The organism is Parabacteroides sp. FAFU027, assembly GCF_022808675.1.
Classification (GTDB): Bacteria; Bacteroidota; Bacteroidia; order Bacteroidales; family UBA7332; genus CAXXIC01.
This window is the reverse complement of record NZ_JAKZKV010000005.1, coordinates 230,686-288,356: the sequence shown is the minus strand read 5'-3', so window position 1 is coordinate 288,356 and position 57,671 is coordinate 230,686. Positions and strand designations below refer to the sequence as shown.

34 protein-coding genes (2 of these 34 only partly in view) are annotated in these 57,671 nt (G+C 42.7%); 15 read left to right on the top strand and 19 right to left on the bottom strand.

The window, feature by feature from the left end; all coding sequences use genetic code 11:
- Positions 1 to 114: the 3' portion of a hypothetical protein gene (locus MLE17_RS09870; RefSeq protein WP_243348627.1), read on the top strand. Its footprint begins 483 nt before the window's first position; only the last 114 of its 597 coding nucleotides appear in the window; the start codon falls outside the window, past its left edge; the stop codon is at positions 112 to 114.
- A gap of 160 nt (positions 115 to 274) precedes the next feature.
- On the opposite strand, the gene MLE17_RS09865 is transcribed toward MLE17_RS09870, so the two are convergent.
- The 4 genes from MLE17_RS09865 to MLE17_RS09850 all read right to left on the bottom strand — a co-directional run bounded on the left by MLE17_RS09865 (position 275) and on the right by MLE17_RS09850 (position 5,168).
- Entirely contained in the window at positions 275 to 490 is a 216-nt protein-coding gene (locus MLE17_RS09865) for a hypothetical protein (protein ID WP_243348626.1), read from the bottom strand.
- Between the two features lie 332 nt (positions 491 to 822).
- Positions 823 to 1,116 carry an MTH1187 family thiamine-binding protein gene (locus MLE17_RS09860; RefSeq protein ID WP_243348625.1) on the bottom strand — a complete coding sequence of 98 codons (294 nt, stop codon included), beginning with the start codon at positions 1,114 to 1,116 and terminating at the stop codon, positions 823 to 825.
- Between the two features lie 226 nt (positions 1,117 to 1,342).
- The gene (locus MLE17_RS09855; protein ID WP_243348624.1) at positions 1,343 to 3,760 is read right to left on the bottom strand and encodes a sodium-translocating pyrophosphatase; all 2,418 of its coding nucleotides are present in this window, start codon (positions 3,758 to 3,760) and stop codon (positions 1,343 to 1,345) included.
- 376 nt (positions 3,761 to 4,136) lie between these two features.
- On the bottom strand, positions 4,137 to 5,168 hold the full coding sequence (locus tag MLE17_RS09850; protein WP_243348623.1) for a rhodanese-related sulfurtransferase: 1,032 nt from the start codon (positions 5,166 to 5,168) through the stop codon (positions 4,137 to 4,139).
- Positions 5,169 to 5,699: 531 nt separating this feature from the next.
- On the opposite strand from MLE17_RS09850, the gene MLE17_RS09845 reads away from it, so the two are divergent.
- On the top strand, positions 5,700 to 7,481 hold the full coding sequence (locus tag MLE17_RS09845) for a biotin/lipoyl-containing protein (RefSeq protein ID WP_243348622.1): 1,782 nt from the start codon (positions 5,700 to 5,702) through the stop codon (positions 7,479 to 7,481).
- Between the two features lie 399 nt (positions 7,482 to 7,880).
- The gene (gene ppdK / locus MLE17_RS09840) at positions 7,881 to 10,604 is read left to right on the top strand and encodes a pyruvate, phosphate dikinase (protein WP_243348621.1); all 2,724 of its coding nucleotides are present in this window, start codon (positions 7,881 to 7,883) and stop codon (positions 10,602 to 10,604) included.
- A gap of 74 nt (positions 10,605 to 10,678) precedes the next feature.
- Here the strand turns inward: ppdK and MLE17_RS09835 are convergent, their stop codons facing one another.
- Positions 10,679 to 11,419, bottom strand: coding sequence for a rhamnogalacturonan acetylesterase (locus tag MLE17_RS09835; protein ID WP_243348620.1), 741 nt, complete (start codon positions 11,417 to 11,419; stop codon positions 10,679 to 10,681).
- A 183-nt stretch (positions 11,420 to 11,602) separates the two neighbouring features.
- On the opposite strand from MLE17_RS09835, the gene MLE17_RS09830 reads away from it, so the two are divergent.
- The 3 genes from MLE17_RS09830 (at position 11,603) to MLE17_RS09820 (ending at position 15,693) form a co-directional block, all read left to right on the top strand.
- Positions 11,603 to 12,073, top strand: a complete 471-nt coding sequence (locus MLE17_RS09830) for a complex I 24 kDa subunit family protein (RefSeq protein WP_243348619.1) — start codon at positions 11,603 to 11,605, stop codon at positions 12,071 to 12,073.
- 3 nt (positions 12,074 to 12,076) lie between these two features.
- Positions 12,077 to 13,816 (top strand): NuoF family protein, encoded by a 1,740-nt coding sequence (locus tag MLE17_RS09825; RefSeq protein ID WP_243348618.1) that lies wholly within the window; start codon positions 12,077 to 12,079, stop codon positions 13,814 to 13,816.
- A 155-nt stretch (positions 13,817 to 13,971) separates the two neighbouring features.
- Complete coding sequence (locus tag MLE17_RS09820) at positions 13,972 to 15,693, top strand: NADH-dependent [FeFe] hydrogenase, group A6 (protein WP_243348617.1); 1,722 nt, start codon at positions 13,972 to 13,974, stop codon at positions 15,691 to 15,693.
- 60 nt (positions 15,694 to 15,753) lie between these two features.
- Here MLE17_RS09820 and MLE17_RS09815 read toward each other — a convergent pair whose 3' ends face one another.
- The 5 genes from MLE17_RS09815 to MLE17_RS09795 all read right to left on the bottom strand — a co-directional run bounded on the left by MLE17_RS09815 (position 15,754) and on the right by MLE17_RS09795 (position 23,114).
- A complete protein-coding gene (locus tag MLE17_RS09815; RefSeq protein WP_243348616.1) occupies positions 15,754 to 16,332 on the bottom strand; it encodes an NAD(P)H-dependent oxidoreductase in 579 nt (192 codons plus the stop codon).
- Between the two features lie 40 nt (positions 16,333 to 16,372).
- Positions 16,373 to 17,260 carry a DUF4249 domain-containing protein gene (locus MLE17_RS09810; RefSeq protein WP_243348615.1) on the bottom strand — a complete coding sequence of 296 codons (888 nt, stop codon included), beginning with the start codon at positions 17,258 to 17,260 and terminating at the stop codon, positions 16,373 to 16,375.
- 43 nt (positions 17,261 to 17,303) lie between these two features.
- Positions 17,304 to 19,646, bottom strand: a complete 2,343-nt coding sequence (locus MLE17_RS09805) for a TonB-dependent receptor (protein WP_243348614.1) — start codon at positions 19,644 to 19,646, stop codon at positions 17,304 to 17,306.
- Between the two features lie 202 nt (positions 19,647 to 19,848).
- Complete coding sequence (locus tag MLE17_RS09800; protein WP_262920312.1) at positions 19,849 to 20,715, bottom strand: DUF4249 domain-containing protein; 867 nt, start codon at positions 20,713 to 20,715, stop codon at positions 19,849 to 19,851.
- Positions 20,716 to 20,771: 56 nt separating this feature from the next.
- Entirely contained in the window at positions 20,772 to 23,114 is a 2,343-nt protein-coding gene (locus MLE17_RS09795; RefSeq protein WP_243348612.1) for a TonB-dependent receptor, read from the bottom strand.
- A gap of 515 nt (positions 23,115 to 23,629) precedes the next feature.
- Here MLE17_RS09795 and MLE17_RS09790 point away from each other — a divergent pair.
- Positions 23,630 to 24,181 (top strand): glutathione peroxidase, encoded by a 552-nt coding sequence (locus tag MLE17_RS09790; RefSeq protein WP_243348611.1) that lies wholly within the window; start codon positions 23,630 to 23,632, stop codon positions 24,179 to 24,181.
- A 73-nt stretch (positions 24,182 to 24,254) separates the two neighbouring features.
- On the opposite strand, the gene MLE17_RS09785 is transcribed toward MLE17_RS09790, so the two are convergent.
- The 4 genes from MLE17_RS09785 to MLE17_RS09770 form a co-directional block, all read right to left on the bottom strand.
- Positions 24,255 to 24,845, bottom strand: a complete 591-nt coding sequence (locus MLE17_RS09785) for a peptidylprolyl isomerase (protein ID WP_243348610.1) — start codon at positions 24,843 to 24,845, stop codon at positions 24,255 to 24,257.
- A 236-nt stretch (positions 24,846 to 25,081) separates the two neighbouring features.
- Complete coding sequence (locus MLE17_RS09780; RefSeq protein ID WP_243348609.1) at positions 25,082 to 25,372, bottom strand: hypothetical protein; 291 nt, start codon at positions 25,370 to 25,372, stop codon at positions 25,082 to 25,084.
- A gap of 89 nt (positions 25,373 to 25,461) precedes the next feature.
- Positions 25,462 to 26,817: a citrate/2-methylcitrate synthase gene (locus MLE17_RS09775; RefSeq protein ID WP_243348608.1), complete on the bottom strand. Its 1,356-nt coding sequence runs from the start codon at positions 26,815 to 26,817 to the stop codon at positions 25,462 to 25,464.
- 33 nt (positions 26,818 to 26,850) lie between these two features.
- Positions 26,851 to 29,109, bottom strand: coding sequence for an aconitate hydratase (locus MLE17_RS09770; RefSeq protein WP_243348607.1), 2,259 nt, complete (start codon positions 29,107 to 29,109; stop codon positions 26,851 to 26,853).
- Positions 29,110 to 29,521: 412 nt separating this feature from the next.
- Here MLE17_RS09770 and MLE17_RS09765 point away from each other — a divergent pair, with 412 nt between their 5' ends.
- Positions 29,522 to 30,697, top strand: coding sequence for a hypothetical protein (locus MLE17_RS09765; RefSeq protein ID WP_243348606.1), 1,176 nt, complete (start codon positions 29,522 to 29,524; stop codon positions 30,695 to 30,697).
- A gap of 308 nt (positions 30,698 to 31,005) precedes the next feature.
- Complete coding sequence (locus tag MLE17_RS09760; protein WP_243348605.1) at positions 31,006 to 35,688, top strand: T9SS type A sorting domain-containing protein; 4,683 nt, start codon at positions 31,006 to 31,008, stop codon at positions 35,686 to 35,688.
- 783 nt (positions 35,689 to 36,471) lie between these two features.
- Here MLE17_RS09760 and MLE17_RS09755 read toward each other — a convergent pair.
- Positions 36,472 to 40,827 carry a two-component regulator propeller domain-containing protein gene (locus MLE17_RS09755; protein WP_243348604.1) on the bottom strand — a complete coding sequence of 1,452 codons (4,356 nt, stop codon included), beginning with the start codon at positions 40,825 to 40,827 and terminating at the stop codon, positions 36,472 to 36,474.
- 756 nt (positions 40,828 to 41,583) lie between these two features.
- Here MLE17_RS09755 and MLE17_RS09750 point away from each other — a divergent pair.
- The 3 genes from MLE17_RS09750 (at position 41,584) to MLE17_RS09740 (ending at position 46,300) form a co-directional block, all read left to right on the top strand.
- On the top strand, positions 41,584 to 44,658 hold the full coding sequence (locus MLE17_RS09750) for a glycoside hydrolase family 2 protein (protein WP_243348603.1): 3,075 nt from the start codon (positions 41,584 to 41,586) through the stop codon (positions 44,656 to 44,658).
- Positions 44,659 to 44,740: 82 nt separating this feature from the next.
- Complete coding sequence (locus tag MLE17_RS09745) at positions 44,741 to 45,541, top strand: sialate O-acetylesterase (RefSeq protein ID WP_243348602.1); 801 nt, start codon at positions 44,741 to 44,743, stop codon at positions 45,539 to 45,541.
- Positions 45,542 to 45,550: 9 nt separating this feature from the next.
- Positions 45,551 to 46,300, top strand: coding sequence for a polysaccharide deacetylase family protein (locus MLE17_RS09740; RefSeq protein ID WP_243348601.1), 750 nt, complete (start codon positions 45,551 to 45,553; stop codon positions 46,298 to 46,300).
- Between the two features lie 171 nt (positions 46,301 to 46,471).
- Here MLE17_RS09740 and MLE17_RS09735 read toward each other — a convergent pair whose 3' ends face one another.
- Genes MLE17_RS09735 through MLE17_RS09720 form a run of 4 tightly spaced genes read right to left on the bottom strand, consistent with a single transcriptional unit; the run spans position 46,472 to position 50,240 of the window.
- A complete protein-coding gene (locus MLE17_RS09735) occupies positions 46,472 to 46,948 on the bottom strand; it encodes an MEKHLA domain-containing protein (protein WP_243348600.1) in 477 nt (158 codons plus the stop codon).
- A 2-nt stretch (positions 46,949 to 46,950) separates the two neighbouring features.
- On the bottom strand, positions 46,951 to 47,802 hold the full coding sequence (locus MLE17_RS09730) for a hypothetical protein (RefSeq protein ID WP_243348599.1): 852 nt from the start codon (positions 47,800 to 47,802) through the stop codon (positions 46,951 to 46,953).
- Between the two features lie 11 nt (positions 47,803 to 47,813).
- The gene (locus MLE17_RS09725; protein WP_243348598.1) at positions 47,814 to 48,431 is read right to left on the bottom strand and encodes an indolepyruvate oxidoreductase subunit beta; all 618 of its coding nucleotides are present in this window, start codon (positions 48,429 to 48,431) and stop codon (positions 47,814 to 47,816) included.
- A 3-nt stretch (positions 48,432 to 48,434) separates the two neighbouring features.
- Positions 48,435 to 50,240, bottom strand: coding sequence for an indolepyruvate ferredoxin oxidoreductase subunit alpha (locus MLE17_RS09720; protein ID WP_243348597.1), 1,806 nt, complete (start codon positions 50,238 to 50,240; stop codon positions 48,435 to 48,437).
- Positions 50,241 to 51,606: 1,366 nt separating this feature from the next.
- Here MLE17_RS09720 and MLE17_RS09715 point away from each other — a divergent pair.
- From MLE17_RS09715 to MLE17_RS09705, 3 genes are all read left to right on the top strand, one after another.
- On the top strand, positions 51,607 to 55,257 hold the full coding sequence (locus MLE17_RS09715) for a two-component regulator propeller domain-containing protein (RefSeq protein ID WP_243348596.1): 3,651 nt from the start codon (positions 51,607 to 51,609) through the stop codon (positions 55,255 to 55,257).
- A gap of 281 nt (positions 55,258 to 55,538) precedes the next feature.
- A complete protein-coding gene (locus MLE17_RS09710) occupies positions 55,539 to 57,260 on the top strand; it encodes a DUF362 domain-containing protein (protein ID WP_243348595.1) in 1,722 nt (573 codons plus the stop codon).
- Positions 57,261 to 57,417: 157 nt separating this feature from the next.
- Positions 57,418 to 57,671: the 5' end (the start) of a hypothetical protein gene (locus MLE17_RS09705; RefSeq protein WP_243348594.1), read on the top strand. Its footprint extends 694 nt past the window's final position; the window shows 254 of its 948 coding nt (coding positions 1–254); its start codon is at positions 57,418 to 57,420; its stop codon lies off the right edge, out of view.

Here is a 57,671-nt window from a genome sequence, read left to right as displayed (position 1 = left end):
AAAAGTGCAGTTCCTGCAATTTCTAAAGTTGAGTCAAAAATTGCTTCTGTTGACTTGACCGCACTGGGATTAAATCCTATGCCGAGCGTGACACTAGTCTTTAATAAAAACTGATTTTCAATACCGCAGGCTGATATCCCCGGTTGTTATTGAACGAAGAAATGCCCCTGTTGCCATTGGTTGACAGGGGCATTTCTTTTATCGGTTTTAAAGCTCAATGGTTCTGGATAGGTTTCAGTTTTTCCATTGATGGTTCTTCTTGCACAACTGGCTTCTACTTCAGAATAGTTATTTTTTCAAAACTCAGATGATGCATTACTTCCCGTAGAATCAACAGGGCAGATACAAATTCGTTATTTGCCGGTAGAATATCCTGACTTGCAGGACGACCTGTAATAATGGCCGATAACCGGTTGAATAAATGTTCGATGTTTTCCCGCAAAATAACAACCTTATCTTCTGTAATATCTGAAACAGTGAGTTTTGCCATATCCCGGATTATTGAATTTCTGGTATATAATTCAGAATGGATGGGTAATCCTTTTCGCATAGGCATAACTTCTTCTTCAACCTCTATGATTGCGTTTTCGGTTTCTGCCGGAGTTGGTGGAAACGATTGGAAGAAGCGTTAAGGTAAGCTTTGTGTTCCAATTTGCGATATAAAAGCTGAATCCGCTTCCGATATTCCGGAGATAATGATGGTTTGCCCCTCCGATATGCAGAGAAGGGATATCGGAGCTTTTGGCATGACCAGTCTTGTTACCGCATTGAATTCCTGCATTATTTCAGTAGATAGTCCGGATTTAGATATTTGCTCCATCTTTATTTCCCCCTTACGGCTTCAATCTTATGCTTCATCTGATTGCTTTTGCCTGGTTTGTTGTCAAACTTAGCCGTACAATAAATGCGTTCGGCGTCCTCTTCCAGAATGGTATTGGCTTTTGAGATAATATGCAGGCATTCATCCATTGTGTCACATTCTACAATGGTTCCCATCGGGGTTAGCTCGCTTTTATAAGGCAGAGCATCAATCATATCGACTACTTTTTTGACATATTGGCTGACATGCGCTCCCTTATCGGTCGGGAAGATCGCAAATTCCATGATTACTGACATTGCTTTTGATTTTTGAGTGAATAATAGGGTAAATATCGGGATAAATGGATAGATCCATTTCAATATACAACAAAAAAGAGGTGTTCATTTCTTTGAAAATGATAGATCGTAGCTTCTTTTAGGGAAATATTACGTTCGTGGCGGGCGTAAAACGTTCTGTCCATGTTATAAAAAAATAAGAGCCTCATACGAAATGAGACTCTTATTCAAAACTTCCAATTTCAATTTATTTCTCAATTCTCATCCGATAGAATGATCTCCATACAAATATCAGGGCTATTAACAGGAATACAATTCCCACATAGGGCGCTATTGGACGGAAGTTTGGAGAAATGGCAATCTCCATCGCCAATAAACCAAACAACGTGGTAAACTTGATAATCGGGTTCATTGCCACCGATGAGGTGTCTTTAAAGGGGTCGCCAACTGTATCACCCACAACGGTAGCGTCGTGTAGAGGAGTTCCTTTCTGCTTGAGATCCACTTCTACCACTTTCTTTGCATTGTCCCAACATCCACCGGCATTTGCCATAAAAATAGCTTGGAAAAGACCAAATACGGCAATAGAAATGAGGTAGCTAATGAAGAAGGATGCAGCCGCAAAAGCCACCTGAGGCTCAGCTCCCTCTACTTCACGACCGGAAATGAAGGCAAATGCCAGTGCAAATGAAAAGACTGCAATAAAGATATTGAACATCCCTTTTTGTGCGTATTGTGTACAGATTTTTACCACCTCTTTTGACTTTTCTGCAGAAGCTTTTTTCTCGGCATTCGGGTCAAGATTGATATTCTGGCGAATATATTCCACAGCACGGTATGCACCGACAGTTACTGCCTGAGTAGATGCACCGGTAAACCAGTAAATAACAGAACCTCCGCAGAGGAAGCCTAAAATAGTCCAGGGGTTCAGAACATTAAGAATAGTTTCGGGGGTTACTCCGAGTACTTTCTGTATAACGAGGATCAGGGAGAAGATCATGGTAGTGGCTCCAACAACAGCCGTTCCGATCAACACCGGTTTAGCTGTTGCTTTAAAGGTATTTCCTGCTCCGTCATTTGCTTCGAGGTAGTGTTTAGCTTTTTCAAAATCAGGTTTGAATCCGAACTCTTTTTCGATTTCAGCAGCAACGTTTGGTACGTCTTCTATCAAAGATAGTTCGTAAACTGATTGAGCGTTGTCGGTTACCGGGCCATAACTGTCCACAGCGATAGTTACCGGTCCCATTCCTAAAAGACCAAATGCCACTAATCCAAATGCAAAGATGGATGAATAAACCATAAATCCGCTCAATCCAACTGTGCTAAACAGGTAGGCGGTCAACATTAATGCAAAGAAGACCAGACCTTGCCAGAAAGCACTAAAGTTACCAGCTACAAATCCTGAAAGGATAGTCAGCGATGCACCACCTTCTCGGCCTGAATTTACCACCTCTTCCACATGACCTGATTTGGTGCTGGTAAAGATCTTTGTGAACTCAGGAATCAATGCTCCACCTAATGTTCCGCAACTGATGATACCAGAAAGTATTATCCAGAGGTTACAGTCTTTTGCTCCAATGGTAGAATCGGGTCCGATAAGCATGTAGCTGGCAGCAAATGTCATGACGATGGATAGGATAGAGGTTACCCAAACCAGATTGGTCAGTGGTTGCTCGAAGTCCAGATCGTCGGTATTACTATATCTGGCTTTGCTGATTCCATTATTGATCCAGAAAGATACAATGGATGTAATGATCATCAGGATACGCATGGCAAAAATCCAGGTTATCATCTCTGCCTGATATTCGGGAAAAACGCCTAAGCAGATAAATGAAATCAGTGCCACACCTGTTACTCCATAAGTCTCGAAACCGTCCGCAGTCGGGCCAACGCTATCTCCTGCATTATCACCGGTGCAATCGGCAATTACACCGGGATTTCTGGGGTCGTCTTCTCCGATTTTGAAGACCACTTTCATAAGGTCGGAACCGATATCTGCAATTTTGGTAAAGATACCTCCCGCAATACGAAGAGCAGAAGCTCCCAGGGATTCCCCAATGGCAAAACCGATAAAACAAGAACCTGCCACTTCGCGTGGGACGAAAAGAAGAATGATTAACATCATAATCAACTCCACGCAAATCAGCGCAACACCGATACTCATACCTGCATTCAATGGAATGTGAAGCAGTTTCAACGGTTTACGTTCGAGTGATGCAAAGGCCATACGACTGTTTGCCAGCGTATTCATCCGGATACCAAACCAGGCCACTCCATATGATCCAAGGATCCCGATAACCGTCCAGCTGAGAATCAATAGCACGTTACCCACGCCAGAGCCTTGCAATCCACCGAAATAGAAGGCGACGCAGGCTGCAATAAAGAGGAAGAGGATAATCAGAAACTTACCCTGTTGCAGCAAGTAAGTCTTACACGTTTCAAAAATAACGTGTGAAACATCCAGCATTGACTGGTGCGCTTTCTGATTTTTTACTTTCAGGAACTGATACAGTCCGAAAATCAGTCCTAAAAAACAAACGACAAATCCAATGGATAGAAGAGAATTCTGCGAAGCTGTAAGTTCGGGTACTTTCAGATCCGCTTCGCTGGCCATCGCTAAAAGCGGTGTAGCAAGCAGTGCAATTGACGACAATACTCTTTTCATGTTTGAAGAATTTATAGATTAGATAAAAAGGTCGAAATATGTTTTTTCGCAATTCTTCTTATTCCGGAGAAAACCGGAATCAGGTTCGATTGAGTGAAAACTCTTACATGCAAAAGTTGTAATAATCTTTTAAATATCCAACTCTTTTCCCGTGATTATTTTGCAAATATTTGAGACATTGAGCCTGATTCAGCGATTTGTTATTTTAATAATCGTGAATATGTTAAGTGTGTATGTTATTCAGCTTGTTTTGGCCATTAGCACAAAAAAAGGTAAATTCCGAAGAACTTACCGTTGATTTTAATGATGTGTTTGTTTGACTCCTTTTATCCGATATTGTCACAGTTTATTGTGTCTGATTCCCTGATAAGTCTGTTCAGGTATAGAGCTTAGGACGAAGCCGGCTTCTGAAGATCTGACTTTCCGCATATTTCTCCCTCAATTTATTGCGATATACGAAGCGTTCGGGTTCAGACAGAGAAAGTACAGACTTGCATTCATCAGAACAGCAACCGGCATGTCGGGTTGCGCACGCTTCACATTGAATAAAAAGCAAGTGACAATCGTCGTTGGCGCAGTTGGTATAGCTATCACAGGGAGTACCACATTGATGGCAATGGCCCAGTATATCTTCGGTGACCGCTTCACCCAGCCGTTCGTCAAAGACGAAATTTTTACCGATAAAGTTCGATTCGATTCCCAAACGACACATCTCGTCAGCATATGCGATGATGCCACCATGCAGTTGATTAACATCTTGAAAGCCTTTGTGACGCATGTATGCACTGGCTTTTTCGCATCGCACGCCACCGGTGCAGTACAGAAGAATCTTATGCTCTTTCTTGTCGCTCAGCTCATTTACAACCAGTTCAATTTCTTCCCTGAAAGTATCCACATCGGGGCACCACGCATTTTTAAAGCGCCCGATTGCACTCTCGTAGTGGTTGCGCATATCTACAACTATTGTATTTTCATCTTTTGACAGGCGGTGAAACTCCATCGGCGATAGGTGGCGACCGACATTTGACGGATCAAAGTCAGCATCATTCAATCCGTCAGCCACGATCTTTTTTCGTACCTTGATAATCATCTTGTGAAAAGAGTGTTTCTTTTCCTCCAGCGCCCATTTGATGGGCATGTCCTGCAGTTCGTTATAACTGTTCAGTAGAGCTTGTAGTTTTGTTTTGTTGTGTTCTGGGACATTCATCTGTGCGTTTATACCTTCACGAGCTACATAAATTCGTCCGTTACACTCCAGTTCTGTCAGTTCCTGATAGAGTTTGTTCCTAAAATCCCAGGGTTTGTCAATAGTGACATAGCGGTAAAATGAAAGTGTTTTACGCTTGAAAGTCTCTGATTCCAGTCTCTTCAGGAGTTCCTCTTTGCTGTATTTGTTATGTAAGATCATTTGCAATGTATTTAGATTGATTCAAGATTGTGTAAATGTACGCATTTCCTGTTTGGGCTAAGAAATATTAGGTGAAAAATGTAATGATTACAATTTAGCTTGTTTGAAATTCTGTTTCAGGTTATCTTTCTACCTCTTTGTTATCTGCTATTTCGGTATTTCCATATTCATATTGTCAATCGCACCTTAGGATGGTTTTATATTCGAATTTTGTCCCCTCTGATTTAGCGTTCATGATAAATGTTGAAAATCAAATTGAGATTTGATAATTATATAAGGTTGTGTGCACTTGAGAAGATTTGGCTAATTGATTACCTGGGATATATTTTTGCTGACGAGTATTGATGGTGCATGAATATCCTCTTGTTTCTTATAATATACAAATAATATCCATAATCATTGCGCACTCAAAAACGATGTGTGCAATAGATGTTTGCTTCGAAAAAATATTGAAAAATAAGCAGTTATATAGGCCTTTATTTGAATGGATTTTTTCTACTTTTGCCTTTGAAATCAACAACACTCTAACTTATGTCTCGCGAAATAAAATTTAGTTTAGTCTATCGCGATATGTGGCAATCATCGGGAAAATATGTTCCCCGTGTAGATCAGCTCACAAAAATCGCACCGGTCATCATTGATATGGGATGTTTTGCCCGCGTTGAAACCAATGGTGGCGCTTTCGAGCAGGTTAACTTGCTCTATGGTGAGAATCCGAACAAAGCTGTTCGTGATTGGACTGCTCCTTTTAATAAGGTAGGTATCCAGACACACATGCTGGAGCGTGGATTGAATGCAATCCGTATGTATCCTGTTCCTGCTGATGTTCGTCAACTTTTCTTCAAAGTTAAACAAGCACAGGGTACTAACATTGCACGTTCTTTCTGTGGGTTGAATGACAGCCGTAACCACGAACTTTCTGTGAAATACGCCAAAGAGGCAGGAATGATTTCTCAGGTTGCGCTTTGTATTACAAACTCTCCGGTTCACACTGTGGAATATTATATGGGAGTGGTAGACAATGCCGTTAAGTTTGGATGTGACGAAATCTGTCTGAAAGACATGGCCGGTATTGGTCGTCCTACTTTCCTCGCTCAATTGACTGCTTCTATCAAAAAGAAATATCCTCACATTGTTGTTCAATATCACGGTCACACTGGCCCGGGTTTCTCGGTAGCTTCAATGCTTGAAGTTGCACGTGCGGGAGCAGACTACCTTGACGTGGCTATGGAGCCGCTGTCATGGGGTATGGTTCACCCTGACGTGATCACTATTCAGGCTATGTTGAAAGCTGACGGCTTCAAAGTGCCTGATATCAACATGGAAGCTTATATGGAAGCTCGTTCTTTGACTCAGTCATTTATGGATGACTTCCTCGGTTACTTCATCGATCCGGGTAACAAACACATGACTTCGCTACTTGTTGGCTGTGGTCTGCCTGGTGGTATGATGGGCTCTATGATGGCTGACCTGAGAGGTATGCACAGTGCAATTAATATGTCTCTTCGTGCTCAAAACAAGAAAGAGGTTACATTGAACGAACTCGTAGTTCTGTTGTTCCAGGAGGTTGAATATATTTGGCCTCGCCTTGGATATCCTCCGTTGGTAACTCCATTCAGCCAGTATGTGAAAAACATTGCATTGATGAACGTAATGCACATGCTCAAAGGAGAACCACGCTGGTCAACTATCGACAAAAACGCATGGGATATGATTTTGGGTAAAACAGGTAAACTTCCGGGTGAACTTGCTCCTGAAATCCTGAAAATGGTAAAAGAACAGGGGCTCGAATTCTATGAAGGCAATCCTCAGGATGCATTCCCTAACGAGCTGGATAAATACAAAGCCGAAATGAAAGAAAACGGCTGGGATTTTGGTCAGGACGACGAAGAACTGTTGGAGCTTGCAATGCACGACCGTCAGTATCGCGACTACCGTAATGGTACTGCAAAAAAACGTTTCGAGCAGGAACTGGAAGCTGCGAAAGCAAAAGCCGGTGCGCCTATCGTAATTACCCGTCCGGTTATCGAAGTTCCAAAAGTAGATATCGAGAAAGTTACTGAGAAATTCCCGAATGCAAAACCGGTACAAGCACCTGTTCGTGGTCAGATTATCTGGCAATATGACATCCTTGATGTGAGCAAGGAGCCTAATGTGGGTGATAAGGTTAAAGCAGGAGAGCCAATCTGTTATGTACAGTCAACCTATGGTCCTGAAGCGGTAACAGCAGGTTTCGATGGTAAAATCGTTGCTACTTATCCTAAACAAGGGGAAATGGTACAGAAAGGTGAAATTGTTGCCTTTATCGAATAGGAATAGATTATTCAATTATATTGTAAAAACCCGATTCTGGTCTTTCCGGAATCGGGTTTTTCTTTATTCAGATGTCTTCTTCTTCTTCTTCTTCTTCTTCTTGCTTGGGATAAAAGTAAAACTACCTCGATTTACACTCTCGGATTCTTCTGATTATTATTCGATATTTTTGTTAATTTGAAGCGAACAAAATATCGCTACTATTGTTGTTTTTAGCTCTCTTTGTCTCGTAATATTTGCAAAATATGCTCTTTGGCATAAATATTATGGTTAATATGTGTGTAAAACATGTTTGATAATATGAATAATAAAAAAAGCGAGGAAAGGTATTTGATTTCTCAATGAAAAATATAATTTTGCGATACACGGACTTCATTAAACATTAATTCATATATTGTTATGGAAAACACAAAGAGAGTCTACACATTCGGAAACGGTAAGGCCGAAGGTAGAGCAGACATGAAGAATTTGCTTGGAGGCAAGGGTGCAAACCTGGCGGAAATGAATTTGATTGGGGTTCCAGTTCCTCCGGGTTTTACAATTACTACGGAAGTTTGTACGGAGTATAACCAAATCGGAAAAGATAAGGTTGTAAACCTGATTAAGTCAGATGTGGAAAGTGCGGTTAAGCATGTGGAAGATCTGATGGGCTGTAAGTTTGGAGATAAGAAAAACCCGTTGTTAGTGTCTGTCCGTTCAGGGGCTCGTGTTTCCATGCCCGGTATGATGGATACGGTACTCAATCTGGGTCTGAATGATGAAGTAGTTAAAGGTATTGCGAAAAAATCCGGAAATGAACGTTTTGCATGGGATTCATACCGTCGTTTCGTTCAGATGTATGGTGATGTGGTATTGGGGATGAAGCCTAAAAGCAAAGAAGATATTGATCCGTTTGAAGAAATTATGGAAGAATTGAAGCTTTCGCGCGGAGTTCACTCTGATACAGAGCTACCTGTGGATGCGCTTCAGATTCTAGTCAAACGTTTTAAAGCTGCCGTATTGGAGGTAACAGGGAAGAGTTTTCCTGATGATCCGTGGGAGCAGCTTTGGGGGGCTATCTGTGCTGTATTTGACAGCTGGATGAACCCTCGTGCCATTTATTACCGGAAAATGCACAAAATTCCCGAAGAGTGGGGTACAGCAGTGAATGTCCAGGCCATGGTTTATGGAAATATGGGTGTTCATTCGGCAACCGGAGTTGCTTTTACCCGTGATGCCGCTACAGGCGAGAATATTTTCAATGGAGAATATCTGATTAATGCACAGGGTGAAGATGTGGTTGCGGGTATCCGTACTCCTCAGCAGATTACGCTTGAAGGTTCACGCCGTTGGGCTGCTTTACAGAATATTTCCGAAGAGGAACGTTCTCATATTTATCCTTCACTGGAAGAGGCGATGCCCGAATGTGCAAAAGACCTTTTTGATATTGAAAAGAAGCTGGAGGACTATTTTAAAGATATGCAGGATATTGAGTTTACCATACAAGACGGTAAACTGTGGTTGCTGCAAACTCGTAACGGCAAACGTACCGGTGCAGCGATGGTGAAAATAGCGATGGACTTACTTCGTGAAGGTAAAATTGACGAGCCAACCGTACTGAAACGCATCGAACCCAACAAGCTGGACGAATTACTCCACCCGGTTTTTGATAAAAAAGCAATTAAAGCCGCTAAGGTTATCGCTAAAGGGCTACCGGCTTCTCCGGGAGCTGCAACCGGAAAAATCGTTTTCTTTGCTGACGAGGCTGCTGCCTGGGCTGCTCAGCGCAAGAAAGTAATCTTGGTGCGTATCGAGACTTCGCCTGAAGATCTTGCCGGAATGGATGCTGCTCAGGGTATTTTGACTGCACGTGGAGGTATGACATCTCATGCTGCTGTGGTTGCCCGTGGTATGGGAAAATGTTGTGTTTCCGGTGCCGGTGATATTAAGATTGACTACCGCAACCGCATTGTTACAATGGCCGGAAAAGTCTATAATGAAGGAGACTGGATTTCATTGAATGGTTCAACGGGAGAGGTATATGACGGACAGATTCAAACTGCAGATGCCGAATTGGCTGGTGACTTTGGTGAGATTATGAGCTTAAGTGATAAATACACCAGAATGCACGTTCGCACAAACGCTGATACACCTCACGATGCTTTGGTCGCTCAAAAGTTTGGTGCAAAAGGAATCGGACTGTGCCGTACTGAGCACATGTTCTTTGAAGGTGCACGTATCAAGGCTATGCGTGAGATGATTCTTTCCAAAACAACGGAAGGTCGCATTGAAGCTTTGAAAAAACTACTTCCGATGCAACGTGGAGACTTCGAAGGTATCTTCCGTGCTATGGATGGCTATGGGGTGACTATTCGTCTGTTAGATCCGCCTTTGCATGAATTTGTACCTCATCAATTGGCAACACAGAAAGACCTGGCTGATGAAATGGGTATTTCACTGGAAGAGGTAAAACTGGCTTGCGATAGTTTGGAGGAATTCAACCCGATGCTGGGCCACCGTGGTTGTCGTTTGGGTAACACTTATCCTGAAATTACGGAAATGCAGGCACGGGCAATCATTGAGGCCGCACTCAACGTCAAGGCAGAAGGTGTTGATGTCTATCCTGAAATCATGGTACCTCTTGTTGGTGTAGTTGAAGAGCTTAAAGTTCAAACGGATATTATCCACCGTACAGCTCAGCAGGTTTTTGCAGAAAAAGGAACAACTATTGAATATAAAGTGGGGACTATGATTGAAGTTCCACGTGCTGCGGTTACCGCTGACAGGATTGCAAATATTGCAGAGTTCTTCTCTTTTGGAACTAATGACCTAACTCAGATGACTTTTGGTTATTCTCGGGATGATGCCGGTAAGTTTCTGAAGATCTATCAGGATTTGGGTATTCTAAAGAATGATCCGTTTGAAATCCTGGATCAGGAAGGCGTTGGGTCATTAATCAAAATGGCGGTGGAAAAAGGTCGCAGTGCAAAAGATAAACTCAAAGTTGGTATTTGTGGAGAGCATGGAGGTGAACCTTCATCAGTGAAATTCTGCCACACCGTTGGCATGGATTATGTGAGTTGTTCTCCTTTCCGGGTGCCGATTGCGCGGGTTGCTGCTGCGCAGGCTGCTTTGGAGAACTGATTAAGTAATTGTGAGTATTAAACGAGGGTGTCATTTATGGCATCCTCGTTTTTTTACTACAAATTGCGGGTCAACTATTTTATCTTCTTAGATAAAGGAATATTCAGGTTTTTAATCTCATCTGCAATCAGTTTTGCAATCGTATTTGCTCCAAAATCATTGAGATGCGTGTCGTCTTTTTTACCCTCTGGATAATTAGGATTGGATCCCGGTTCAATGTGAAGGTAAAGTTTTTTTGAGCCCTCGGGGCCATATTGAATCAATAACTTCTCCGTCAATAATTGAGCATCAATCAGTGGTGTCCCGGTTTCTTTCGCCAGATCACGCGCAGCTTGCGGATATTCTCCATGGCTGTTGGTCAATACTCCTTTGTCATTGAAACTGCGGCGGGATATGGATGTCAGCAATATCGGATTGGCTTTCTTTGAGCGGGTTTCATTGATGAATTTGCGTAAATTATCCTTGTAAGTGGTATGTGGGTTGGTATATCGGGTCGAATCTTCGCTTTTCTCATCATTGTGTCCAAACTGAATCAGCACATAATCTCCCTTTTTCAAAGCGTCAAACACCTTTTTCCATTCTCCTTCATTGATAAAACTTTTTGAGCTTCGTCCATTCAATCCACGATCGTAGATCTTGGCTGATTTATCCAGGTATAAATACAATTTTTCGGCCCACCCCGTTTCGGGTCGTTTATTCTCTTGCTTTTGAGCCATCGTTGAATCGCCGATTGTATAGATCGAAATAGACTTCCCCGATGTGCAGGATGTTAGAAGAAGAGAGGCAAGAACCAGTGTAAAGAATATTTGTTTCATCGTTTTTACTAATAATTTTCTGGTGAATATGTTTTTTCGATTACAAAGAAAGATAGAATCTGAGGTTACCATGTTTATTTTTTAGCTTATTACGGGGGAAAAATTGATTAATCCCCAACCTGAAACAGAACTTGATTGTTCTAAATAAAGAAGAGAACCCTTTGTTTGACCAGAATTGCGATCATGAATAAAAGCTTGTCGGAAATATTTAATTCATATCCGAATCCTTCCCCGGATCTGTTGATTCCCTTGCTTCAGGATATTCAGGAAATGGAAGGTTATCTTCCTCATGATATTTTGAAGGAGGTAAGTCGTTTTCTGAATGTTCCGATGAGCAGTATCTACGGTGTTGCCACTTTTTACAATCAATTTCGGCTGCACCCACCCGGAAAATACCACATACAGGTGTGTCGGGGAACGGCTTGTCACGTTTATGGATCGACCGATCTGATGGGAATTCTTCTACAAGAATTGGACATCAATGTGGGGCAGACAACTTCCGATGGACTATTTAGCCTTGAGATTGTTTCTTGCATTGGCGTTTGCGGATTAGCCCCGATACTCACCATTAACGGAGAGGTGTACCCCAAAGTTACAGCAGAGAATATACTACAGATTTTGTCTGACCTCCGGTCGAAAGCCAATAATAAGTAAGCCATGAATGCAACGATATACATTGGAAGCGGAACCTGCGGATTGGGAGCTGGCGCTGCTCGCACAGAGGCGGTTATCCGGCGGTTTGTCCGGGAGCATAATCTTACCGTTGAAATCGTTCCGGTCGGTTGTGTCGGACTCTGCTCTTCCGAACCAATTATTGATGTGAAAATGGTGGGTAAGTCCCGCATTTCCTTTGAACGTGTAACTGAAGATAATGTGATTGCCCTTCTGGAGCCTTTGTTGCTTCATGAGCAACTGCCGGATTCCCATATTCTGGGACAATATCGCGACCGTCGGTGTGAGCATTGGGTAAATGTCCCTTATCTGGACCAACATCCTTTCTTTGCTCGCCAAAAAAGAATTGTCCTGCAAAATTGCGGAGTGATTAATCCGGAAGATATACATGATTATTTCGATAAAGGCGGTTATAAAACCCTGAAGAAAGTTTTGAGGGAAAAGGCTCCTGACGAGGTATGCGAAATTGTCCTGCAAAGCGGTTTGCGTGGCAGGGGTGGAGGCGGATTTCCGACCGGAGCCAAGTGGGAAATGATGCTGGCCAAAACCGACAAGGAAAAATACCTCGTCTGTAATGCTGATGAAGGCGACCCCGGAGCTTTTATGGACCGGGCGGTTATCGAGGGCGACCCTCACCGTATGCTCGAAGGCATGGCTATTGCCGCTTTTGCTACAGGTGCGACTAAAGGATTTGTTTATATCCGTGCCGAATATCCATTGGCTACGTTGCGTTTAGCGAAGGCTATTGTTCAGGCAGAGGCGGCAGGAGCTTTGGGTAAAAACATTTTCGGTACTGGATTTAACTTTGATATCGTTATCCGCAAAGGTGCCGGCGCTTATGTTTGTGGCGAAGAGACCGCATTGATGAGCAGTATCGAAGGATTACGTGGAATGCCTTATCCGCGTCCTCCATTTCCCGTAGAGAAGGGGATCTTCGGAAAACCTACCGTGATAAATAATGTGGAGACCTTTGCAAATGTGCCGGATATTTTGGCTCACGGTGCAGAGTGGTTTAGCACGATAGGTACGGATAAGAGTAAGGGCACGAAGGTATTTGCGCTATCGGGAAAAGTAAAATATACCGGTCTGGTGGAAATCCCAATGGGAACATCCGTGCGGGAAATTATCTACGACATTGGCGGTGGCACTCCCAATGGAAAAGAATTTAAGGCGGTACAAATGGGAGGGCCTTCCGGCGGTTGCGTCAACAAAGAGAACCTGGATATTCAGGTGGACTATGATTCGTTGCTTTCCATCGGGGCAATGATGGGCTCCGGAGGAATGGTGGTGATGGATGAAGATACCTGCATGGTGGATATTGCGAAGTTTTTCATGTCGTTTATCACGCGTGAAAGTTGTGGAAAATGTACGCCTTGTCGCGAAGGTACCCGCCAGCTACTGCACATGCTGGAGGTCATAACCTCCCTACCTTGCACAGATAGCGAGGAAGAACAGGTATATCGCCATTCTTTGCTTGAAAAAATGGAACGTTTGTGCAGAGTGATTAAGGACGCCTCGCTGTGCGGACTCGGAGCTGCTGCTCCCAATTCTGCATTGAGTACGCTGCGTTGGTTTCGACAAGAATATGAAGAGCATATAACTGAATTTCACTGCCGGGCAGGAGTTTGCCCTCTGGATAATAAGCTTCCTCAGGTAAATAATGCGTCCGACTCATCGGAATCACCCAACGAGCCTTCGGGCAATGATTCCGACACGTCGGAATGATGGATTTTGGGCTGGGGAAGCTTTCCGACGCGTCGGAATCTTTGCCTGAGCCCTCGGAGAAGGTTTCCGACATGTCGGAATGTCCGCCTGAAAGCTGGGCTGACTTTCCGACGCGTCGGACGATATGACAGTCTTTTTAATTAAAACGAACGACTATGTTTTCCATCGAAATAAATAACCGGATATACGATTGCAATGCCGGAGAGACAATTCTAGATGTCTTGCGGCGCAATCAGATACAGGTGCCTACTTTCTGCTTCCTGAAAGGACATTCCCCAACGGGGGCCTGTCGCATGTGTGTGGTCGAGATTGAGGGGCGACGAAATCTTGCGGCCTCCTGCAGCGAACCGGTGGTGGAAGGCATGAAGATAAAAACGCATTCCCCCCGGGTGGTAGAAGCCCGTGAGACTATTCTGGAATTGCTTCTGGCAAATCACCCTAATGATTGTCTTTTCTGTGAAAAGTCTGGCCATTGCGAGTTTCAGAAGATAACCAATCAATATGAAGTGATGCGGGGGGCATTTCCTCGTCTTGATGAATTAAAGGCAATAGATGACTCCAGTCCTTCGATAATAAGAGACCCGAATAAATGTATTCTTTGCGGACGATGTGTTTTGGTATGCCGGGAAGTGGAGGGCGTTGCAGCCATTGACCGGACGGGGCGTGGAGGGCAAACGGTAATTGCTTCGTCCGGACTGATACCACAGGGACTTTCCCGTTGTATCAATTGCGGACAATGCGTATTGGTGTGCCCGACCGGAGCATTAACCGAAAGCAGTGAAATCCCGGAGGTACTCAAAGCGTTACAAGATCCTACAAAGAAGGTGGTGGCTCAATATGCCCCATCGGTGACCATCAGCCTGGCTGAAGAGTTTAATCTTCCTGCCGGAACAGACCTGAATGGCGTCCTCAATGCCGCATTGCGGAAAATGGGATTTTACCGGGTGTTTGATACCTCTTTTACTGCCGACCTGACCATTCTGGAAGAGTCGGCAGAATTGATTGAGCGGGTTACCAAAGGAGGAAAACTCCCTATGATTACCAGTTGCTGTCCGGGCTGGGTGAAATTTGCAGAGGAGTTTTATCCGGAATTATTACCACATCTCTCCACCTGCAAATCCCCGCAAATGATGATGGGCGCGATGATTAAAAGCTACTGGGCGGAAAAAGAACGCGTTCCGTTGGACGCGATTTACTCGGTCTCCTTTATGCCCTGTACGGCGAAGAAATTTGAAAAGGGTAGGGGCGAAATGAAGCGCGAGGAGCGGCAGGATGTCGATTCCGTACTGACGACACGTGAGCTGATTAAGCTGATTCATTTTTTCGGCATAGAGATGGATAAACTGACACCGGAAGATACCGATCCGCCGTTTGGACAACGAAGTACAGCGGGTAAAATCTTCGGTGCATCGGGTGGTGTGATGGAGGCTGCTTTGCGCACTGCGTATGAGAAAATTACCGGTGAAAATATGACTGATCTCACCATTTCCGCCGTACGTGGACTCGAAGGTGTGAAAGAAGCATTAATGAAAATTGGAAATACGGAAGTGAAGATCGGAGTGGTCAGTGGTTTGAAGAACGTGAAACACTTTCTTGAAGAGGTTAAAAACGGAACATCTGATTTGCAGTTTATCGAGGTGATGGCTTGCCCCGGTGGTTGTATCAACGGAGGTGGACAACCAGTAGAGCAGGAGACAGACACATTGATCGCAAGGATGCGTGCACTTTATACCATAGACAAGCAGGAAAACCTGCGTACTTCCCATGAAAATCCGTTTATTCAGCAATTGTACCGGGAATATCTGGGAGAACCGTTAAGTGAAAAAAGCCATCATTTACTCCATACCCGGTATCTGGATCGAAGTGATTTGGAATAAAAAGTAAACGAGGCATTTGAATCATTCCAAATGCCTCGTTTGCTTTTTAATTAAGTTATATCATTTCAATAAATGACCAAGTTGTTCCGCCTTTTGTAACATTTTCTCTCTTTGGTCTGTGCTGGAGGTTTTCATTAATCCGAAAGTAGTAACCTTAACGGGTTTTACTCCGCAGAACTCCAGCGTGCATTTCTTCATCGCTTTCAGTCCTGGACTTCCGTTTATTAACCGGTAGTACCAGGTTGGAGCGTCCATTGTTACAATGAGTCGTGCCGTTTTGCCTTTAAGCAATTTCTTGTATTTATAGGAATCAGGTTTAGTATCAAACGTAAATCCGGGCAGGAAGACCCGGTCAATAAATCCTTTGAGCAGAGCCGGAAAGGTGCTCCACCAGCAGGGATAAATAAAAACGAGGTGATCGCTCGACTCTATTTCATAAACAACGTCCATCAAATCAGGTTCCAGCTCAGTGCGGGTATTATAACCATGCCTTAGAATCGGATCAAACTTTAATTCGGACAAATGTATGGTGTTGCAAGTTGCTCCGGCTTTTTTCGCTCCCATTTCATACCGTTCGGAGAGGGCGGTTGAGAAACTGTCTTTCTCCGGATTTCCATTGATAATCAGTATCTTTTTCATAACAGTAGGTATTAGGCTTAGTATTTTGGGAAATCTATTTTTATTGTTTCTCTTTGTATATCGTCTGTTTCCAGGCGACTGAGTAAGCGGCAAAATAACCTCTGGCTCCTTTGCCGTCTTGACTCAATGGGAAAGCTCGTTTTATGTTTGTACGGATGTTTGCGGGTTGGCCTCCGAAAAGAGGATTGCGCCCCCGGTATTCATCCACAACTTCGTTGATATAACTGAGATAGTCCTTGGTGATTCCACACATTTCCACTTTAATCGTATCTCCGGGTGTTACATTCTCATCCGGTTTTTCTTTGGGAAAGAGATACATTACAGATTCGTTTTTAAGATATTTGCCATTAAAAAACTGATCATCCGTAATTCCCCATTCATCAATACTATCTGAAAGACAAATCCCGTTTTTCCAGTTGCGGAACAGGTAATAATTTGTTTCATTAGCCGGATCCTGCATAGATATTCTCACTGCAAAAGCATTCTGGTAAAAGACCTGTTTTTTCTCAACACTCATTGAGTCAATCCGGGGAACGTTATTCAGATAGCAGGAAGATGTGTAGATCTCTTTTGTGCTGTCATTATTGATATCAACATTTGATATATTCAACGTATAAGTATGGCCGGCAACGCCATAATAATTTGCAGGAGTAAGATAATTTCCCTTTTGGAGAGGATCTTCCGTCAGGATAATCTCATTCGTTCCATCGGAAAGAGTCACTGTGGCACCAGTTACACACCCGGCTTGCTGATTGGAAAAGTAGTAGGCTGTCCTCTTTAAAGTTATAATATGAGCCAGAGTGTCGGTGGTAATAGCTCCTTCCACCACAAGTTCGGGATCGGTACTGCCAAGGATTATTTTGATTTCCTCCGTACATGATGTTAACAGTGCTATCCCTACTAATAATAACGAATATATAGACTTCATAGTTTTGCTAATTTGTTAAATGTCAGGTTGCTCTATCGTTAAATCAGAATTTGAAATTATAGGTCACGGAAGGGATAAACGTGAATAAATAGGTCATTTCCGCTTTAGTTTTATAAGGATTATCCTGATCTCCTGTAAAGTTGATTGCCCAGGCATTTTTATGAGCGTAGATATTGTAAACTGAGAAGTTCCATTCTCCTTCCCATAAGCGTTTTTTCTTTTTTGTTGGTTTATAGGTCAATGAAACGTCCAATCTGTGATAATCGGGCATTCGGTATTCATTGCGGTTGGAGTAAACAGGAACGATTACGCTACCCACATTCATCCGGGCAACAGGGTAGGTAACTGGTTGTCCCGAAGCATAGACGAAATTTGCTCCCAACGAATATTTTTCATTAAAATCATGATTGGCAACGATGTACACAGTATGCGGCCTGTCATATGGGGCTACGTAGCTATTGTTGTTATTTACTCCATCAATAGTCCTGACGGAATGTGAATATGCATAGCTTATCCATCCTGTTGTAGAGCCTTTTGTCTTTTGCAAAAGAAATTCGGCTCCGTAAGCGTGTGATCTCCCGAAGCGTAGTTCTCCATCCAGCTTTTTATTGAGTAATAATTGCGCGTGGTCACGAAAGTCGATTGTATTATGCATATCCTTGTAAAACAGTTCAACGGAAGCTTCAACTGAATTATCCAGGAAATTATGAAAATAGCCTGCTGCAAACTGGTCACAGGTTTGTGGCTTAACATTGGGACTGGCGGTAAACCAAAGATCAAGAGGTGTGCCGGCTGTTGAATTGGAGGCCATCTGCAGAAACTGATTGGTCCGGGAATAATTGGCTTTAACCGAAGAATGAGCATCCAGCTGGTATGTTACTCCGGCGCGGGGTGAAAGCCGGACAAACGTTTTTATAAACCGGCCATTTCCATAAACTGTAGAATCGGTAGAGTTATAGATCTCGTCATAATGATAAATCGTAGAGGCTCCTACGTTTGAGAAAACATTTAATCGAAGACCCGCTTTTACCGATAACCTATCCGATAATTTAAAGTCTCCGGAGGTGTAAATGGCTTGTTCCAGTGCGTTATTATCCGGCAAAATATAGGGGTCATAACTTGTTGTACCACCAGATGATATTACGGTGCCCGGGCTCAGTTTGTGGAATGTACTTTGATATCCAAATTTGTAGGTTGCTTCTGGTGATTTATAGTATGAAAAATCATACTTTAACCCAAAGTCGCGCATTTTATAGCGCCATTCGAAGTTGCTCTCATCGCTCATACTCGATTCCAGTCCATAGCGGTAATTACAATAAATCAGCGATAGGTTAGTGAACAGATTTTTTGAGTAAAGGTGGTTCCATCTGACGGAGAAAGTACTGTTCCCAAAGTCAAAACCGGCATCTTTATTCCTGAAAACGTCTTGTCCGAGATAGCCGGAAATGAAAAGTCGGTTATTATCGTCAAAGCGATGGCTTACCTTGGCATTAAAGTCGTAGAAGTAAAGCTGATTATCCCGGATCTTTTCGTCCTTGGATAGCTTCAGAAAAAGGTCGGCATACGTGCGTCGGGCAGAGACGATAAAGGAGGTTTTGTCTTTGTTGATGGGGCCTTCCAGTGTTAACCGGCTTGAAATCGTTCCGATACCTCCGCTGCCAGACAGCTTTTTCGAGTTTCCGTCTTTCATATTCACCTCCAGAAGCGATGATAGTCGCCCGTCGTAGGTTGCCGGAACATCCCCTTTATACAAAGTCAGATTCTTGATGGCATCATTATTAAAGACCGAAAAGAAACCCATCAAATGAGAGGCGTTATATACTGTTGCTTCATCGAGGATAATCAGGTTCTGGTCAATACCACCACCACGGACACTGAAACTCGAAGTTCCTTCACCGGCTGAAACCACCCCGGGAAGCAACTGGATAGCCTTAATCAGATCCACTTCACCCATAAGCGCCGGGATCTTACGGATAGTACCGATTTCAATTTTCTGTGCACTCATCTCATTTCGTTTCACATTAGCGTCTTTGCGGTCGGCTGTTACGGTTACTTCCTGAAGACTGCGTGTATCAGGGGTAAGTTCCACGTTCATACGGGTACTGACATCCAGCGTGACTTTTTTCGTTACAGTCTTGTATCCTACATAGTTGAAATCAATCTCATAAGTTCCTTGGGGGAGTTTAAGCGAATAAAATCCATAGTTGTTTGTTACTACGCCTATTCCTTTCCCTTTGATTGAAATGGTCGCGCCTATAAGCACCTCTCCGTTGGTATTATCTTTCACATATCCGTTCAGGCTGACTTTTTCTCCCGGATTTGTTGCATATATCAATGATACAAATCCGATAAAAAGAGTCAGTATTATGCTTTTCTTTGCTTTCATAAACTGCTATTTGTGTTTGCGGCGGCAAAGATGCGAATTAAGCATTTCTCTTTTTATTCAATTCAGATAAAAGGGAGAAAATCGGCTATGAAAAAAGGAATTCAGAAGATAAAAGTTGCGGAAAAGTCCATTCAAAGCAACAATATTCGATAATGCAGACAAGAAAAACCCCCATCAGGTGATTTACTGATAGGGGATTAATTCACTTTGGCGCTTTGTAAATTTTCTTTTTCCAGAATACAGAATAAGCGGCAAAATAGCCTCTGGCACCGGTTTCTCCGACATCAAGTGGGGGCGAAGTTCGGATAACATTCGTACGAATGTTGGCCGGTTGGCTGCCAAACATTGGATTTTGTCCCCGGTAAGCCTCGATAGCTTCACGGATAAAGTTGAAATAATCTTTGGTAATTCCGCAGGCTTCAAGTTTAACGGTATTATTGTCGCGGATGTACTGCTTATGCCTGAATCGGGGGAAAAGATAAATCTTCAGGTCATTGGTCATGAATTCCGGACTGAAGAAGTTATCGTCTGTAATATTCCATAAAATAATACTATCAGTGACAAGAGAATCATTTTTCCAGACCCGAAACAGATAATAGTTTGTTTCCTCTGGAGGGTCTTTCAGATAAACCTGTATAACAAAAGCATCTTCATAAACCATTTTTCTTTTAGTGATCGTAAACGAATCGACCGGGGCAATCGAATTTAGTTTACAAGAAGCTGTGTAAGTTTCAGAAATGCCATCTTTGTTGGCATCTACATTACTAATGTTAATAGTATAGATTTGTCCTTTCACTCCGAAGTAATTTGAAGGTGTCATATAAATACCGGCGCTATCCGGATCTTCTTTCATTTGAATCTTATGAGTCTCATGTGTCTCAGCATTGCTGTCGGAAAGCATAACTATGGCATCGGAGATACGTTCTGCTTTTTGATTTGAAAAATAATCAGCAGTTCTTTTCAGAATTATCTTATGAGCCATAGTATCAGTCGTGATAACTCCTTCCACAATCAGTTGCGGATCCATACTGCCCAGATTGACATTAATGAATTTCGTACAGGAACCCATTATTATAAATAAGACTATCAGAAGAAGTATCGGTAAGTTTCTCATTATTAAATTCCTTAGAATTTGAAATTGTATGTAACAGAGGGGATAATAGAGTACAGATAGGTCATTTCAGCTCTGGTCTCTGAATCATTCCCTGCTTTTCTATAGTTGACAAAGTTTATAGTCCATGCATTTTTGCGGGCATAAACATTATAAATGGAAAAGTTCCATTCGCCATTCCAGAAGTGTTTCCTTTTGCTAATAGGTTCCCATGTCATAGCCAGGTCAAGACGGTGGTATTCTGGCATCCTGTAAGCATTTCGATCGGAATAAACCGGTAGGTTGAGCTTGTCAAATTCCATACGCGCAATCGGATATGTAATAGGACGGCCGGAGCTGAAAATAAATGTTGCACCACAAGAGAGGTTTTTTTTCAATTCCTGATTGACTATCACGTAAACCGTGTGAGGTCGGTCATAGGGTGAATAATAGGATTGGTCTTTATTAATATCTTTGATTGTTCTTGTTGACTTCGAATAAGAATAGCTAATCCAACCGGTGGTCTTTCCTTTCGTTTTCTGGAAAAGAAATTCAGAACCAATTGCTTCTGAGTTTCCAAATCTTAGCTCGCCTTCCAATAGCCGGTTATGGAGTAATTGTGCATGATCCCTGAAGTCTATTGTGTGTTTCATTTTTTTGTAGTACACTTCGAAGGAGGTTTCGTAAGTATTATTACCAAAATTTCTGAAAAACCCGAACGAATATTGGTCACATGTCTGAGGTTTCACGTAAGGACTGGCTGTAAACCATAAATCAAGTGGCGTTCCGGAGGTCGAGTTAGAAGCCATTTGCAAAAATTGGTTGGTATGAGAGTAATTCAGCTTAAACGAAGAGTTTGAATTAAACTGCCAGCGAAAACCAATTCGCGGAGAAAGTCTCAGGTAGGTGTTGAAAAAGTTATTATTACCGTATGTCATTGAGTCTTCAGGATTGTAATTTTGATCATACTTATAAACAGTCGTACCGCCGACATTTGAAAATGCATTTAACCGGATGCCCACTTTAATATTTATCTTTTGGGAAAGTGAGAAATCATTAGAAATATAAATAGCCTGTTCCACTGATTTGTTTTCGGGCAGAATAAATGGTTTTTGATCATTCGCTGACCCGGTAGAGGTTATTGTACCAGGATTGAATTTATGTAGCACCGCTTGATAACCAAACTTAACGGATGTACTATTATGCAAATGAGTAAAATCGTAACGGATGTTGAAATCTCTCATTTTATATTTCCAGTCAAAATTGCTGTCATCAGATACTGTTGATGCCAACTGATATCCATAACTGCTATACATTAATGAGAGATTGCTTGACATTCTTCTTGAGAATAAGTGATTCCAGCGTATAGACATGGCATCGTTTCCGTAATTATTTGCTACATCCAGAGTTTTAAAATTGTCTTTACCCATATAGGCGGATAGGTAAAGGCGGTTATTATTGTCTATCTGGTGATCGATCTTGAAGTTTAGGTCATAGAAGTTCAGTTTGTTATTTTTGATTCTATCCTCATTCGATAATTTGAGAAAAAGGTCAGCGTATGTGCGTCGTGCAGCAATTAAAAATGTTGTCCGGTTACTCAACGGTCCATCAATGGCGATTCTGCTGGAGATAGGACCAACACCTCCACTCCCGGATATTTTGTTGTAATTTCCTTCTTTCATCCTGACATCGAGTAGAGAAGAGAGGCGACCATCGTACAATACCGGAATATCTCCTTTATAAAGTGTCAGGTTTTTAATTGCATCATTATTGAATGTGGAAAAGAAACCCATCAGGTGAGAGGCGTTATATACAGTTGCTTCATCTAATAGAATTAGATTTTGATCCGAGCTGCCTCCACGGACAATGAAACTGGAAGTTCCTTCATCCACTGTAGACACCCCCGGGAGCAACTGAATTACTTTCAGTAGGTCAACTTCCCCCATAAATGCAGGAATTTTTCGGATTTCTTCTATTCCAAGTTTATGAACTCCCAACATATTATTTCTGACATTTTCGTCGTTGCGTCCTGTTGTTACCACAAGTTCCTGCAGGTTGCTTGATAACCCAATTAGTTTAAAAGTTATTGATTTGTTCTTGTCGAGGGTCACTTTCTGATTCAGGATCTTATAACCAACCAGAAAGACATTCAGATTGTAACTTCCAACTGGTAAAGCAAAGGCAAAAAATCCCTTACTATTGGTGGTAATTATGGTTTCTGATTCTTTAACTCTGACGGTTGCTCCGACCAATGCCTGACCGTTAGTCGCATCTGTTACGTATCCGCTTAATGTGACTAAATCGACCTGATTTTCAGAAAATGAGTAAAATACAAGCCGGAATAAGAAAAATAGAATCAACAATTTCCTTAATGGCATGGAATTTCGTTTTGAATCAGTGGATCAATAAGAAAAATACAGTGTAGTTCACCGGGGACTGAAGGTATCTGATTTTAAAAGTTAGCTTTATCGTTGCCGGGAATTCTGCCTATATACGGATGTCTTCTACTTAGTTCATCTTTCCATAATCATTGCTGATAAATGCCAGTCTCAGGAAGTAGATAAATCTACTCCAGTACAATCTCTTTTCTTATTAAAACAGTTTCAAAAAATGAAATGTTCTGAATATCTCAAATAAGGTTGTCGGGAATAATTGCTTATTGAGATGAATCTCAAAGAATATTTGGTATGACTCTGTTTGGGTTGAGAAATGTAGGGCGAAACAATTAATCATCCCCGTTGTTATAACAAGCAGAATATTGAAAATCATACTTCTCCGTAATCATGAGATATGTATGACCTTCAGATTCTAAATCCACAAACGGCTAAAAATAGTTCATTGTGAGTTTTAAAAAAGACGTAGATTATAAAGTTTGATTAAATGATTTAAGTGTATGAATAAGTTGCTGATAATTGCATTAGTAGGTGTCCTGAATATTATAAGCAGCACCGCAAAAGGTTTCTATAGTTTTAAAGCTAAAACCATAGAAGGAAAGAATATCTCTATGACAAAGTTCAGAGGACATAAGATTCTGATCGTAAATGTGGCTTCTAAATGTGGGTTCACCCCTGAATACAGCAAACTACAGGCGCTTTATCTGAAATATAAAGACCGTAATTTTGTAATAGTAGGTTTTCCTGCAAATAACTTCAAGGAGCAGGAACCGGGTACGAATGAAGAGATTCGACAGTTCTGTACGCTGAATTATCAGGTTAGCTTTCCTTTAATGAGTAAAATATCCGTAAGGGGTGAAGACATGCACCCGATTTATCACTGGCTGACGGAAAAGAAGCAAAACGGTGTTTTTGATGCGCCCGTAAAATGGAACTTTCAGAAGTTTCTGATTGATGAGAAAGGCAATCTTATCGGATTTATGGAGCCCGGTAAGAACCCGGATTATGATAAAATATCCCGCTGGATTGAGACAGGAGAGTGGAAGCAATAATTGCAATAAATAGAAATGCCCGGAAATCTGATTGATTCCGGACATTTCTATTTTTATTGAATTTGACGTTTGATTAGTGACATCCGCAACCGCTACCGCAGCCACCACCTGCTTCAGTGCTGCAAGACTCTTCGCCTTCTCCACATCCGCAAGAACCGCAACCGCCTCCGCAGCCACCGCCCATAGCTTGTTTCAGCTCTTCTTCGCTGGCATCGCGTACTTCGATCACTTCACCTACAAAGTGCAATGTCTCACCAGCCAATGGGTGATTGAAGTCAAGAACAACAACATCGTCTTTTACTTCAACTACGCTGGCGTTCATGCGGTTACCCATATTGTCCATCATCGGGATAACGTTACCAGGGAAGATTACCTCTTCGTCGAATTTGCCTTCAACTTCAAACATGTTGCGTGGAAGATCCATCACATGCTCGTCCTGATATTCTCCATATGCTTGTTCGCTTTCAAGTTTGAAATCGAATTTGCTGCCTTGTTTCATGCCAGCCAGTTTGTCTTCAAAAGCTTCCAGCATTTGTCCGGTACCAAAGATAAACTGCAAAGGTACTTCGGCTGTTGCTTTTTCCATCAATTCTGGTTGTTCACCCTCTCCGCCAACAAATAAATCGTATGTGGCTGCTACAAATTTTCCTGCTTTAATTTCCATATTGCTAATTGAGTATTTCCCTTTAGAAGGAGTTTAAAATGTTATTTCACCCTATGTCCGGGCAAATCTTGGTTATAAACAAAATTCAATTCAGTTTTGTTTCCACCATTGTGATGCAAACATACAGAATATTTTTCGAATGGCTGATATAGTGCTGTTTGCACTGTCAATTTTTAACAACGCAATCGAATTTATTTTAAATAATTAGCGAAAATGGAAACGGACCTAACGGCTGATTATTTTTTCATTCCATGCCTGCCCATAAATCCCCAACCTCCGCTACCAATCAGAAACCCAAACGCGTACCAGGCTCCGTTGTTATTTTGTGCATACATAGTCACATTATCCCGGAAGATCATGCCAATCAGGTCAAACGGAGCAATAAATCCATGCCATAATCCGCCCCAGAATCCATAGGTATGCCCCTTTAAACAGGCATCTACCACCTCTTTTTGTGCGCAACTGCAAAGTCCGATGATAATCATCAGGATAAATATTCCTCTGATTGCAAGTTCTCGGTTTTTCATGACTCTTGATTTTTAAGTTTACAAAAGAAAAAGCGCCAAATGTATTTTTGAAAATAACATTCAGCGCTTTTAAGATGTTCAGTCTCGTTTTATCGTTTGTTCAATGGCGTAAATTCCTGACGTTCTGATACGTTTTTGTAAGCCGGACGGATAATGCGACGACCGTCGAAGTTTAACTCTTCAATGCGGTGAGCACACCAGCCCGCAATTCTCGACATTGCAAATAGAGGGGTGTATACCTCTTGTGGCAATCCGATCATTTCGTAAACAAAACCGGAGTAGAAGTCTACATTGGCACAAACACGTTTATTTACTTTGTTGCCTTTAAAGTTCATGAAGGCTTCAACGCCTCTTTCTTCCAGTTTTTCAAGAAATGCAAATTCTTCCTCACGTTTCTTCTCTTTAGCCAGATCACGGGCCATTTCTTTAAGAAGTTCTGCGCGTGGGTCAGAGATCGTGTAGACAGCGTGTCCGATACCGTAGATTAAGCCTTTGTGGTTGTACACCTTTTTGTTGAGCATCTTCATCAGGTAATCCGTAATCTCGCTGTCGCTGTTCCAGTCTTTTATATTTTCCTTGAGGTGATTAAACATGTCAATTACCTTCAGGTTGGCACCTCCATGCAATGGCCCTTTGAGTGAGCCAATCGCTGCCGAAATTGAAGAGTAAGTATCCGTTTCTGTCGAACTGGTAACACGTACGGTAAAGGTAGAGTTGTTACCACCACCGTGCTCAGCGTGCAGTATTAACGCCAGGTCAAGTGTACGGGCATCCAGTTCGGTATAGTTACCTTTTCCTTTCAGCATGTACAGGAAGTTTTCTGCAAGTGACATACCCTCTTGCGGGTGACGGATATGCAGCGAACGATATTGCTGGTTGTGACGCATTACGTGGTAAGCGTAAGCCACAATTGTCGGGAATTTGGCAATCAGATTGATAGACTGACGTACCAGATTTTCACGGGAATTGTCGTCTGCATTTTCATCAAACGTGTGCATAACCAACACCTGACGGGCGAGGATATTCATGATATCGGTTCCACGTAGGAAGAGGATATTCATTTTTTCATCCTGACTAAGGGCACACAGGTCATTCAATGTATTGTTGAAAAGATCAAGCTCTTCTCTGTCAGGAAGGTATCCTGATAAAAGCAGAAATGCAGTTTCCTCAAATCCGTAACGGTTATCGGCTTCTACTCCTTTAACCAGATCATCTACATCAATACCACGGTAAAGTAATTTACCCGGTACAGCCTGCAATCCACCCTCAGGAAGTCGCTCATAACCTACAACGTCACCTACATTGGTCAGACCAACCAATACCCCGGAATGGTCTTCGTTGCGCAAGCCCCTTTTTACATTGAACTTGGTGAAAAGTTCAGGATCTATTGTCGTAGTCTTTTTGATTGACTCCGACAATTTGTAAATCATATAATCTTTCTTCATTATGATCGTGTTTTTTGAGTTTCCAGTATTTAATTACTCCATAAAGTTCAATGCACAACCTGCTTTAAACCATTCGATTTGAAGTTCATTGTAAGTGTGCAGCGCTTCAAATGACTCGGTCGTACCGTCGCTGTGCTTTACGGTAATCAGCAGGTTTTTACCCGGAGTAAACGAGTCAAGACCAGTAACCGAGATTTGGTCGTTTTCACGGATCTTATCGTAATCTGCTTTATCGGCAAAAGTCAGAGCCAATACACCCTGTTTCTTCAGGTTGGTTTCGTGGATACGGGCAAATGATTTTGCAAGAATTGCCTTTACGTTTAAGAAACGCGGTTCCATAGCTGCATGTTCACGGGAAGAACCTTCACCGTAGTTTTCTTCAGCCACTACGATTGAGCCGATCCCTTGTTTTTTGTACGCTTTTGCTACTGATGAAACCTTGTCATAAGAACCATCCAGCGTATTCAATACTGCATTTGCCTGATCGTTGAAGAAGTTGATTGCACCCATCAGGAGGTTATCCGAAATATTCTCCAGGTGACCACGGTATTTCAACCACGGGCCAGCCATAGAGATATGGTCTGTTGTACATTTTCCTTTTGCTTTGATCAACAGTTGAAGACCTTCATAGTTTTTGCCATCCCAAGGCTTGAATGGTTCCAGTTTCTGAAGACGTTCTGAACCCGGTGCAATGGCAACATCAATCGAAGCACCGTCAGCAGCAGGAGCGATGTAACCGGCATCTTCTACAGCATATCCTTTTACCGGAAGTTCATCACCGGTTGGAGGATCAAGTTTTACTTCCTGGCCCAGTTTATTAACCAAAGTATCAGTCAGAGGATTGAAGCACAAATCACCAGAGATAGAGAGGGCAGTCGTCAGTTCCGGTGATGCTACGAAAGCATATGTATTCGGATTTCCATCATTACGCTTTGCAAAGTTACGGTTGAATGAGGTAACGATCGAGTTTGGACGTTCCGGATTGTCGGTTTTTCGTTTCCACTGACCAATACATGGGCCGCAGGCATTTGCCATGACCACACCACCAATGCTTTCCAGGTCAGAAAGTATTCCGTCACGCTGAGCGGTGTAACGTACCTGCTCCGAACCCGGATTAATCAGGTATTCAGCTTTCACTTCAATGTTTTTAGCAGCCGCCTGACGTGCCACTGAGGCTGCACGGCTCATATCTTCGTAAGAAGAATTGGTACAAGAACCGATCAGACCCACTTCCATTTTTTGAGGATAACCTTTCTCTTTTACGATTTTCACGAATTCAGAGATTGGAAACGCAGCATCAGGAGTGAACGGTCCGTTGATGTATGGCTCTAAAGTAGAAAGATCGATTTCGATTACGCGATCGTAATATTTTTCTGGCGCAGACACGACTTCTGCATCCGGTTGCAGGTACTCAGCAATTGCATTAGCCGAAGCTGCAATTTCTTCACGTCCGGTCGCGGTCAGGTATTCTGCGATTTTTACATCGTAAGGGAATACAGAGGTAGTTGCACCTACTTCGGCACCCATGTTGCAGATCGTCGCTTTGCCGGTTGCTGAAAGTGAAGCCGTGCCTTCTCCGAAATATTCGATGATAGCGTTGGTTCCTCCTTTAACAGTAAGGATGCCTGCCAGTTTCAGGATTACATCTTTCGGAGATGCCCAGCCATTGAGTTTACCGGTCAGTTTTACACCGATCAGTTTAGGCATTTTCAGCTCCCAAGGCATTCCGGCCATCACATCCACGGCGTCGGCGCCACCCACACCGATGGCGATCATGCCCATACCTCCGGCGTTAGGAGTGTGAGAGTCGGTTCCTACCATCATTCCACCCGGGAATGCGTAATTTTCAAGTACAACCTGGTGGATGATACCGGCACCCGGTTTCCAGAACCCGATTCCGTATTTAGAAGAAACGGAACGAAGGAAATCATATACCTCACGGTTGCTGTTTTCGGCAAATGCAGTGTCCACCTTTGCGTTTACTTCAGCAGCAATCAGGTGGTCGCAGTGAACGGTGCTGGGTACGGCGGTTTTAGCTCGACCGGCATTCATAAACTGAAGCAAAGCCATCTGTGCGGTCGCATCCTGCATCGCTACGCGGTCAGGAGCAAAGTTTACGTAATCCACACCACGTTCGAAGTTTGCCAATTGATCAGCATCAAACAGGTGAGCATAAAGAATTTTTTCGCTGAGCGTCATCGGCCTTTGCAGGAGAGCCTTCGCCCGGCTTATTTTGTCAGGATAGGAAAGGTGAACTTTTTTTACAAGATCGAGGTCAAAAACTTGTTTCATTTTCTATCGTTTTTAAATGAGTATTTGCGCAAAAATAGTGATTATAATCTATATAAATTGCATGTAATCAAATATTTTCCTTATAAATATACGCTTGTTTTGTATGTGTTTTACTTAGAACCAATATAAACAGAGGATTAGCGGATTCTATATATGCAAAAAAATAACTGACTCTTTAACAGATTAGGATTCAGAATTGTTTTCATGAGTCTGCATTTTCGGCCTATTTTGTCTTTGAATGGCTTTTGGTGGCTGTTTCTGGTATTTCTTCTTAATTGTATATTGTCTGGATTTGAGTATAAATATACGCTTTCGGTCTGGGTAGTCAGAATGAACGGTGGAACAGGGATTTTTCGGTAAGAAGTATCGGTTGATATTTGTTTATTTATCGCTTAAACGATAAGTTTGCAGTATGAATCGAAGCCTTTATATATTCAATCCGGATCATGATTTAGCCCTTGCCAACGGTGATGCTAATTTCAATCCGCCAGTCTCTGCAAGAACTTTTGCTTCGGATTTAGCTGCATTACCGTTGTGGTATGCGTCACCGGATAGTTTTGTGTGGGCAAGATTGGAAGACTCCGGTTGGTTGACTCGGATTCAGGATTCTTTTCCACAGCTTTCGGATATTTACATAGGTTCAAATCCGGATAATATTCATGTGAAATCAGTTCATCCGTGGGGCTGGAATAAATCGGTTTGTAAGAAACTTGCAGAATCAGGTATTGGTGATTCCATCCTTCCTGATTTTTACAGGTTGGATAAAATAAGGGAATTGTCTCATCGTAGAATTGCCGTACAAGCTTTGCGTTTTATCCGGGAGGATGACGCTTTATCACCCGGATTGCCTTTGCCGGCAAAGCTTTTGGATGGAAATCAAATTGATGAATTTGCCCAAAAGTATAGTTCCGTGGTATTCAAAGCACCCTGGTCAGGAAGTGGAAAGGGGCTATATTGGGCGACCGCACCTGTATCGGAAAGCATTCGCGGATGGTGCAGGAAGATTGCGAAGAAACAGGGCTGTGTAGTGGGTGAAGAGGTGTACAATAAACTTCAGGATTTTGCAATGGAGTTTTTGTGTGACAGGGGCAATGTTTCATTTGCCGGTTACTCGTTGTTTGAAACTGAAAACGGAACCTACAAGAGTAATGAATTGCTGAGTGATGAGATGATTGTTGAAAGGTTAACTGCCGGTGGATTAACTTCCGATCTGTTGCAAAGAGTGCGTAGCAGGTTGGTGGAGTTTATCCAAAATGAGATTGCCATGTTTTACAGTGGTTATCTGGGAGTGGATATGTTTGTATATGAGAAAGAAGGTAGGGTTATGCTTCATCCTTGTGTGGAGATCAACCTGAGAATGACTATGGGGCTGGTCGCCCGGATGTTTTATGACCGTTATGTTCTTCGCGGGAAAACCGGTCGGTTTGTTGTAGATCACTTCTCTCAACCGGGCTTCCTGAAACAAGACCATTTAAAAAGAATGAGCGATTTTCCGTTAGTTGTTGAGGATGGTCGGATTGTAAAAGGTTATCTTTCACTGACTCCGGTTACGGAGCATACTTTCTACAGGGTTAGGGTGGAAATTTAGATCAAAAAAGTACACCTGTACAAACTTCTATCTTTGTACACGATATTCTATAGTACGTTTGTGGTTCATAAATACATTTGCAAATCAGATATTTAGCATTTTATTTAATCGTACTATAACTATGGAAAACAGAACATTTACTTGCCAGCCCAGATTGCCAGACAATTTGAGAATCTTAGAGAATCCAGGAGCGGAAATCCCAATTCCTGGATTTATTTAGTCCATAAATCTCTCTTTGCGATTTGAGGAGAGGAGCCGCTTTATACAAAAGTTATCCACCAAACACACAACTAATTATCACAAAACACATGAAGCAGAAATTTAATTCATTTCTGATGGCTATCTCAATAGCTGTCCTGTTTCCCTTCAGCTCTTCATTCGCTCAACGCAAAATGGAGAAACTGGACAGGGGAGTGGTTGCTGTGCTAAACAGCTCCGGAAATTACTTCGTCAGTTGGCGCTATTTTGCCACTGACCCCGAAAACATCACCTATAATGTTTATGCCCAGAGATCGGGCGCATCTGTCTTTACCAAATTAAACAGTACACCTTTGACAGTGACAAACTTTCAGCCGACAGCCGGTACTGTTGCCAATGGAACGAAGATTTATGTTGTTCCGGTAATCAATGGCGTTGAAGGAACTCCGAGTAGCACTTTTACCGTGAATGCTGCCGGATTTAATCAATACCGGAGTGCCTATATGGATATTACCTATAATCCGGCCAATGACGGACTGGAGCTTTACAAATACTATACAAAGTTTTGCTGGCCGACTGACCTGGACGGTGACGGGGAGTATGATTTTGTCGTTGACCGTCTTTCCGTGGATGGCGGCACTCACAAAATTCAGGCGTACCTCCGTAATGGAACCTTGTTGTGGACCGTCGATATGGGTCCGAATGTTTCTATTGACCAGGGACAGGATGACATGGTGATTGCCTATGATATGGATGGCGACAACAAAGCAGAAGTGGTTATCAAGAGTAGCGACGGGACTAAGTTTGCCAATGGCAAAGGTGTTTTCGGTTCAACTACATTAGATACAGACAATGATGGCATTGTGGATTATAATTCTCAGAATGTAAAGAACCCGCCACAATACATTACCGCAATTGACGGAATGACCGGTAATGAAAAGAACAGTATTGAGATGAAATATCCCTCAAACTATTCCCGTACCAATAAAGCCATTTTTATGGGTACCGAGTATAGTAACCTCAACGGACACATGGCGATTGTCTATCTGGACGGTAAGCACCCGAGTGTCGGTTTTATTTACAAAACACGTACCAGCTCTGACCAGTATCACTGGTATTATGCGTCTGCCTATGGTTATAACAAATCGGGGCAGTGGGTGAACTGGTACAACTGGGAACGGGGAAAACTGGATGCCGCCGAGGCGCACTCTATCCGTTCCGCTGACGTTGATCTGGATGGCCATGACGAATTGCTCGATATCGGTTATGGAATTAAATACGATGGCACAGTGGCTTTCAATGCTCACATCAGTCACGGAGACCGCTTCCGTGTAGGTGATATTGACCCGGAACGTCCCGGACTTGAGACTTTTGCCATCCAACAGAATGCAAGCAGTATGCTGGGGCAGCTAATTTATGATTCCGGTACAGGAGAAGCCATTAAGAAGTTCTATCTGTCCGGTGTTGGTGATGTGGGACGTGGCGAATGTATGGATGTGGATTCTACCCGTATTGGATATGAATTCTGGTCCACTATGCCCAATATATACGATGCCAAAGGAAATATTCTGTATGAAGGCTCTACTCCCTGGCCCTATGAAGGTGTTTGGTGGGATGGCGATTTAGCCCGTGAATCACTTCAGGCATCTGATGGTAGCGGTTTTAATGCCGACATTCGAAAATATAGCATGTCATCCCATACATTTGGTACCCGGTTGATTGAATTTGCCAAGATGTCCGGCTGGCAATTGAAGTCGGAGTGGGGAGTACGTCCCGCATTCTTTGGCGATATTGCCGGAGACTGGCGTGAAGAGGTGATCCTGGAGAAAAAAGGAACGCAGGTTGTAGGTGACACTACTTTATCTACTTGTCCGGGAATTGTTGCGTTTTCGACAGATTACCCAACCGATAAACGAATCTATTGCCTGATGCAGAATCCGGCATACCGTATGCAGGCTACCACTAAAGGATATTACCAATCGGCTTATCCCGATTTTTATCTGGGATACAGCATGCCAGTGCCCCCGGTTTCTCCTGTTCAGAAATCCAAACTAACCTGGTTGTCAGGTTCTTCATTTGATAAATCGGGAGCCAACTTTGTACTTGATGATGAAAAGACAACTTCTGCATTCACCGATGGTGATGATGTAATGTTTGATATTTCAGGAGATAATTCAACTGATATTAAGCTGAATACAGATCTGTCCCCATCGAAGATTTGGGCAATAAATCCTCTCGGCCACGATTATACTCTATCAGGTAACGGAAAGCTTACCGGCAATATGGAGCTGGTAAAGTCCCAGAATGGTACATTTACCCTGAATGGAAATCATACCTATACGGGTAAAACCTCAATTTCCGAAGGTTCCCTCTTTGTAAATGGCTCACTGGCAAGTCCGGTTTCTCTTCTTGCAAAAGGAACGTTGGGTGGAAATGCGGTAATCAACGGTGGCATAACCCTCAATCCGGGACTGAATGTCGAAGGCGGGCGTCTTGCTCCGGGTAATGGCCTAGTTGCCGGAAAACTGGGTAAAATGATTATCAATGGAAATGTGACAATGCCCGGAAAGGTAAACGTCCACATTGATATGCTGCCTTTTGATTCCTATAAAAATGACTCCCTGGTGATAAATGGTAGCCTGACGCTGACCGGTGTGAACTATGTCGTTCTCAATACAGAAAGCGGAGTATTACCTCCGGGAACCTACTCTTTGATCAACTGGACCGGAACATTGACCGGTTCTGTGGCAAACTTTGCCGTTAAGGGAATCAGCGGTATTTCCATGTCATTGGTTATTGAAAATAATACGCTGAAACTGGTTGTAAATGCCACACGCTCTGCCGGTTCGGTAGTATGGAGTGGAAAAGAGAATACCAACTGGGACTTTGCTTCGGCAAACTTTAAAATTAACGGCAACCCTACCTATTTCGTGAATGGCGATACGGTTTTGTTTAACGACAGTGCGCTTGTAAAAACGGTTTCACTTACTGATAACATGACCACTGCCGGAACCACTTTCAACAACAACACAGCTTATATCCTCAAAGGAACAGGCGGAATCGCCGGTAGCGGAGATTTTGTGAAATCGGGACGTGGTTTGCTGGATATTCAGACTACGAATAATACTTACACCGGTAAGATCTTGCTGAATAATACTTTGTTACAGGTTGCATCGCTGGCAGATGCGGGAATGGCAGGTTCTCTGGGAGCTACGACAGTTACTGACCCGGCTAATTTTACAATGGCAGATAGTCGATTGATTATAAACGCTGTAACGACAAATAGTAACCGCGGTATTACTTTTACCGGAAATGATACGTTGAACATACCTAAATCAAACGGAGTGGCGTCGCTGACAGGATTGCTGACAGGTACCGGAAGAATAGTGAAAAGTGGCCCCGGTCAGCTAAATATCTCCGGGACTGTGGCGAATACCTATACCGGTGGAACTGAAATTTCCGGTGGAGTAGTGGGCTTAGGAACACTTCTGATGAATACTTCGGGTTTAGGTTCAGGGCCGATTACATTGGCAAATGGTGGAACCATCAAAATGTACTACAATACCGCTGATTATAGCCAAAAGCCGGTGTGGAATATCACGGTTCCTTCCGGCCAAACGGGATCCCTGATTGCATCAGGACGTTGCATAATCAGCGGAACAATCAGCGGAGCGGGAACTTTATATTACAATGTGCCTTACGTTCGTGCTGACCTGGTTTCAAATTGTACCAATTTTACCGGCAAACTCATTGTTACAACAGATGGTGATGGTGGCTCTTTCCGGATTACAGCCAATGCAAACGGACTTCCGGCTGCAAACGTGCAATTATCAAACCTCGTAGGTATGGGGGCTTACTCTTCAACAGGAACCAGCTCAACAAGCAATAGCACTGTTGTTAAGATTGGTTCGCTGTCAGGAGATGCCGGATCTACAGTCGGTGGCGGTACCTGGCAAATCGGGAATAATAACCAGGACGCAGTATTTAACGGAATCTTCACCGATGGCGCAACGGTAACCAAAATTGGTACCGGTGCATGGACACTAAGCGGAGCAAGTACCTGTACAGCTACATTTACTATCAGTGGGGGTAAAGTGATTGTGACCAATACAACAGGAAGTGCAACCGGTACAGGAACGGTTGTTGTAAGTAACGGTGCAATGTTAGCCGGTACGGGAACAATCAGTGGTACGACTGTTCTTTATTCCGGTGCAACAGTAATGCCTGGAAATTCAGCCATCGGTACGCTTAAGTTTGGCTCAAACCTGTCATTGGCAAATGGTTCTAAAACCTCCATTCTTGTATCAGGTACCAATAACAGCAAACTGGCAGTAACCGGCACAATAACCCTCGGGGGTACACTTGAATTGAGCAATAGCGGTACTTACCAGGCCGGCAACAGTTATACCATTTTCTCTGCCGCATCTGTAGGTGGTCAATTTACTGCCATCTCACCGGCTACACCGGGCGAAGGGCTTCAATGGAATACCAGTCGCATTGCTGAAGGTATAATCTCCGTTGATCTTGCCGCCGGAGTAAATGCCGTAAAAGAGTCGGACATTTCTGTCTATCCGAATCCGGTAAAAGAAACCTGCTTTGTAACAATCGGTGCACTTAGCGGAGAGGTGAAGATCGAACTTTGCAACGAAGTAGGCACTGTCGTTTCATCTAATCTGACAGATGCACTTTCCGGCCATCAGGTGATAAACATGACAGATTTGCAATCCGGTATCTATTTTGTGAAAATATCATCCGGTGGAAAAAGCTTCCTGCGCAAGGTGATTAAGCTTTGATCGTAAATGATTGGATAATGAGAAAGGGATGTTGCAGTGCAGCATCCCTTTTTAAGTTGATAGGAACTATTGTATTCGTATTTTCTATAGATTATTGTCTTTTGTGGATGTATATAATACGGGGGGTGTTCTTAAAGTAATAAGATTCGGACTAACATTGCCCCGAAAGTATTTATACCTTATGAGCGAATCAGCTATAAAACCGGCTAGCTTCATCTTTCCTCCGCTATAGCTCCCACACAGCTCCCAGTCTCCTCCCAGACAGCTCCAGTTAAATGGGGTTGGGCGTTTCTTGTAGTTTAGTGTTTTATGTGGGTTGTTTGTGTTGATTTGTAATATTTTGCCTCTTGTATATAGCATATTGTAAGTGCGGTTTCCCAGGAAAGATGGTCGAATTTTCTTGATTGATTCCATGACAAAAGTATCTAAAAGCTAAGTGTAATTTGCTGATTTGCAGGTTGGACATCTTTTTAGATTATCAGGCAGACTGTTTTCTGACATTTTGCTAAAGCAAATTTCGAAAAATGGGGCTTTTTTCTTGTTGTGATCCTATAGGGACACTCCAGGGATCCTCCAGGTATGCTCCGAAGATGGTATAGAAAGTGGAAGCGGTAGTTATTGTAGTCGATCTGCTTGCAAAAGTTGTTCGATTCCCTTTTAGGGCTATCATTATGATATTTTTGAAGGAAGCCAGTTGTTTGTAGATTAATTATTGTAGGAAACAGGAGAGGAGGGGCAAAAAAGCCCCTGTAATCGTAAAATCACAGGGGCCAATCATGGTTATTATTTTTCCGGCTTGTAATCCTCCGGGAAACGCGAAGGTGGGCAGCCAAATTCAGCCTTAAAGCATTTGCTGAAATAGAACTGGTCGTCAATACCGACCATGCAGGCGACTTCTGAAACGTTGTACTGTTTTGTAATTAGTAGCTCTGCCGCTTTCTTCATCTTTCGTTTCCGGATAAATTCATTCGGAGAATACCCGGTCAGATATTTAATCTTTTTGTAGAACAGGGTGCGACCCAGATTAGCTTTCCGGGCAAATGCATCCACCGAAAAATTGGGATTATCCATGTTTTGGTCCACCAACAATTCAATGCGTTTGAGGAATTGGCTGTCGAGGTCCGGAATTTCGAAAGTCTCCTTTGTATTCTCCGGGGTGGGTGTATTGCCAGCAAAGTGCTTACGTAGTTTTTCCCGTTTTTCCAGCAGCTTGTTGATTTGCAGCATGAGGTGATTCATGCTGAAGGGCTTGGTGATGTAAGCATCCGCCCCGGCTTCAATCCCTTCGCTGTTGTATTCGTCCGAGATATAGGCTGTCAGCAGAATCACAGGAATATGACAGGTTTCGAAGTTTTCTTTCAGTTTGCGGGTCAGTTCAAAACCATTCATGCCCGGCATCATCACGTCGCAGAGAATAAGATCTGGATCTTCTTCCGTACTACGCTTGATCCCCACGTTACCATCTTCAGCCGTGATTACTTCGAAATGAGGCGAAAGCTTGTCATAGAGCAGATTACGAATATCGTCGTTATCGTCAATGACCAGCACCTTGTATTTGGTTTCCGCACTGGGGGTATTGGGAACTATATTTTGCAGTGAATCGTCCTCATTGGCAATGAACTCAGCCAAATCGACTGTCTCTTTTCTGTCTTCTTTAGAAATCCTGATTTGCTGGATAACGAAATCTTCCTTGTCGTAAAGTTTTTCGTTTAAAGGTAGCTCAACCGTGAAGATGGAACCACCGCCTTCATTTTCGTTGAAAAAGGCTTTTCCTTTATGCAAACGGGAAAATTCATTGACCAGCGAAAGGCCGATTCCTGTACCTGAAGCCGAGAAGTTGATTTGCATAAAGCGGCTAAACAACAGGTGTTGCTTCTCTTTGAGGATTCCGATGCCATTGTCTGCCACTGAGATAGTCAACATTTGCGTCTCCGGATTGCTATCTGCCGTCAGCGTTATTTTACCTCCCCTTGGTGTAAACTTAAAGGCGTTAGATAGCAGGTTAAATACGATTTTATCCACTTTATTCTTATCCAGATAGATTGGAATGGAACTCTCCGAGGGTAAGAATTCATACTCAATATTCATCCTGGCTGCCACATCACAGAAGCTGATAAAGATCTCTTTGAGGAACGTAATGGCATCGGTTCTCTGTAGATTTAGCTTTTGCTTGTTGTTTTGCAGTTTGCGGAATTCCAGCAACTGATCAATCAGACGCATCAGGTGCGTGGTATTTTTATCGAGCCCATCGACGAGATGTTGCATCGGTTCTGCCATCTTACTCCTCAATTCGTTAAGGGTATCCACGCTGCTTCGGATGAGGGTGAGCGGAGTGCGGAATTCATGACTGATGTTGGTGAAGAAGTGCAGCTTATACTCGGTCAACTGGCGTTCCAGTTTCACGGCATTGTTGAGCCGGTGCATTTTTATCACCACTTTATAGGTAAAATATCCTATCACACCGGCCAACAGGAAATAGAGAATGAATGCCCAGGTGGACAACCAGAAAGGTGGCTTGATTACAATCTCCAGTGTAGTTACCTGTTCGTCCCAGTTTCCTTCGCTGTTGGCGGTTTTCACCTTAAAGATGTATTTGCCCGGAGGTATGTTGCGATAAGTGGCTACATTATAGTTTCCGGCAATATTCCACCGCTTTTCGTAATTCTCCAGCATATACATATACTGGTTGGCGTTTGATTTCCTGAAGTTCAGGTTGGCAAATTCGATGTGGAAGACCTTGTCGCCAGCTTTCAATACCGCTTTTTTTGCATAGGTGACAGATTGTTCCAACGGAGCGCCGGGCTCAGCGACTTTGGCGTATTCGTCGTAGATGAAAAATCCGGTAAGGGTGACTTTGTTCTGTTTCGGTTCGTTTTCACGAAGCTTTTGGGGATAGAATGCGTAGAATCCGTCGAGGCTTCCCCAATGCATACGTCCGTCACGGCAGGTGAGACATGCTGCTTCGGAAAAGATGTTTGTAGAGAAATCGTCCGAGAAGTTATAGTTTTGGAAAAGCCCGGTTTGCGGATTCAAACGATGGATTCCATTTTCTGTACTGATCCAGAGGCTTCCTCTCTGATCTTCCTGAATGGCCATGATGTTGTCATTTGCCATCCATTTGTTGGTGCTGTAAACTTTGAAAGAACCGTTTCTGTCAGGTGATTCCCCCATGAATTTATTTACGCCTCCTCCGGCGGTTGCAAGCCATATACCGCCTTTCGAGTCCTGGAAGATAAAGCGTACCTGCGGATTGCTCAGGCTGTTTTTGTCTTTGCGGTCAAAGGTGTAATGTTTGTAAGCTTTCGGATTACGAATTAGTGCATCCGGATTGAAGCGCAGGACTCCGTCATTGGTAGCCACCCATATATCACCCTGCCGGTCAAGCATAAGGTGGCGGGTGAAGCGAATCAGATTTCCGGTAGCAAAGAACGTACGAAACCCTTCTGTACCCTGTGGGACGATTTTTACACAGATACCGTTTCCCAGCGTAGCAGCCCAAAGGCGTCCCTTCCTGTCTTTCAGGATGGAATATACCTGGTCATTGCTCAGACTTTCTGCATTAGCTGAGTGTTTGTAGGTGACGGCATTGGCCGGATTTCCCTGTTTCAGTTCGATGACACCTTTTCCCTTAGTCGCCAGCCATACGGAGCCGGAGTTATCCTGCATCATTCCGTAAACATTTACACCACTTTGAATGATGACTTTTTTCTGAGATAATGCAGAGTTGTACCGGTAGAGGCTTCCTGCTTTTGTGGCTACCCAGATATTCCGGGCGTTATCTTCCAGGAATGCCCGCACCATATTGCCGTTTTCGACGGTCGTCTCAGCATCGGGATAAATTATCTGCACGCTGCGGTTGGCAAAAGAGAGCTTGTTCAGCCCCTTTTGATTTGTTCCCACCCATATATTTTCATTTTTATCGATTGCGATGGTTAACAGGTAGTTGGATGAGATGGTGTTGCTGTTCTTTTTATCGTACAGGAAATGTGTAAGTTTTCCTGTCGTTTTGTTGTAACAAAACAGCCCGTTGCCATAGGTGGTTATCCAGGTGTTACCGTGCCTGTCTTCCAGAAAATGATACCGTTCATAGTCAATCTGTTGCAGGATGGAGGTGGGCATCAGGTTTAGTTTTGCCTCTTTTTCTCCCTTAGCATTGATGCTCCAGGCATTCCCCGAGAAATTCGAAATCCATACACCTCCGCTTTCATCAGACTGAAAGATGGGATTGTTGAGAATCTTTTCTCCGAAAATCGCCTGGTCAGTCGTGATGCGGCGGCTTTTGGTATTGTACAGATAGAGTCCTTGATTGGCTGTTCCCAGCAGTATGTAGTCGTTTCCAACCGTCGTGGTTCTAATCACATTGTTGTTTGCCGGAAGAGAAGTCTCATTACTGAAACTTCCGTTCAGAAGGTTATAGCGATCAATCTTCCCGTTTTTTGTGACGAAAAAGACGCAGTTATTTTGTTCGAAAGCTTTAATATACTGAAGTTGTAGCCCATTTCTGCGGACGACTTTTGTATGGCCATTTTCGAGCATAACAAGCCCGTTTCCCGTTAAAATCCAGGTATGATGACGGCTGTCCCCGAAAATATCCAGTACATTATCAGAAGGCAAATGTTGGCTTTTTTCAGATGTAGAATATTTTCGGGAAATGATTTTGCCATCGGTAAATGTAACCCGAATGCAACCGGAGTCGTTACTACCGAGCCAGATATCCTTTTGCTTATCCTCGTAGAGGAAAGAATAGTTCACGGAAGAAGCGACCTTGTTGTCAAACAACGGGACAAAACGTTCCAGACTGGGATTGTAACATTGGAAAATATCAGTGTTGGTTCGCACCCAGATATAGCCGCGGCTATCCTGGTAAAGACTCATAATCTTACCACTTGAAAGTGAATTGATGTTTCCTGCTTCCGGTTTCAGGCTTTTGAAACGGTTGCCATCATATCTGTCCACGCCATTCATGGTTCCCAGCCAGATGAAGCCTGTTTTATCCTGAATAATATTTCGAATGGTATTGTGGGAGAGGCCTTCATTTGACGTAATGCGTTCAATGGTCGGTTGGTTTTCGGCATGCAGGGCAAAGTGCAGAAAACTACATATAAAAAGGATAATCCGGAGAATTCTTCCAGGGTGCATTTTTCGTGATATTAAGGTTTTGAGATTAAGATGAGCAATACAAATATATCTGTTTTTATGCGTTTTGCGAAAACGGATAAAGAGTCGTGTTTTGTCGGCTATAGGTGTGTATTTTTACTGATAAAGAACTGGTATGATGCAATGTGTTGTATATTAGTTTTTTGTGTCTGCTTTTGGAAGCTCCGGATAGATTGATCCCTTAACCTGTCATCTCTTTCACGAATGAATAATACAAATAAAAGTACGATTTTATATATCGGTTTTGAGCCGGATTTGCCGTTTGTAGTAACGTAGTTCTGGATTAGACAATTCAAGTGATATAATCAGCAGTTTAATTGATGTGAGAGCTAAGCTACCGGGTGCAGCGGTTTTTAACCGCTGATAATATTCTATTGTAATCAGCGGTTAAAAACCACTGCACCCGGTAGGAACTACTATTAATGGCCAAATCGTCTGGTATTTCAAAATGGTTCTACTATAAATGTTCCGGTCTTGCCAATCAGTTGAGATGGACATTTTTTTAAGATTAGTAGCAGGAATCGGTAAATGGTGTAGGCATAAGAGTATGTCTAAATATTCACAAATTGGTAAGATTCTATCACCTGAATCAGCTCTGACAGGGGCAGTGGCAGAAATTGCATATATCTGTACGATTCTTTATTTACTCCGTTCAAATAAGATTTAGTTTTGCATTGGGTATTGATACCGCCTTCTTGAAACAGAAACGAACTGAAGTGAAAAACAGATAATAATAAAATGAGAAACAACAAGAAAGACAGAGTAAGAAAATTACTATTACTATGTGTAGGAGTAGTCGGAGGTACATTTTGTTATGCTTCTCCAAAGTTTGAGGGTTCCTTGCGCGAGACGTACAATTTTAACTCCGACTGGAAGCTTCGCATCGGAGATATTTCCGGTGCCGAAGCCCCTGTTTATGGCGATAAGGAGTGGAAAACGGTTACACTTCCGCGCGCTTTCAACGAGGATGAAGCGTTTCGCCAGCACATTGAGCAGCTGACCGATACCGTAGTCTGGTATCGCAAACATTTTAAATTGCCCACTTCAGAGCAGGGTAAAAAGGTGTTTATCGAATTTGAAGGGGTACGTATGGCGGCAGATGTTTATGTCAATGGCGTAAAGGTCGGACTGCATGAAAACGGCGTCATGGCATTCGGCTTTGATATTTCCGATAAAATCCGTTTCGGCGAGGACAATGTGATTGCCCTGCGTATCGACAATAGCTGGAAATACCGGGAGCGTTCGACCAACAGCCTGTTCCAGTGGAACAACAGCAACTTCAATGCAAACTATGGAGGCATTCCCAAAAATGTAAAACTGCATGTTTCGGGAAAAGTTTACCAGACATTGCCGCTCTATTCGTTCCTGAAAACCAGCGGAGTCTATGTTTATGCTAAAAACTTTAATATCAAAGGTCGGAAAGCTGTCATTATCGCTGAATCGGAAGTAAAGAATGAGACCTCTTCTGTTCAGAATATCGGCTATGAGGTGGTCATCGAAGATATGGATGGCAAAGAAATCTCCCGTTATACCGGAAAAACACAATCTGTGCAACCGGGAGCAACTGCAATGCTTTCGGCAAGCTCGCCGGTCAGCAACCTGCACTTTTGGAGCTGGGGGTATGGTTATCTGTATAATGTCTATACTGTTTTGAAAATCAATGGAAAACCGGTAGATGTGGTGAAAACCCGCACCGGTTTTCGTAAAACAGAGTTCAAAAACGGTATGGTTTATCTCAATGACCGCGTCATTCAGATGAAAGGTTACGCTCAGCGTACCTCCAATGAATGGCCGGCTGTAGGCATGTCTGTTCCGGCCTGGTTGAGCGATTACAGTAATGGTCTGGCAGTTGAAGGAAATGCCAACTTTTTCCGCTGGATGCACGTCACCGCCTGGAAACAGGATATCGAATCATGCGACCGGGTAGGGCTTATGCAAATGTTGCCTGCCGGTGATGCAGAGGCTGATGTGGAGGGTCGCCGTTGGTCTCAACGTACCGAACTGATGCGTGACAACATCATCTATAACCGGAATAATCCGAGTGTTATTTTCTATGAATGTGGAAATGAGTCTATCAGCGAAGACCACATGGGTGAAATGAAAGCCATCCGTGACCAGTATGACCCGAATGGTGGTCGTGCCATCGGTTCGCGTGAAATGCTGGACAGAAAAATAGCCGAATACGGCGGTGAAATGCTTTATATTAATAAGAGTGCGGGCAAACCGATGATTGCCACCGAATATTGCCGTGACGAAGCTTTACGTAAATACTGGGACGAACTGACAGCGCCTTATCATAAGAATGGTGCCGGCCCGTTGTACCGGAATGCTCCGGCCCCGGATTATAACCGTAACCAGGATTCCTTTGCCATTGAGGAACTCAAACGTTGGTTTGACTATTTCATAATGCGTGCCGGAACCGGTACACGTGTAAGCTCAGGGGGAGCCAATATCGTGTTCTCTGATACCAATACCCATTGTCGGGGAGAAGAGAATTACCGTCGGAGCGGGGAGGTTGATGCTATGCGTATCCCCAAAGATGCCTTCTTCGCACACCAGGTAATGTGGGACGGTTGGGTGGATATCGAACACCCACGTACATATATCGTTGGCCACTGGAATTACGCTGATAATACCGTGAAAGATGTATATGTGGTATCTCCATCCGAAAAGGTAGAGCTTTTCCTGAACGGTAAGTCGCTCGGTTTCGGTGAACGCAGTTATCATTTCCTGCACACGTTTAAGAATGTGGCATATCAACCGGGGACTTTGAAGGCTGTAAGTTATGAATTTACCCCTAAATCACCTAAAGGGGACTTAAAGCCCAAAGACCGTAGTAACGAAAGCCCCCTTCAGGGGGTTGGGGGTAGCTGGAAAGAGGTTTCTTCCGATACAAAAAACACTGCGGGAGCCCCGGCTGCCTTGAAACTCACGCTGATTAAATCACCTCTTCCGGTAAAGGCCGATGGTGCCGATATGGTACTAGCCCAGGTAGAAGTAGTGGATGCAAATGGCCAGCGTTGTCCTACAGTCCAAACTCCGGTAAACTTCAAACTGGATGGTCCTGCCGAATGGCGTGGCGGTATTGCCCAGGGACCGGACAACTATATTTTGTCTAAAACGCTTCCGGCTGAGTGTGGCGTTAATCGCGCGTTAATCCGTTCAACCACAGAAGCCGGCAAAGTTACCCTGACAGCTTCAGCTGAAGGACTGCAATCGGCTATGATATCATTTGAAACAACACCTGAAAAGATAGTTGATGGTTTAAGTACAGATTTACCGGGAGATGGTTTGCCATCTTATCTTTCACGCGGAGAAACGCCATCTACACCCTCTTTCAAAGTTTCCCGCAAAACGGTAGATATCGTTTCTGCGACAGCCGGAGCTAATGCCGATAAGGTGAAAAACAGCTATGACGATAACGAAATGTCAGAATGGACCAATGATGGCAAAATATCTACCGGATGGGTTACCTATCAGTTGGGGCGTAAGGCAGAGATTTCTGAAGTATGCTTTAAGTTCTCCGGATGGCGTTCGCGCAGTTATCCTATCGAGATTTTGGTCGATGGGAAAGAGGTTTGGAAAGGCAATACAGAGCCCGGACTCGGATATGTAACACTTGCCGTGAAACCTACTGTAGGAAAAAGCGTAACAGTGCGACTAACCGGTACTGGCACAGAGAAAGATGCTTTCCAGAATATGGTTGAGCTGAACGGAAATAAAGAATTGGACGGATTCAAAGAGCCGAAAAATATCAATACCAAAGGACAGCTTCGAATCATTGAAGCAGAGTTTTTTGAGAAAGTGGAATAAATAGTAACCCTATGATAAGGACAAACACAATGGATTGCGCATTTGCCCCTAAGTGTTTGTCCTTTCTTGTAAAATGACAAATATGAGACCAGTTTTTCTATTGATTAGTTTCTTCGCGTTGATTGTAACGGGAAGCGCACAAAATAGCACATTGGAAAACAGACTGAAAGAAAATCCTTCCAAAGTATGGGTATTTATCCTTGCAGGGCAGTCCAACATGGCGGGTCGGGGGAACGTGGAAGCACAGGATACCGTCACGACTCCACGTGTTTTGAGTATGAATGATAAAGGAGAAATCGTTCCGGCCAGAGAACCGCTTAATTTCTACGAGATCAAAATGCAGGGAACCGGCTGCGGACTGGCATTTGGGAAAGAGTTGCTGAACTCAATACCTAATGATGTATCTGTTCTTATTCTTCAGACAGCGGTTGGCGGAAGTTCTATTAATCAATGGATCAAGAACTCCACTCACCGGGATATCCAGTTGTTTACTAATTTCAAAGAGAAAGTAGAGTTGGGAAAACGATACGGTACCATCAAAGCCATCTTGTGGCATCAGGGGGAGACGGATGCCAAACCGGAAGGTATTCAGCAAAGGCAGGAAAACCTCAAAACGCTGTTTGGTATGTTTAGAAATGCTATCGGTAATGATTCACTACCGATATTGATGGGTGAGCTCGGAAGTTACTCTAAAACGCCTGTGTTATTTGCTCAGATGAATGAACAGACCCGGTTGTATTCAGCATCTGACCGTTTAACTTCGGTCATCACTACAGCTGATTTTCAACACCGAGGCGACTTTCTGCATTTTAATTCAGCTGGTCAGCGGGAAATGGGGAAACGTTTTGCCCGGGAATATGTCTGTAAGTTTATGACCAAATAATAAAGGACGATGAGAAAGAGTATTGTCATCAGCTTGCTAATGATGTTTGTAGTCTTGTCAATTCAGGCAAAGAAGAAAAACGAAACCGTGCATCGGCCCGTGGTGGTGCTAACTTTTGACGATGCGGTCAGAAGTCATTATACCATCGTTGCTCCGTTGTTGAAGAAGTATCATTTCGGAGGAACCTTCTTTGTCTGTGACGTAGCTCAGAAAAGACCTCAGGATACCGCTTTTTATATGACCTGGCCGCAAATCAGCGAGCTCAACCGCATGGGATTCGAGATAGGTAACCACACCGCCCATCATAAGAATGTTACGACACTGACACGTGAAGAGTTGCAAAATGAAGTCAATATCATTGAAGCAAAATGCAAAGAGTACGATATTCCCCGTCCCTTGTCTTTTGCTTATCCGGGAAATCGTTCTGATTCATTGGCTCAAGTCCGTCTCAAAGGGCTGGGCTACCTGTATGGTCGTGCAGGTGGTAGCCGTACTTACATCCCGATGCAGGATAGCCTGTTGCAGGTGCCGAGCCACACCATGAGCAATTCGGAGAAGCAAAAGGAGCGTGTGATGAATGCCCTTAGTGGCTTAAAACCCGGAGATTTTCTGGTGCTGACTATTCATGGAGTACCAGACCTTCAACATCCGGATTACTCCACCCCACCCGAACTATTCGAAGAATATCTCAAATATATGCACGAGCATAATATTCAGGGGATTGCAATACGGGATTTGAAGAAGTACATCGGGCAATAGAAGCCCCATATTAAACGCAAAGACGCCAAGGTGCAAAGTGATTTAGAAATAGACACTTTGCGTCTTGGCGTTTTTTTATCCGATAAAGATAAGAAGCAGATGTTGTTTCACTCTTTTCGGGAAGCACGATATTTCTATTGTGCAGGGTATCTTTTAATGATCAGCGGATGTTTATAAATAGTCATATTCATCAAATAGCGCAGCTTGACCAATTCTGTTATTTTCCGAATCATATACATTCCAGAGAATTACGTTTTTAATTTCAAATCTCCTACCTGATTTAGATATTCTGATACCCGAATAATCTTTGGAAAATCCTTTCTCTTCAACATCAGCTAAAAACTTTTCCCTTTTATCTCTCTGGTCACTTTCAGCAGAATATTTGGAAGGCATATTAGTAATCTCTTCCCATGACATTTCAAAAAGGTTAAGCGCAGTTTGATTCGCATAGTTAAATATCGGGTCATTTGACCCATTATGAGCTAAAAGGACATAGCCGGAACTGAATGCCTGTTTTGCCTGTTCTTCTATACTCAGGGAAAAGTCAACTATCTCGATATTTGCTAACTTTCTCAAACTATCTGTGATCAGATAAACATAATCTTTCAGATAATCATTTTCGATATTGGGTACACTGGTCTTATCCATTTCTAAATATATTTAAGGGCCTCTTTGACAGTCATCTTTTCTTTGATGTTTCTGGCTTTTGCAAGTTGGTTGCAAACACTGATAATACCATTTTCAAGTATGTCCTGCCCGTTAAAAATCTCTGCACTCATGCAGTCTACCGTGCATGCAAGGATTCCGGCCTCACTTAGAGATGCGAGACTTTTTATACCTGCATTATTTTTGCCGATTCCGGCATCATTAAAAAACACGGCTTTAACGTGACGTTTTTGCGCATAATGTCCGGCACTTACTCCGCCATGCGATCCACACACAACAATATCCCCGGCATTATTTTCATTTAAAAAAGTAATGCTATCGGCCACGGTGACGATTACTCCGTCAACCTGGGTTTGGGTTTGTTTTTTTATATCTTCTTTGCTGCCGGCATCCTTCTCCTTATTCGAAATAAGAGATTCAGAATTCTTACTTTCCGGAGTAGACAACGTATGCTTGAAAATATTAATTATTTTGGCAACGGCATCTTGTACAGAATCACCGATTTGTATTCCCGCTGCTTCAGCCCTGCTATTGGTGTGGCTTATGATTCCGCTCTCCCAGGTATCGCGGGCAACACCAATCTCAGCGCTATTGTGGTCAACGGCACAGGCCAGAACATGCTTAGCCTCATAATGTAGGAGACCGCTGATACCAGCCTGATTTTTGCCTATGCCAGCATTGTTGAGAAAAACAGCTTTTACCTGACAGTCTTTTACTTTTCGGGCAAAAGCCCCGTTATCACCGCAATGCGATGCGCACACAAGAATCGGACATGTATTACTGTATTGTAAATCACCTAAGCTATCGAGTAATACTACGCCTTCGGGTAATTCCATGGGTTTAATAATTACTGATTAATTTCTGCCAGTTTAGTGCGGGCAATCGAAATTCCCTTTTCGTATGCTTTTATATTTCCTTCAACAAACTTTGCAGGAACACTATCCTTCACGATCTGAATCATCTCATCATGTGAATAGCCTCTACTTTCAGCGTAGATGGCAAGCATAACAATATTCATCATTTTGCTGATATCAAAATCCGGACTTTTATTCTCTTCGGGATCAATAATAAATGTCTTCTTTCCAGATTTTTTTATTAGCTCAGTTTTAGATTCAGGCATATCTTTTTCCAGGCGGGTGTTTACGCTGGAAGTGGATAACTCAAAAGTGCTTGAGAAAATAGTACCGTCTTCTTTCAGGCAATGCAAATACCGGAGTGTTTCAGTTTGCTCAAAAGATATAAGATAATCTACATCACCTGCCTTGATAAAGGGCGATAATACCGGCTTGTTTGAATACCGAAAATGACTTTCGACACCACCGCCACGTTGTCCTAATCCAATTACGTCAGATATTTTCAACTCATAACCAAGTTTCATATAATACTTGCTTAAGAGGTTACTGAAAAGCAGAATACCTTGTCCTCCTACACCTGCTATGATAATATTTTTTCCTGTATCTTGCATTTGTTATCGTTTTATTGCGTCAAACTTACAAGCTGTTGTACAAAGTCCACAGCCCACACAAAGGTCTTCGTTAATCACTATTTCTACCGAGCCATCCTTCGCTTTTTTACTCTCTATCGCTAAACATCCGACATTGATACATTTACGACATTTAGTACATTTTTCCTGATCGATAAAATAAGGAGTATCTTTAGGGAGCTTAAATTTAGTTACACACGGTTTTTTTACAATGACAACAGAATTAGTGTCGGCATTGACTGCATTTAATATAGCTTTTTCCAGCTCGTCAAATTCGTATGCATCTACGGTAACAATATCTTTTACACCAACGGCTTCGCATACTTTGGCAATTTCAAGTTTGTTTTCCGGTTTATAATTAAACCCAAACTCACTGGAAGCCACATGCTGACCACCGGTCATAGCCAAACAGCTATTGTCAACAATAATCGTTGTTGACTGACTGTCATTGAAAATCAGGTTCATCAGGCCATTGATTCCGGTTGCCCAAAAACCGCCATCGCCTATCATGGCCACAAATTTTTCTTTGTGATCTTTCGCCACATTGTAACCATGAGCCAGCGCGATGCTCGAACCCATACATTTTTGCAGTTGATAAGACTCCATGTGAGGGAAGCAGCCAATCAAACCGCAAGTAACATCGGCAGCCCCTTTTATTTTATGTTTTCTTAGAATTTGTGAGATGAAAAGGTGAGAACAGCCTGCACAACTAACCGGTAGCCTGAAAGGTACACCTTCCATGGTAATTCTTTTTGGTGCATCCGGAATGAGTTTTTCCTCGATAATATCGGGAGTAAAACGCGTCATTACCGGGAACTTCGGAAATAATTCTTTCCCGATTACTGAAACGCCTAAATCCTTGACGTTCTTTTCAATAATATCATGTCCGTCTTCAATCACATAGAGTTCCTCTACATGTTCGGCCAATTTGCGAATCAGCTTTTCCGGAAGTGGCATAACCATACCCACTTTTAAAATAGAGGCTTCGGGTAAAACTTCTTTTGTGTAAAAATAAGGAGTGCCTGCAGTAATTACCCCGATCTTTTTGCCATTCAACTCCAGCTTGTTCATATCGAAGTCATTGCTGTCCTGAGCCAGGCGCTTCATCTGAGCCGGAAAATCGTGAAAGCATTTGGTTAACTTCGGATGCTCTGAGCCTTTTGCATTCATCATCATGGTGGTCATGATAACTTTGCTGAAGCTTACCGGATATTTTTCTCTGCTTTTAACTTTGTAAGTATATTCTTCATCAATGACAACTTTACTGGTTGTTTTGCATATCACCGATGTTATTTTAAGTATGACCGGGGTTGAGTATTCTTCGCTAATCTCGAATGCCCTAACCATTAAGTCTTTGGCTTCCTGACTGTCGCTTGGCTCTAATACCGGGATATTAAACATATTCCCATAATGACGAACATCATTGTAATCATCACCTGCAATTCGACCAACATCATCACCAACTACCAATACCAAGCCACCGTTAATCTGACTGCCTGCAGCTCCACCCAGGGCATCAGCCGCCACATGCAAACCCACAGTTTTCATTACTGCGAAGCTTCGATAACCTGCAAATGAAGCTCCAATGGCGACTTCTAAACCTACTTTCTCATTTGTGGACCATTCACAATAAATCTCAGAGTAATTTTGATGGGTATAATCCATTACCTCTGTGGAGGGTGTTCCCGGGAATCCGGCAGCAACTTTCACTCCTGCTTCATAGGCTCCTCTGGCAACTGCTTCGTTACCATTCATCATTTTTATTGTGGCAATCTCATTTACTGTCTTCATATTGAAATCTAATTCCTCTTTTCTGTAGGGTGGTTTTTATCAGTTTTTTCAAATTCGGCAAAATTAGATGAATTATTTCAAGCCCCAAAATTTGGATGGCTATTTAACCAAATTGGCAGTTGGTCGGTCTGAATTACTTGCTTTTCAATACTTTGAATGTTCCTGAATTCAGATTTGTGTGCTACAAATTATTTGCTATTTGGTGTCCTTAAATACATGACAATCAATAACTAAAACTGTAGCAATATTGTATTTGCTTTTCACTAAGCTTGATGTGGTCAACACAAAACTTTTCGCAAAACTTTTACCCTACCAGTCTGAAATAAAATTTTGCAAAAGCTTTAATTGATGCTAATTGTAACATTATTCGTGAAACATGGGCTAATTTGAAAAAAGTAGCGTTCAAGGTTTAGGTCTGGAAATTTGTCAAACAATAGTTTAAACGATTGCTGAGGCTTTCTTCAGTTGAAATCAGGCAAAGCCATCAGAACAAGAGCAGCGCACATTCATTTATTGTAACACATGGGTTTTAACCCAGTGAAATGATACGGCTATTGTTGCCAGTTGGGAGGCTGGCTTCTAGTTCGAACGAAGACAGAGTCTTCGCTCAACTACCTCAACGCTAGATTATGCTCAACGAGAGGTTATCCTGTATACCGGATTATGATATTTGTCATGTTTATGATTATCCTGATAGCAGGATTTTGTATTTTGACCCATTTTCGCTTATCCTGATACCAGAATTTTATATTTCGGAGCACTTTATCAAAATCCTGATACCAGGATTTAACAACCGAACACATTAAATCAAAATCCTGCTATCAGGTTTTTGCAACCATTTACATAAAGTCAAAATCTTACTATCAGGTTTTTGCAGTCATTTGCATTTGAACAAAATCCTGATAGCAGGATTTTATATCTGCATGCTTTTGACCAAATTCAGGCTAACAAGATATTGTTTTCAGATACTGATGAAATAAGTTCTGTTTTCCGGGTAGAGGGTGAATCTATTCTTTACTTTCGGTGTGATTACCCATACAAAAGATGCGATAACGCACAAATTGTGTGTGATATCGCATCTTTTAGTACTGTGAATCTTATCTCTTTTTCTATAGCTAAACGTAGAAGATTAACTGAAAGAAAAATAGTAATGATTCTGAGACAGAGATATTGCTATTTTGTGATATCCCTTTTTACTTGACTGGATTATCATGCAAAATAGAAGAACAGTGTATCTTTGTGTGAAGATTCATATTTAAAAGAATTCGGGTATTACTATCAGGCCTATTCCCCGAATTCATATTCCGCTTCGTCCATGAAAAAAATTCTTTCGTATTTCCTCCTTCTTATTTTATTTATAACACAAATGTCCGGAGAAGTCAGAAGGCTTCGTTTCCATTATTTATCGACCGAAAACGGATTACCCCGGAATTCAGCCTGCTCCATTACTGAAGATAAATACGGATTTATCTGGATTGCAACTATCGACGGACTTTGCCGGTTTGATGGATATAAAGTGAAAATATATTCTGCCATTCCCGGAAATTCAAAGTCACCCGTCAATAACCGGCCAAAAAAAATAATCAGGGACCGGCAAGGTAATATCTGGAGCTCTTTTTCTTCTGATAGCCGTTTTTGCCGATATAACTATCTCTCGGATGATTTTACTCCGTATCAGAAAACGTCTGTACCGGATTATATCAAAGCATTTCTTGATAAACCGGATAACTCTTCAGGAACGGCAGAAAACAGCGAATTTCAATGGAGAGTCGATGTAAATGGTCTGATTCAGATAAACAAGAAGACACAAGAGCATATTATATATCGTTTTGACCAGAATAGTGATTATGGACTTAAAGATGCCATGGTGGGGGAGCTTTTTCTGGATTCCCGCAATACCTTGTGGCTCGCTACCAATGCCGGCGGGGTCTGTTATGCTGATGTAAACCAGCCCGGTTTTAAATCATATTTTAATAAGGGAAGCTTTCCCGGGAAGTTACCTGAAACGACAATTCGGGCTGTTTTCCAGGAAGAAAACGGGAATCTTTGGTTGGGAACCCGAAAAAGCGGACTGGTCAGGGTGCGTAAAGGTGACCGTGATTTCACAATATTCAGGCATGACCCACAGAATAGCAATACGATAATCCAGAATGAGATTCGGAAAATCTATAAAGATGCTAAAGGCGAATTGTGGATTGGAACAAAGGGAGGACTGGAGCGATTGAATACCGCTGGTAACGGATTCAAACATTATCCGGCCATGGACAGACGAAGTGCTACCAACTGGATTTATGCGATAGAAGAAGACAACCGGGGTAATTTATGGATAGGTACCTGGATGGCCGGTGTCGCAAGATACGATAGGGGGAAGGATAAGTTTATATCGTATCCACAACTCAAAGCCTCAAGATTTAATTATATACGGTCATTACTTCGGGAGGGAAACAGCTGTCTATGGGTAGGAACCGAAGGGCATGGACTCTTTCTGATGAGGCGTTCAATAGATAAAGGCAGGGAGAAACTCTCTTTCATTTCCTATCATTACAATCCTCAAAGTGAAAACTCTATAACGGATGACCGGGTGTATTGTCTCTGCAAGGATAATGATGGCTTTTTGTGGATAGGTACAGGTCGGGGACTGAATCGTTTTGACCCCCAAACAGGACGCTTTATTCATTTTCCTGATAAGCGATTTATATCCAGTGGCGTAATCACCGGAATTCTCAATGATGGTCATGGCAACCTATGGATAAGTCATCCGTACGGCCTGACCCGCATGAATTACAAAACATTCCGAACCAGTGATTATTCCTCTCAGGACGACCTTTTCAGGAATGAGTTGTCGGAAGATGCTTACTTTAGAAATCCTAAAACAGGAGAATGTTTCTTCGGTGGGAATTTCGGAATTATCACCTTTTTCCCTGATTCTGTAAAAGATAATCTTTGTCCCCCAAATGCTGTAATAACCGATTTACTGATTGCCGGGAAATCAGTTGCAGTAGGCCAGTCTATTCATGGACATGTAGTATTGCCTCAACCCGTTTACCTGTCAAAATCGGTTATGTTAAAATGGAGTGAACGTAATGTAGAGTTGGAATTTGCAGCATTGCATTTTACGAATGTCCGAAATAATAGTTACGCGTATCGGCTGACTGGATTTGACAAAGAGTGGAAGAATGCAGATGCAAACAACCGGAAAGCGTTATATACCAACCTTCCGGCGGGCAAATACCTGTTTGAAGTAAAAGCTGCAAATTCCAATGGAATCTGGCAACAATCGTCCACGACCTTGCAGATAATCGTGTTACCGCCCTGGTGGCAGACCTGGTGGGCCTATCTTTTCTATTTGCTGATTGTATCGGGAATTTTTTATCTGTTACATCGTATGTTGGTAAGTCGGGAGAAGTTGAAACATCAGATTCAGATAGAGCGGTTAAATGCAGATAAGGCAAGGGAGCTGGAGGTTCTGAAATCGAAGTTTTTTACCAATATCTCCCATGAACTGCGAACACCTTTAACTCTGATTCTGGATCCGGTAAAGAAGCTGGTGGCCGAGAAAGAGAGTTTTACCTCATCAACCCGCTATTTTCATGAATTGATTTATGAAAATGCAAAGCGCTTGTTATCTCTGGTAAATCAACTATTAGATTTGAAAAAGGTAGAATCGGGAGAGATGAAACTGCAATATTCCCGTTTTGACCTGAATGAAAGAATTCGTAATCTGATTAGTCTGTTTGAATTACAGGCCAATGAGCGCGGTATTGATTTGCATTTGATTTCGGATGGAAATCTGATTGAGTTAGAGGCTGATGCCGATATGCTGGATAAGATAGTTCTGAATTTGCTCTCCAATGCTTTTAAATTTACTCCGGATAAGGGAAGTGTTTTGTTGAAAGTAGCTTATTCAACGGACAATCAGTTTGTCCAAATCTCCGTACAGGATTCCGGACAGGGGATTGCCCCTTCCGATATGGATAAGATATTTAATCCGTTTTATCAGGCTGATAGCAGCGAACAAAAATATGGAACCGGTATAGGGCTCTCACTCGTTAAGGAACTCGTAGAAATGCATAACGGTTCAATTCGTGTAGAGAGTATTGTAGGGCAGGGGACTTCGTTTCATATTACCCTTCCTATATCAGCTAATACCCTCCGGTTAACTGAAGTGAAAAGAGAGCAGCAAAATCTAGAATTGTCCACGGTTCAGTCTGTTACCTTGTCAGAGGATAATTCAGATGAGAATATTGTTGACAATGCTAAACCGGTAATAGTGATTGTGGAAGATAACTCCGAAGTGCGGGAATATCTCAGGACAGTGCTGAGTGAGCATTTTAATGTGCATGATGCGGTAAATGGAGTGAGAGGGTATGAACTTACGCTTGAGTTGATTCCTGATTTGGTCGTTAGTGACATGATGATGCCGGAGATGGATGGAATTGAATTGTGTGCCAGACTTAAAACGGAGATTAAGACCAGCCATATTCCGGTTGTTCTATTGACAGCCCGCTATTCGGAACAATTGAGAATAAGCAGTTTTGAGACAGGTGCAGATGATTATATCACCAAACCATTTAACTCGGCAATCTTAATTGCCCGCATCAGGAACCTGATAGAGTCAAGGCAAAAGCTGAGACAACTTTTTGACAAGAATACCGGATACAATACCCGTGTAATCGGAGTTAATCAGGTAGACAAACAGTTTCTCGAAGAACTGGTTAATCATATTCATGATAATATGAGCCGGATATCGTTTGATGTGGAAGAGCTTGCCTCAATGATGAGTATGAGCCGGATTCAGCTTAACCGAAAAATAAAATCTCTTACGGATAAAACCGCTCAGGAATTTGTTCTGACTGTGCGACTCAGTAAAGCTGCTGAATTCCTTTTGTCAGGAACATATAATGTTTCTGAAGTATCCGATATGGTGGGGTATAGTGAAGTCTCTAGTTTTACCCGAAGTTTTACCCGGCAGTTTGGCGAGTCACCAACAAGCTATATCGTTAGTCATAGCGTCTGATTAGCGCACTTTTTATTGCTAGAAAAACCGTTGTCTGTACAATATATTCATAGCCTGGCATAAATACCCCATAACCAGACATGTAATATTGTATCATTTTATTGTGTATTTACATTATGTCAAGCATTTGTCACATTCTGTCAAATGCGTGCACAGGTTTGTGTCCTTAATTTGTATATAAATATTGGCTCAGGAGTCCATTCATTAAGATCAGCAGCCAATTTATATAACACAGGCATACTTTACCCAAAATCCGATACAATCAATTAAATGTTTAACAGATGAAATTACTTCTACGCATTCGTGATTTTATGAATAGTAAGGTGATCCAAAAGATTATCATGATCACTTTAGGAGCAGTCGCTTTAGCCTGGTTTCTCATCCGGGTCATACCAAAACCCAGCCGCGCAAGCTATCCTTGTCAGCGGGCCGCTTTTCCTTTGGCCAGCGCATTTGTTATCTGGCTCACCGGAGTGGTGTCCAGTCTGTTTGGCCTGAAACATTTAGGTCGAAAATTTTCGCATAAGCAATGGGTGGTCATCAGCTGCTCAATAGCAACAATGGTCTTGCTGATTGCGTGGTTAACTATTTTCCCTTCTAATATTGTTGATTCATTTGCGTTAACTCCGACTAAGGAGTACGCTCCGGCTGTAGGTTTCGACTGGAAACCGGGTGCTTCCAATCAGCCAATAGGTGAAGCAAAAGGAATTTTCCCCGGTCGTGTGGTGATGGTGCGCGACCCGAAAGCCGCTCATTGGGCCGGTAACTGGAAAGAGAAGAACGACCAATGGTGGCTGGATAAAAACACCGATAAGGAGCGCGTCTCTCGGATGTTGTCGTCAACCATTCAGAAACTCACCGGTGCAAAAAACGACAAGTCTTCCTGGAAAAAGATTTTTGAATACTACAATCAATCGGTTCGTGGATTGAAAAATCGCGGTTATCAGTCGGGCGAAGTGGTGGCCGTGAAAATTAACCTGAATAACAGTAGTGTAGATAAGCAGGACAACCAGACTGATGCTACTCCGCAAATGGTGTTGGCGATGGTTCGTCAGTTGGTCAATCAGGCAGGAGTGTCGCAAAAGAATATTATTGTATATGATGCCCGCCGGCAAATTTATCCATACATGCTGACCGAGATTTGGAATGAATTCAAAGATGTTCGTTTCATGCAGGAAAATGCTCCCGACTCAAAACAGCCTGTCAATCCGGCTTATGGTGATTACACCGGTCTGGAAGCTGCTGACTGGGTGGAAGGTATTACCTATTCTGCCGGAAAATTCAACAAGGCTAAATTGATGCCCCGTCAGATAAAAGAGGCAACTTACCTGATTAATCTGGCAATTCTTAAACTACATTCCTATCCTTACAATTATATGGAAGACGGTGACGAAGGGCAAACGGCACTCACAATGACGGGTAAAAACCATGCCGGCTCCATCAAAGGAACTTCGGAGCTTCACTCCATCCTGAATACAAAAAAAGAAGGGGTGAAAAACGCTTATTCACCACTGGTGGATTTGGCTGCTTCGCCTAATTTGGGTGGCAAAACCATTCTGTACGTGCTCGATGGATTGTACTGTGGTCGTAAGTGGCGCTGTTATCCTTCGCATTTCCCTAATTATCCTTTTAACAATAAAGTAGAACCTTACGAAAATCCCGAATGGCCATCGTGTGCATTGGCTTCATTTGACGGGGTAGCGATTCAGTCTGTTGGATTGGATATTATGTACGCACAAAGCAAGAATAACTACGAAACATCATACCATAATGTCCCCCGAATTCTGGTTCGGGAAAATGCTGATGATTTTCTGCGCGAAATGGCAACTCCGCAAAACGCTCCTTCGGGTACGAAATACATGCAGGGTGGAAAGCCGGTGCAGAGCCTGGGTGCTTTTGAGCATTGGGACAACGACAGCACCATGCGATATTCGCGCAACCTGAATCCGAAGAAAGGAAAAGGGATTGAATTCCTCCATTTTATAGCTGGGAAGAATAAATAACCACCCGCCGGACAAGCTGTGATAGTTGTTTCCGGAATAAAGTTATTAATAATCAACATTCTAAATATCCATGATGAAAACTCAGATTCGTATATTATCTCTCATTTTCTCCCTGTCAGTTTTATCATTCGTCCATGCTCAAAACAGAGAGTTGACTGTGAATAATACTACAGATAGCATCCGCATGAAACGTGTTTCCCCTGAACTAATACCGGGTAATGAGTTATCTCATCTCGATTTCTTTTACGCGGGTGAAGCCAGGAAACAAAATATGTATATTGTCAGAAATGGCAAAATTGGATGGTCCTACACTCATCCCGCAGATGGTGAAATCAGTGATGCGGTAATGTTGTCAAACGGCAATATTCTTTTTGCTCACCAGTTTGGCATAACCGAAATCACCCCACAAAA

Coding starts and splice junctions, on each gene's coding strand:
- MLE17_RS09825 (WP_243348618.1), top strand. CDS start 12,077: ATGAATGCAACGATATACATTGGAAGCGGAACCTGCGGATTGGGAGCT.
- MLE17_RS09740 (WP_243348601.1), top strand. CDS start 45,551: ATGAGAAAGAGTATTGTCATCAGCTTGCTAATGATGTTTGTAGTCTTG.
- MLE17_RS09745 (WP_243348602.1), top strand. CDS start 44,741: ATGAGACCAGTTTTTCTATTGATTAGTTTCTTCGCGTTGATTGTAACG.
- MLE17_RS09720 (WP_243348597.1), bottom strand. CDS start 50,240: ATGAAGACAGTAAATGAGATTGCCACAATAAAAATGATGAATGGTAAC.
- MLE17_RS09805 (WP_243348614.1), bottom strand. CDS start 19,646: ATGAAAGCAAAGAAAAGCATAATACTGACTCTTTTTATCGGATTTGTA.
- MLE17_RS09830 (WP_243348619.1), top strand. CDS start 11,603: ATGAATAAAAGCTTGTCGGAAATATTTAATTCATATCCGAATCCTTCC.
- ppdK (WP_243348621.1), top strand. CDS start 7,881: ATGGAAAACACAAAGAGAGTCTACACATTCGGAAACGGTAAGGCCGAA.
- MLE17_RS09820 (WP_243348617.1), top strand. CDS start 13,972: ATGTTTTCCATCGAAATAAATAACCGGATATACGATTGCAATGCCGGA.
- MLE17_RS09770 (WP_243348607.1), bottom strand. CDS start 29,109: ATGAAACAAGTTTTTGACCTCGATCTTGTAAAAAAAGTTCACCTTTCC.
- MLE17_RS09725 (WP_243348598.1), bottom strand. CDS start 48,431: ATGCAAGATACAGGAAAAAATATTATCATAGCAGGTGTAGGAGGACAA.
- MLE17_RS09835 (WP_243348620.1), bottom strand. CDS start 11,419: ATGAAACAAATATTCTTTACACTGGTTCTTGCCTCTCTTCTTCTAACA.
- MLE17_RS09710 (WP_243348595.1), top strand. CDS start 55,539: ATGAAATTACTTCTACGCATTCGTGATTTTATGAATAGTAAGGTGATC.
- MLE17_RS09865 (WP_243348626.1), bottom strand. CDS start 490: ATGGCAAAACTCACTGTTTCAGATATTACAGAAGATAAGGTTGTTATT.
- MLE17_RS09775 (WP_243348608.1), bottom strand. CDS start 26,817: ATGAAGAAAGATTATATGATTTACAAATTGTCGGAGTCAATCAAAAAG.
- MLE17_RS09715 (WP_243348596.1), top strand. CDS start 51,607: ATGTCCGGAGAAGTCAGAAGGCTTCGTTTCCATTATTTATCGACCGAA.
- MLE17_RS09815 (WP_243348616.1), bottom strand. CDS start 16,332: ATGAAAAAGATACTGATTATCAATGGAAATCCGGAGAAAGACAGTTTC.
- MLE17_RS09760 (WP_243348605.1), top strand. CDS start 31,006: ATGAAGCAGAAATTTAATTCATTTCTGATGGCTATCTCAATAGCTGTC.
- MLE17_RS09750 (WP_243348603.1), top strand. CDS start 41,584: ATGAGAAACAACAAGAAAGACAGAGTAAGAAAATTACTATTACTATGT.
- MLE17_RS09855 (WP_243348624.1), bottom strand. CDS start 3,760: ATGAAAAGAGTATTGTCGTCAATTGCACTGCTTGCTACACCGCTTTTA.
- MLE17_RS09785 (WP_243348610.1), bottom strand. CDS start 24,845: ATGGAAATTAAAGCAGGAAAATTTGTAGCAGCCACATACGATTTATTT.
- MLE17_RS09755 (WP_243348604.1), bottom strand. CDS start 40,827: ATGCACCCTGGAAGAATTCTCCGGATTATCCTTTTTATATGTAGTTTT.
- MLE17_RS09730 (WP_243348599.1), bottom strand. CDS start 47,802: ATGGAATTACCCGAAGGCGTAGTATTACTCGATAGCTTAGGTGATTTA.
- MLE17_RS09790 (WP_243348611.1), top strand. CDS start 23,630: ATGAATAAGTTGCTGATAATTGCATTAGTAGGTGTCCTGAATATTATA.
- MLE17_RS09795 (WP_243348612.1), bottom strand. CDS start 23,114: ATGCCATTAAGGAAATTGTTGATTCTATTTTTCTTATTCCGGCTTGTA.
- MLE17_RS09850 (WP_243348623.1), bottom strand. CDS start 5,168: ATGATCTTACATAACAAATACAGCAAAGAGGAACTCCTGAAGAGACTG.
- MLE17_RS09780 (WP_243348609.1), bottom strand. CDS start 25,372: ATGAAAAACCGAGAACTTGCAATCAGAGGAATATTTATCCTGATGATT.
- MLE17_RS09800 (WP_262920312.1), bottom strand. CDS start 20,715: ATGGGTTCCTGTACGAAATTCATTAATGTCAATCTGGGCAGTATGGAT.
- MLE17_RS09735 (WP_243348600.1), bottom strand. CDS start 46,948: ATGGATAAGACCAGTGTACCCAATATCGAAAATGATTATCTGAAAGAT.
- MLE17_RS09810 (WP_243348615.1), bottom strand. CDS start 17,260: ATGAAGTCTATATATTCGTTATTATTAGTAGGGATAGCACTGTTAACA.
- MLE17_RS09765 (WP_243348606.1), top strand. CDS start 29,522: ATGAATCGAAGCCTTTATATATTCAATCCGGATCATGATTTAGCCCTT.
- MLE17_RS09860 (WP_243348625.1), bottom strand. CDS start 1,116: ATGTCAGTAATCATGGAATTTGCGATCTTCCCGACCGATAAGGGAGCG.
- MLE17_RS09845 (WP_243348622.1), top strand. CDS start 5,700: ATGTCTCGCGAAATAAAATTTAGTTTAGTCTATCGCGATATGTGGCAA.